The 54,991-nt window shown below is 70.8% G+C and carries 60 protein-coding genes (2 of these 60 running past the window's edge); 39 read left to right on the top strand and 21 right to left on the bottom strand.

Translation table 11 applies throughout. The features are described from left to right. Window positions 1-690: the 5' portion of an alpha/beta fold hydrolase gene (locus tag FG385_RS19185; RefSeq protein WP_139098132.1), read on the bottom strand. The gene continues 156 nt to the left of window position 1, outside the view; 690 of the gene's 846 nt are visible here — the first part of the coding sequence; the start codon lies at window positions 688-690; the stop codon falls past the left edge of the window. Window positions 691-813: 123 nt separating this feature from the next. Here FG385_RS19185 and FG385_RS19180 point away from each other — a divergent pair, with 123 nt between their 5' ends. The 13 genes from FG385_RS19180 (at window position 814) to FG385_RS19120 (ending at window position 12,713) form a co-directional block, all read left to right on the top strand. Then, window positions 814-2,022, top strand: a complete 1,209-nt coding sequence (locus FG385_RS19180) for a sugar ABC transporter substrate-binding protein (RefSeq protein WP_139098131.1) — start codon at window positions 814-816, stop codon at window positions 2,020-2,022. A gap of 56 nt (window positions 2,023-2,078) precedes the next feature. Beyond that, window positions 2,079-2,897, top strand: a complete 819-nt coding sequence (locus FG385_RS19175; RefSeq protein ID WP_139098130.1) for an ATP-binding cassette domain-containing protein — start codon at window positions 2,079-2,081, stop codon at window positions 2,895-2,897. Continuing rightward, window positions 2,884-4,170, top strand: coding sequence for a sugar ABC transporter permease (locus FG385_RS19170; protein ID WP_139098129.1), 1,287 nt, complete (start codon window positions 2,884-2,886; stop codon window positions 4,168-4,170). The genes FG385_RS19175 and FG385_RS19170 overlap by 14 nt, the downstream gene beginning before the upstream one ends. Window positions 4,171-4,285: 115 nt before the next feature. Beyond that, a complete protein-coding gene (locus FG385_RS19165; RefSeq protein ID WP_200834539.1) occupies window positions 4,286-5,149 on the top strand; it encodes a hypothetical protein in 864 nt (287 codons plus the stop codon). Continuing rightward, a complete protein-coding gene (locus tag FG385_RS19160; protein WP_139098128.1) occupies window positions 5,146-6,198 on the top strand; it encodes a 4Fe-4S dicluster domain-containing protein in 1,053 nt (350 codons plus the stop codon). Before FG385_RS19165 ends, FG385_RS19160 begins: the two co-directional genes overlap by 4 nt. Continuing rightward, entirely contained in the window at window positions 6,195-6,662 is a 468-nt protein-coding gene (locus FG385_RS19155; protein WP_200834538.1) for a Crp/Fnr family transcriptional regulator, read from the top strand. The genes FG385_RS19160 and FG385_RS19155 overlap by 4 nt, the downstream gene beginning before the upstream one ends. Next, window positions 6,659-7,459 (top strand): FAD/NAD(P)-binding protein, encoded by an 801-nt coding sequence (locus tag FG385_RS19150; protein WP_139098127.1) that lies wholly within the window; start codon window positions 6,659-6,661, stop codon window positions 7,457-7,459. Before FG385_RS19155 ends, FG385_RS19150 begins: the two co-directional genes overlap by 4 nt. After that, on the top strand, window positions 7,459-8,217 hold the full coding sequence (locus tag FG385_RS19145; RefSeq protein WP_139098126.1) for an NADH-quinone oxidoreductase subunit B family protein: 759 nt from the start codon (window positions 7,459-7,461) through the stop codon (window positions 8,215-8,217). Before FG385_RS19150 ends, FG385_RS19145 begins: the two co-directional genes overlap by 1 nt. Further along, the gene (locus FG385_RS19140) at window positions 8,214-9,506 is read left to right on the top strand and encodes a Ni/Fe hydrogenase subunit alpha (RefSeq protein WP_139098125.1); all 1,293 of its coding nucleotides are present in this window, start codon (window positions 8,214-8,216) and stop codon (window positions 9,504-9,506) included. Before FG385_RS19145 ends, FG385_RS19140 begins: the two co-directional genes overlap by 4 nt. Further along, window positions 9,503-9,943, top strand: a complete 441-nt coding sequence (locus tag FG385_RS19135; RefSeq protein WP_139098124.1) for a hydrogenase maturation protease — start codon at window positions 9,503-9,505, stop codon at window positions 9,941-9,943. The genes FG385_RS19140 and FG385_RS19135 overlap by 4 nt, the downstream gene beginning before the upstream one ends. 56 nt (window positions 9,944-9,999) lie before the next feature. Then, complete coding sequence (locus FG385_RS19130) at window positions 10,000-10,848, top strand: sigma-70 family RNA polymerase sigma factor (protein ID WP_139098123.1); 849 nt, start codon at window positions 10,000-10,002, stop codon at window positions 10,846-10,848. A gap of 60 nt (window positions 10,849-10,908) precedes the next feature. Further along, a complete protein-coding gene (locus FG385_RS19125) occupies window positions 10,909-11,919 on the top strand; it encodes a Dyp-type peroxidase (protein ID WP_200834537.1) in 1,011 nt (336 codons plus the stop codon). Then, window positions 11,916-12,713, top strand: a complete 798-nt coding sequence (locus FG385_RS19120; RefSeq protein ID WP_139098121.1) for a family 1 encapsulin nanocompartment shell protein — start codon at window positions 11,916-11,918, stop codon at window positions 12,711-12,713. Before FG385_RS19125 ends, FG385_RS19120 begins: the two co-directional genes overlap by 4 nt. Here the strand turns inward: FG385_RS19120 and FG385_RS19115 are convergent. Next, complete coding sequence (locus tag FG385_RS19115; protein WP_139098120.1) at window positions 12,706-13,131, bottom strand: MmcQ/YjbR family DNA-binding protein; 426 nt, start codon at window positions 13,129-13,131, stop codon at window positions 12,706-12,708. The genes FG385_RS19120 and FG385_RS19115 overlap by 8 nt on opposite strands. Before the next feature lie 107 nt (window positions 13,132-13,238). Here FG385_RS19115 and FG385_RS19110 point away from each other — a divergent pair, with 107 nt between their 5' ends. Continuing rightward, on the top strand, window positions 13,239-13,439 hold the full coding sequence (locus FG385_RS19110; RefSeq protein WP_327436854.1) for a hypothetical protein: 201 nt from the start codon (window positions 13,239-13,241) through the stop codon (window positions 13,437-13,439). On the opposite strand, the gene FG385_RS19105 is transcribed toward FG385_RS19110, so the two are convergent. Beyond that, complete coding sequence (locus FG385_RS19105) at window positions 13,436-13,999, bottom strand: isochorismatase family protein (protein ID WP_139098119.1); 564 nt, start codon at window positions 13,997-13,999, stop codon at window positions 13,436-13,438. The genes FG385_RS19110 and FG385_RS19105 overlap by 4 nt on opposite strands. Window positions 14,000-14,235: 236 nt before the next feature. On the opposite strand from FG385_RS19105, the gene FG385_RS19100 reads away from it, so the two are divergent. Then, on the top strand, window positions 14,236-15,180 hold the full coding sequence (locus tag FG385_RS19100; protein ID WP_139098118.1) for a LysR family transcriptional regulator: 945 nt from the start codon (window positions 14,236-14,238) through the stop codon (window positions 15,178-15,180). Here the strand turns inward: FG385_RS19100 and FG385_RS19095 are convergent. Continuing rightward, a complete protein-coding gene (locus FG385_RS19095; RefSeq protein ID WP_139098117.1) occupies window positions 15,167-15,592 on the bottom strand; it encodes a PIN domain nuclease in 426 nt (141 codons plus the stop codon). The genes FG385_RS19100 and FG385_RS19095 overlap by 14 nt on opposite strands. Window positions 15,593-15,603: 11 nt before the next feature. On the opposite strand from FG385_RS19095, the gene FG385_RS19090 reads away from it, so the two are divergent. The 4 genes from FG385_RS19090 to FG385_RS19075 all read left to right on the top strand — a co-directional run bounded on the left by FG385_RS19090 (window position 15,604) and on the right by FG385_RS19075 (window position 22,827). After that, a complete protein-coding gene (locus tag FG385_RS19090) occupies window positions 15,604-18,360 on the top strand; it encodes an SDR family NAD(P)-dependent oxidoreductase (RefSeq protein WP_139098116.1) in 2,757 nt (918 codons plus the stop codon). 70 nt (window positions 18,361-18,430) lie between these two features. Beyond that, window positions 18,431-20,404, top strand: coding sequence for a beta-hydroxydecanoyl-ACP dehydratase (locus FG385_RS19085; RefSeq protein WP_139098115.1), 1,974 nt, complete (start codon window positions 18,431-18,433; stop codon window positions 20,402-20,404). Beyond that, on the top strand, window positions 20,404-21,594 hold the full coding sequence (locus FG385_RS19080) for a cytochrome P450 (protein WP_139098114.1): 1,191 nt from the start codon (window positions 20,404-20,406) through the stop codon (window positions 21,592-21,594). Before FG385_RS19085 ends, FG385_RS19080 begins: the two co-directional genes overlap by 1 nt. Window positions 21,595-21,618: 24 nt before the next feature. Beyond that, entirely contained in the window at window positions 21,619-22,827 is a 1,209-nt protein-coding gene (locus FG385_RS19075; RefSeq protein ID WP_139098113.1) for an MFS transporter, read from the top strand. Here the strand turns inward: FG385_RS19075 and FG385_RS19070 are convergent. From FG385_RS19070 to FG385_RS19050, 5 genes are read right to left on the bottom strand one after another with little or no spacing between them, the layout of a single operon-like run. Then, window positions 22,796-23,632: a carbohydrate ABC transporter permease gene (locus FG385_RS19070; RefSeq protein ID WP_139098112.1), complete on the bottom strand. Its 837-nt coding sequence runs from the start codon at window positions 23,630-23,632 to the stop codon at window positions 22,796-22,798. The two genes, FG385_RS19075 and FG385_RS19070, sit on opposite strands and share 32 nt — an antisense overlap. A 12-nt stretch (window positions 23,633-23,644) precedes the next feature. Continuing rightward, window positions 23,645-24,583 carry a carbohydrate ABC transporter permease gene (locus FG385_RS19065; RefSeq protein WP_139098111.1) on the bottom strand — a complete coding sequence of 313 codons (939 nt, stop codon included), beginning with the start codon at window positions 24,581-24,583 and terminating at the stop codon, window positions 23,645-23,647. 4 nt (window positions 24,584-24,587) lie between these two features. Continuing rightward, window positions 24,588-25,445 (bottom strand): metallophosphoesterase, encoded by an 858-nt coding sequence (locus FG385_RS19060; protein WP_139098110.1) that lies wholly within the window; start codon window positions 25,443-25,445, stop codon window positions 24,588-24,590. Continuing rightward, complete coding sequence (locus tag FG385_RS19055; RefSeq protein ID WP_139098109.1) at window positions 25,442-26,818, bottom strand: ABC transporter substrate-binding protein; 1,377 nt, start codon at window positions 26,816-26,818, stop codon at window positions 25,442-25,444. Before FG385_RS19055 ends, FG385_RS19060 begins: the two co-directional genes overlap by 4 nt. Beyond that, a complete protein-coding gene (locus tag FG385_RS19050) occupies window positions 26,815-27,945 on the bottom strand; it encodes an ABC transporter ATP-binding protein (RefSeq protein ID WP_235022659.1) in 1,131 nt (376 codons plus the stop codon). Before FG385_RS19050 ends, FG385_RS19055 begins: the two co-directional genes overlap by 4 nt. Window positions 27,946-28,090: 145 nt before the next feature. Between FG385_RS19050 and FG385_RS19045 the strand changes: the two genes are divergently transcribed. Beyond that, window positions 28,091-28,999: a PDR/VanB family oxidoreductase gene (locus tag FG385_RS19045; RefSeq protein ID WP_139098108.1), complete on the top strand. Its 909-nt coding sequence runs from the start codon at window positions 28,091-28,093 to the stop codon at window positions 28,997-28,999. A 151-nt stretch (window positions 29,000-29,150) separates the two neighbouring features. Beyond that, on the top strand, window positions 29,151-29,963 hold the full coding sequence (locus FG385_RS19040; RefSeq protein WP_139098107.1) for an MBL fold metallo-hydrolase: 813 nt from the start codon (window positions 29,151-29,153) through the stop codon (window positions 29,961-29,963). A gap of 58 nt (window positions 29,964-30,021) precedes the next feature. Here FG385_RS19040 and FG385_RS19035 read toward each other — a convergent pair whose 3' ends face one another. After that, window positions 30,022-31,440 (bottom strand): AAA-type ATPase lid domain-containing protein, encoded by a 1,419-nt coding sequence (locus FG385_RS19035; RefSeq protein WP_139098106.1) that lies wholly within the window; start codon window positions 31,438-31,440, stop codon window positions 30,022-30,024. Window positions 31,441-31,619: 179 nt separating this feature from the next. Between FG385_RS19035 and FG385_RS19030 the strand changes: the two genes are divergently transcribed. From FG385_RS19030 to FG385_RS19020, 3 genes are read left to right on the top strand one after another with little or no spacing between them, the layout of a single operon-like run. Next, on the top strand, window positions 31,620-32,618 hold the full coding sequence (locus tag FG385_RS19030) for an amidohydrolase family protein (protein WP_139098105.1): 999 nt from the start codon (window positions 31,620-31,622) through the stop codon (window positions 32,616-32,618). Between the two features lies 1 nt (window position 32,619). Further along, window positions 32,620-33,348 carry an iron-sulfur cluster assembly protein gene (locus FG385_RS19025; RefSeq protein ID WP_139098104.1) on the top strand — a complete coding sequence of 243 codons (729 nt, stop codon included), beginning with the start codon at window positions 32,620-32,622 and terminating at the stop codon, window positions 33,346-33,348. Beyond that, entirely contained in the window at window positions 33,345-34,370 is a 1,026-nt protein-coding gene (locus FG385_RS19020; RefSeq protein WP_139098103.1) for an NAD(P)-dependent alcohol dehydrogenase, read from the top strand. Before FG385_RS19025 ends, FG385_RS19020 begins: the two co-directional genes overlap by 4 nt. A 4-nt stretch (window positions 34,371-34,374) precedes the next feature. On the opposite strand, the gene FG385_RS19015 is transcribed toward FG385_RS19020, so the two are convergent. Continuing rightward, window positions 34,375-35,160, bottom strand: coding sequence for a methyltransferase (locus FG385_RS19015; protein ID WP_139098102.1), 786 nt, complete (start codon window positions 35,158-35,160; stop codon window positions 34,375-34,377). Window positions 35,161-35,207: 47 nt separating this feature from the next. On the opposite strand from FG385_RS19015, the gene FG385_RS19010 reads away from it, so the two are divergent. From FG385_RS19010 to FG385_RS19000, 3 genes are all read left to right on the top strand, one after another. Then, window positions 35,208-35,780: a TetR/AcrR family transcriptional regulator gene (locus FG385_RS19010; RefSeq protein WP_235022657.1), complete on the top strand. Its 573-nt coding sequence runs from the start codon at window positions 35,208-35,210 to the stop codon at window positions 35,778-35,780. Between the two features lie 78 nt (window positions 35,781-35,858). After that, the gene (locus tag FG385_RS19005) at window positions 35,859-37,379 is read left to right on the top strand and encodes an aldehyde dehydrogenase family protein (RefSeq protein WP_139098101.1); all 1,521 of its coding nucleotides are present in this window, start codon (window positions 35,859-35,861) and stop codon (window positions 37,377-37,379) included. Between the two features lie 11 nt (window positions 37,380-37,390). Then, window positions 37,391-37,723, top strand: coding sequence for a DUF779 domain-containing protein (locus FG385_RS19000; RefSeq protein WP_200834535.1), 333 nt, complete (start codon window positions 37,391-37,393; stop codon window positions 37,721-37,723). On the opposite strand, the gene pspAB is transcribed toward FG385_RS19000, so the two are convergent. From pspAB to FG385_RS18980, 4 genes are read right to left on the bottom strand one after another with little or no spacing between them, the layout of a single operon-like run. Next, window positions 37,724-38,302: a PspA-associated protein PspAB gene (pspAB, locus tag FG385_RS18995; protein ID WP_139098099.1), complete on the bottom strand. Its 579-nt coding sequence runs from the start codon at window positions 38,300-38,302 to the stop codon at window positions 37,724-37,726. It abuts the gene before it with no gap. Between the two features lie 4 nt (window positions 38,303-38,306). Continuing rightward, entirely contained in the window at window positions 38,307-39,209 is a 903-nt protein-coding gene (gene htpX, locus FG385_RS18990; protein WP_139098098.1) for a zinc metalloprotease HtpX, read from the bottom strand. 5 nt (window positions 39,210-39,214) lie between these two features. Next, window positions 39,215-39,493 (bottom strand): PspA-associated protein PspAA, encoded by a 279-nt coding sequence (gene pspAA, locus FG385_RS18985; protein WP_139098097.1) that lies wholly within the window; start codon window positions 39,491-39,493, stop codon window positions 39,215-39,217. Then, window positions 39,490-40,227 (bottom strand): PspA/IM30 family protein, encoded by a 738-nt coding sequence (locus tag FG385_RS18980; protein ID WP_139098096.1) that lies wholly within the window; start codon window positions 40,225-40,227, stop codon window positions 39,490-39,492. The genes pspAA and FG385_RS18980 overlap by 4 nt, the downstream gene beginning before the upstream one ends. Before the next feature lie 193 nt (window positions 40,228-40,420). Between FG385_RS18980 and FG385_RS18975 the strand changes: the two genes are divergently transcribed. Both FG385_RS18975 and FG385_RS18970 read left to right on the top strand, forming a co-directional pair. Then, window positions 40,421-40,894 (top strand): carboxymuconolactone decarboxylase family protein, encoded by a 474-nt coding sequence (locus FG385_RS18975; RefSeq protein WP_139098095.1) that lies wholly within the window; start codon window positions 40,421-40,423, stop codon window positions 40,892-40,894. Between the two features lie 59 nt (window positions 40,895-40,953). After that, window positions 40,954-41,574, top strand: coding sequence for a class I SAM-dependent methyltransferase (locus FG385_RS18970; protein WP_235022656.1), 621 nt, complete (start codon window positions 40,954-40,956; stop codon window positions 41,572-41,574). 66 nt (window positions 41,575-41,640) lie between these two features. Here the strand turns inward: FG385_RS18970 and FG385_RS18965 are convergent, their stop codons facing one another. Continuing rightward, a complete protein-coding gene (locus FG385_RS18965) occupies window positions 41,641-41,919 on the bottom strand; it encodes an alkylmercury lyase (RefSeq protein ID WP_200834534.1) in 279 nt (92 codons plus the stop codon). A 122-nt stretch (window positions 41,920-42,041) separates the two neighbouring features. Between FG385_RS18965 and FG385_RS18960 the strand changes: the two genes are divergently transcribed. The 3 genes from FG385_RS18960 (at window position 42,042) to FG385_RS18950 (ending at window position 44,643) form a co-directional block, all read left to right on the top strand. Beyond that, window positions 42,042-42,344, top strand: coding sequence for a hypothetical protein (locus FG385_RS18960; protein ID WP_139098094.1), 303 nt, complete (start codon window positions 42,042-42,044; stop codon window positions 42,342-42,344). Window positions 42,345-42,456: 112 nt separating this feature from the next. Continuing rightward, on the top strand, window positions 42,457-43,911 hold the full coding sequence (locus tag FG385_RS18955) for a HAMP domain-containing sensor histidine kinase (RefSeq protein ID WP_139098093.1): 1,455 nt from the start codon (window positions 42,457-42,459) through the stop codon (window positions 43,909-43,911). Window positions 43,912-43,917: 6 nt separating this feature from the next. Further along, window positions 43,918-44,643, top strand: a complete 726-nt coding sequence (locus tag FG385_RS18950) for a response regulator transcription factor (protein WP_200834533.1) — start codon at window positions 43,918-43,920, stop codon at window positions 44,641-44,643. On the opposite strand, the gene FG385_RS18945 is transcribed toward FG385_RS18950, so the two are convergent. The 3 genes from FG385_RS18945 to FG385_RS18935 form a co-directional block, all read right to left on the bottom strand. Next, window positions 44,589-45,098 carry a GyrI-like domain-containing protein gene (locus FG385_RS18945; protein WP_139098092.1) on the bottom strand — a complete coding sequence of 170 codons (510 nt, stop codon included), beginning with the start codon at window positions 45,096-45,098 and terminating at the stop codon, window positions 44,589-44,591. The genes FG385_RS18950 and FG385_RS18945 overlap by 55 nt on opposite strands. Before the next feature lie 68 nt (window positions 45,099-45,166). Next, window positions 45,167-45,751, bottom strand: coding sequence for a DUF5134 domain-containing protein (locus FG385_RS18940; protein ID WP_139098174.1), 585 nt, complete (start codon window positions 45,749-45,751; stop codon window positions 45,167-45,169). 50 nt (window positions 45,752-45,801) lie between these two features. Next, a complete protein-coding gene (locus FG385_RS18935) occupies window positions 45,802-47,013 on the bottom strand; it encodes an amidohydrolase family protein (protein WP_139098091.1) in 1,212 nt (403 codons plus the stop codon). A gap of 372 nt (window positions 47,014-47,385) precedes the next feature. Here FG385_RS18935 and FG385_RS35330 point away from each other — a divergent pair, with 372 nt between their 5' ends. After that, window positions 47,386-50,160: an ATP-binding protein gene (locus FG385_RS35330; RefSeq protein WP_268815934.1), complete on the top strand. Its 2,775-nt coding sequence runs from the start codon at window positions 47,386-47,388 to the stop codon at window positions 50,158-50,160. Window positions 50,161-50,167: 7 nt separating this feature from the next. Here the strand turns inward: FG385_RS35330 and FG385_RS18925 are convergent, their stop codons facing one another. Together FG385_RS18925 and FG385_RS18920 are read right to left on the bottom strand one after the other, a co-directional pair. Then, the gene (locus tag FG385_RS18925) at window positions 50,168-50,563 is read right to left on the bottom strand and encodes a VOC family protein (protein WP_139098089.1); all 396 of its coding nucleotides are present in this window, start codon (window positions 50,561-50,563) and stop codon (window positions 50,168-50,170) included. Between the two features lie 238 nt (window positions 50,564-50,801). Continuing rightward, the gene (locus tag FG385_RS18920) at window positions 50,802-51,410 is read right to left on the bottom strand and encodes an acetylserotonin O-methyltransferase (protein ID WP_235022655.1); all 609 of its coding nucleotides are present in this window, start codon (window positions 51,408-51,410) and stop codon (window positions 50,802-50,804) included. Between the two features lie 68 nt (window positions 51,411-51,478). Here FG385_RS18920 and FG385_RS18915 point away from each other — a divergent pair, with 68 nt between their 5' ends. The 6 genes from FG385_RS18915 to FG385_RS18890 form a co-directional block, all read left to right on the top strand. Further along, window positions 51,479-51,736, top strand: coding sequence for a hypothetical protein (locus FG385_RS18915; RefSeq protein ID WP_139098088.1), 258 nt, complete (start codon window positions 51,479-51,481; stop codon window positions 51,734-51,736). A gap of 68 nt (window positions 51,737-51,804) precedes the next feature. Further along, entirely contained in the window at window positions 51,805-53,229 is a 1,425-nt protein-coding gene (gene glnA, locus FG385_RS18910; RefSeq protein WP_139098087.1) for a type I glutamate--ammonia ligase, read from the top strand. 45 nt (window positions 53,230-53,274) lie between these two features. Continuing rightward, entirely contained in the window at window positions 53,275-53,745 is a 471-nt protein-coding gene (locus FG385_RS18905) for a UPF0158 family protein (RefSeq protein ID WP_139098086.1), read from the top strand. Between the two features lie 10 nt (window positions 53,746-53,755). Continuing rightward, the gene (locus tag FG385_RS35635; RefSeq protein WP_407645512.1) at window positions 53,756-54,058 is read left to right on the top strand and encodes a DUF4143 domain-containing protein; all 303 of its coding nucleotides are present in this window, start codon (window positions 53,756-53,758) and stop codon (window positions 54,056-54,058) included. Between the two features lie 308 nt (window positions 54,059-54,366). Next, on the top strand, window positions 54,367-54,852 hold the full coding sequence (gene crcB, locus FG385_RS18895; protein ID WP_139098085.1) for a fluoride efflux transporter CrcB: 486 nt from the start codon (window positions 54,367-54,369) through the stop codon (window positions 54,850-54,852). Between the two features lies 1 nt (window position 54,853). Beyond that, window positions 54,854-54,991: the beginning of a DUF190 domain-containing protein gene (locus tag FG385_RS18890; RefSeq protein ID WP_139098084.1), read on the top strand. The gene runs 201 nt beyond the window's last position; 138 of the gene's 339 nt are visible here — the first part of the coding sequence; its start codon is at window positions 54,854-54,856; its stop codon lies beyond the right edge, outside the window.

Raw genomic sequence — 54,991 nt, 5'->3', positions numbered from 1 at the left:
CCCGATCACGCTGTCGTCCTTGCTCCACACGATGACCACGGGCAGCCGCCGGGCCTTCAGTTCGGCCAGTTCCGGGGTGAGATCCGCGGTGCGGGCGAGGTGCGCGACACGCCAGACGGCGGCGGGCGAAAGCAGCACGTTGGGGATCGCGTCGCGCAGGATCACCGGTAGCACGCGGGCGATTTCGCGGGTGGGCCGCAGATCCGCCTGCAGGTGCAGGCCCCAGTCCCACAGCGGACGCTCGGCGATCGCCCGGAGCACGCCGCGGCCGTTCGACCACGAGGACCCGCCGATCGAGTTGACCAGGACCAGCCGGGCCACCAGATCGGGATGATCGTGTGCCACCCGGATCGCGACCCCGCCGCCGAAGGAATGCCCCACCAGCGTCACGGGTCCGGCGATCCCGGCAGCCTCGGCGAAGGCCGCGACCCAGTCGCCGTAACCCCGCAGGTTCCGGCGGTCGGCCGGAAGGTCGGCGGTACCACCGAATCCGGGCAGTGCCGGGGCGTAGACCCGCAGCCCGGCCGAGACGAGGTGGTGCAGCGACGCGGCATACGTGCGATCCGTGAGCCCCCAGCCGTGCAGGAAAAGCAGCGGCCGCCCGTCACCTCCGGTGCCGTAGTGCGCGGTACGCCCGTCGACGGCGATCCAGTGCCAGCTCAGCCTGTCCATGATCTGCAGGGTCCGCATCCGCGATCGCCCGGGACAGGGCGGGTAGTCCCGGCGGTCCGGGGACTTTCGGCCCTTCGCGGCGGCGCCGGGAGCAACGCACGCTGCGGACCCAGGCTTTTTCCGGCAAACAGGAGTGGACCGATGAAGTTTCCCACGAGAAGTCTCACCGCGTTGTGCGCCGCGGCGCTGGCCGTGCCGGTCGTCGCCGCATGTGGCGGTTCCGGCGGTTCGGGTTCGGCGCCGACCGGTTCGGCCCCGCCCGCGCCGCAGCTGTCGGTGACGTCGTTCACGAACGACTTCTCCGCGATGGCTCAGCTGAAATCCCTTGCCGGGCAAGGCAAAGGCCTGATCGGGGTGTTGCTCCCGGACACCACGACCTCGGCCAGGTACGTGACCTTCGACGCCCCCTACCTCAAGCGCGCGTTCGAGGCGGCCGGGCTGAGCGCCGACCAGTTCAAGATCGACAACGCGCAGGGCAGCGCCGCGACGATGCAGACCCAGGCCGAGGCGGATATCACCGCCGGCGCCTCGGTGCTGCTCGTGGACGCGCTCGACTCCGGGTCGGGCGCGGCGATCGAGGCGAACGCCGCGGCGCACGGGGTCAAGGTCATCGACTACGACCGCCTGGTGCAGGGCGGTTCCGCCGATCGCATCTACGTCAGCTTCGACAACGTCAAGGTGGGCCAGCTGATCGGGCAGGGCGCGGTCCAGTGCGTCACCGACTGGAACATCACCAAGCCGAACGTGCTGGTGATGGACGGTGATCCGACGGACAACAACGCGAAGCTGTTCGCCCAGGGCTACAACGGCGTGCTGAAGCAGTACTTCGACAACGGCACCTACACGAAGGCCGGTGAGCCGGCCGGCACGTGGACGCCGTCGGTGGCCCAGACCACGTTCGCGCAGCAGTACACCGCGCATCCGGACATCAACACCGTGGTGACGCCCAACGACGACAACGCCAACGCGGTGATCTCCTACCTGCAGAGCCGCCAGGTCCCGCCGAAGACGATCCCGACCACCGGTCAGGACGCCTCGCTTTCGGGCCTGCAGAACGTGCTCAAGGGCTACCAGTGCGGCACCGTCTACAAGCCGATCTACCTCGAGGCGCAGGCCGCCGCGGCGGTGGCGCTGTACCTGCGGGCCGGGCAGCAGGTGCCGGCCGGGCTGGTGAACGGCAAGACCCATGACGACACGGCCGGCTCCGACGTGCCCTCGAGCCTGCTGACCCCGACCTGGGTCACCCCGAAGAACATGGCCGACACGGTGGTGAAGGACGCCGCGGTGAAGGTGTCCGACCTGTGCATCACCGCGCTCGCGGACGCGTGCACGCAGGCCGGGATCAAGTAGTCACCGGTGCCGGGCGGGCGATCCCCGCCCGGCACCCCAGACCCGGGGAGTGCCTCATGACGACATCTTCGGTTTCCCCGGCGCACTCGCCCGCGCCGGAGCAGGAGGATGTCCCGCTGCTGCGGCTGCGGGGCGTCAGCAAGAACTTCGGGCCCGTCCAGGCCCTGTCCAATGTGGACCTCGATGTACCGGCCGGTCAGGTGACCGCGCTGGCCGGGGACAACGGTGCCGGCAAGTCGGTGCTCATCAAGTGCATCGCGGGTATCCACGCCCCGGACGGCGGGCAGCTGTACTGGGAAGGCGAACCCGTGCACCTGCACGGCCCGCGGGACGCGGCGCGGCTGGGCATCGAAACCGTGTACCAGGACCTGGCGCTGTGCGACAACCTCGACATCGTCCAGAACATGTTCCTGGGCCGGGAAAAGACGCGCCGCGGGCTGCTCGACGAGGAGAGCATGGAGATCGACGCCGGCGCGACCCTGCGCAGCCTCGCCGTGACGAGCGTGCGCTCGATCCGCCAGCCGGTGGCCTCGCTGTCCGGCGGGCAGCGCCAGTCCGTCGCGATCGCCAAGTCCGTGCTGTGGAACTCCAAGCTGGTGATCATGGACGAGCCGACCGCGGCGCTGGGCGTGGCCCAGACCGAGGTGGTGCTCCAGCTTGTGCGGCGCCTGGCCGAGCGGGGCCTCGCCGTGCTCATCATCTCGCACAACATGAACGACGTGTTCCGGGTCGCCGACCGGATCGCGGTGCTGCACCTGGGCCGGCTCGCCGGTGTCTACCCGATCGGCCGGCTGAACCGGGAGATCGTCGTCGACCTCATGACCACCGGCCGCAGCAGCCGGCTGTCCGAAGGAGGCCGCGATGGCGACCACTGAGCCGCGACGCCGCAAGGACACCGCGAGCGAGAGCGCCGCGCGGCACGCGGAGCTCGCGGTCAGCCCGGAGATCACCGCGAACTCGTTCGGCGGCTACGTGCGCGCGACGCTCGCCCGGATGCGCAGCGGCGAGAGCGGGGTGCTGCCCGTCGTCGGCGGCCTGCTGCTGATCTCGATCCTGTTCCAGTCGCTCAACCAGAACTTCCTCACCCCGGGCAACCTGGTGAACCTGCTCATCCAGGGCGCGTTCTTCATGCTGCTGGCGATGGGCGAGGTGTTCGTGCTGCTGCTCGGCGAGATCGACCTGTCCATCGGCTACGTCGCCGGGGTCGGCGGGGTAGTCATGGCGGAACTGGTGAAGCAGTCGACCGGCTGGTCGTGGTGGGCGGCGATCCTGATCGCGCTCGCGGCGTGCTCGGTCATCGGGTTGCTGCAGGGCACCATCATCACCCGGCTCGGGCTGCCTTCGTTCGTCGTGACGCTGGGCGGGCAGCTGGGCTGGCTCGCGTTGATGCTGTTCCTGCTCGGTACCGGCGGCGCGCTGCCGATCAACGAGCCGGTCATCAACAGCATCGCGAGCGGCAACCTCAGCCCGGTCCTCGGCTGGGTCGTGCTGCTGGTGCTGGCGGGCCTGTACGGGGTGTGGACGTGGTTCCGCGACGCCCGGCGCCGCCGCAGCGGTCTCGTCGCGCCGCCCGCGAGCGTGAGCCTGCTCAAGATCGGCGCGGTGGTCGCGGCGGCGGTCGCCGTCGTCTGGGTGTGCAACACCGACCGCGGTACGCTCGTGGCGATCCGCGGGGTGCCGTGGGTGTTGCTGGTCGTGCTCGCGGTGCTGGCGGCGTGGACCCTGCTGTTGCAGCGGGCCAAGTTCGGCCGGTACGTCTACGCGATCGGCGGCGGCGCGGAGGCCGCGCGCCGCGCCGGGGTGAACCTCGCGCGGATCCGCACCCTGGCGTTCACCCTCGCTTCGTTCACCGCGGGGATCGCGGGCATCGTCTACGCCTCGCGGCTGCGTTCGGTGTCCACGGCCTTCGACGGCGGCACGATGGTGCTCTACGCGGTGGCCGCCGCCGTCATCGGCGGGACGAGCCTGTTCGGCGGGCGGGGCAAGACGCTGCACGCCGTGCTCGGTGGACTCGTCATCGCCGCCATCGACAACGGGATGGGGCTGCAGGGTTACAGCGCGCCCGCGAAGTTCGCGGCCACCGCCCTGGTCCTGCTGGCCGCGGTCACGATCGACGCGCTCGCGCGGCGAGGACGGAAACAGGCGTGAGCGACGCTTGCGAGCGAACCAGCCAATGCTGAGCCTTTGGTCCGCGGGCGCGGGGACTTCGGCATCTGCTGGAGACCCGCGCCCGCGAGCAGGCTGACACCGAGGTGATGAAGCCATGAGCGCCACTATCGAAAAGCCGTCTCCCACGGGACCGAAATCCCATCGCTGGCGGTGGATCGCCGTCATCGCGGCGGTCGTGATCCTGGCGGGCGGCCTCGTGGCCGGGGTGCTGCTCACGTCCGGATCCGGGCCGCAGAACGGTCAGGGCAGCCCCGGCGCGACGTCCGCCCCGGCCCCCGCGCCAACCCCCGCGCCGACCTCGGTGCCGGGCGGAAGCGCGGCCCCGCCACCGCCCGCCACCACCCAGCAGCCGGTGCCCGGGTTCGCCTACGTGCCTCTGTGGCCGTTCGCCAGCGTCGCGGACGCGGCGGCGTGGCAGCAGAGCTACCGCGGCGGCGGGCACCAGCCGTGGCATCTCGACCCGGGGCTGACCGCGCAGTCCTTCACGCAGGGGTATCTGCGCTACACCGACCTCGACGTGATCACCCAGACTTCCGTGCAGGGTGATCAGGCGTGGGTCGGCGTCGGCTACACCAACCCGAACAACCAGCCCACCACGGCCGCGGTGATCCACCTGGCGAAGATCGGTTCGGGCACCGACGCACCGTGGGAGGTGGTCGGCACCCGCGACACCACGCTCACGCTCACCCAGCCCGGCTACGGTTCGAAGGTCTCCTCGCCGGTGACCGTCGGCGGCCGGATCACCGGCGTCGACGAGAACCTTCAGGTGCAGATCCGTACGCTCGGGACCGGCGTGGTCGGGCGGAGTGCCGGAATCCCGGCTGGCGGGCAGGACACGCCGTGGTCGGTGACGGTGCCGTTCGCCGCGCCGTCGGGCAGCGTGCTCACGATCGCCGTCGCCACGGGCGGGCACGTGACGAGCGTCGAGCGGTTCGCCATCACCGGGGTCCGCTCGTGATCGCACTCGACGAGCACGGGCTCGGCCGGCTGCTGGAAGTGCTGTCCGGGCGTGGCTACCGCGTGCTCGGCCCGGTCGTCCGGGACGGCGCGATCGTGCTCGGCGAGGTGTCCTCCACCGCCGGCCTGCCGGCCGGGTGGGCGGTGGACACCGCGCCGGGCAGGTACGCGTTGCGCCGTAGGGACGACCGGGCGATGTTCGCCAACTCGGCGGGCCCGCAGTCGTGGAAGCGGTTCGTCCACCCGCCACGGCAGTTGCTGTGGTCGGGCGATTTCGAGGCGCCGCCCGAGGATCCGGTCAGGTACGCGTTTCTCGGCGTGCGCGGGTGCGACCTCGCGGCGATCGGGATCCTGAACCAGGTCCTCGGCGGCCACGCCCGGCGGGCCGCGTTCGTCATCGCGGTCAACTGCACCGAGCCGGGTGGGGTGTGCTTCTGCGCCTCGATGGGCACGGGGCCCGGGGTGGCCGACGGGTACGACCTGGTCCTCACCGAACTGGCCGACGACCGGGGGCACCGGTTCGTCGTGTCCCCGGGCAGCGCCGAGGGCGAGGACGTGCTCGCGGCGGTCGGCGCCGCCGAAGCGGATCCGGCGGACGTGACGGCGGCCGCGGAAGCGGTCGAGTCCGCGGCCGGGCGCATGGGCCGGACGATGCCGGACACCGACCTCCCGGCGCTCATCGGGCGTTCCCGCGAGTCCCCGCACTGGGCGGAGGTCGCGTCGCGCTGCCTGACGTGCGCGAACTGCACGATGGTCTGCCCGACGTGCTTCTGCACCACCACCGAGGACGTCACCGACCTGACCGGCGAGCACGCGGAGCGCTGGCAGCACTGGGCTTCCTGTTTCGAACTCGACTTCTCCTACGTGCATGGCGGGAGCGTGCGGACCTCGGGCGCGAGCCGGTACCGGCAATGGCTCAGCCACAAGCTCGGTACCTGGCAGGCGCAGTTCGGCACCTCCGGCTGTGTCGGCTGTGGACGGTGCATCGCCTGGTGCCCCGCCGAAATCGACCTCACCGAAGAAGTAGCGGCGCTAGTGGAGGAGACATGACGACCGGCATCGGAGAGTGGATGGCCACCAACCCGGCGTTCGCCCGGCTCACGCCGGCGGAGCAGGAGGTGATCGCCGCGAGCGCGCACGAGGTGCGCTATCACACCGGGGAGCGGATGCTGACCGCCGGTGAGCCCGCGGAGTCCTGCTGGCTGATCCACAGTGGACAGATCGCGCTGACCTGCGCCGTCCCGGGCCGCGGTGACGTGGTGATCCAGACCCTCGGGCCCGGCGAGATCGTCGGCTGGTCCTGGCTGGTGCCACCGTATCGCTGGCATTTCGACGCGACCGCGACCGAGGACACCGTCGCGACCGAACTGACCGCCGAGCGCCTCCGTGCCGTCGCGGCGCACGATCCGGCGTTCGGCTACTCGCTCACCCGCGCGCTGTTCGAGTTGCTCGCGCACCGCCTGCAGGCCACCCGCGCGCGCCTGCTGGACCTGTACGACGGCGCCCACTCGTGATCCCGGTTCCGTACCGGGTGTGCGATCGGGCCGAAGAAACCCGCGACGCGGCGACGCTGCGGCTGGAGCCGGTCACGACGCCGGTCCCGGCGTTCGCGCCCGGCCAGTTCATGATGCTCTACGCCCACGGCGTCGGCGAGGTCGCGATCTCGGTCAGCGGTGATCCGGGCGAGCGGGGCATCCTCACCCACACCGTCCGTGCGGTCGGCGCGGTCAGCCGCGCCCTGCGCGACGCGCGGCCCGGCGCCTGGCTGGGGGTGCGCGGGCCGTTCGGCACCGGCTGGGATCTGCGCGATCTGGCCGGGCGGGACCTCGTCATCGTCGCGGGCGGGCTCGGGCTCGCGCCGCTGCGTCCCGCCGTGCTCGGGCTGCTCGCCGCGCGCGACCATCCACATCGGATCACCGTGATCGTCGGCGCGCGCACCCCGGCGGACTTCCTCTTCCGCCGCGAGCTGGACTCGTGGGCCGCGGACGTGGAGCTGACGGTGGACACGCACGCGCCCGGGTGGACGGGCACCGTCGGGTTCGTGACCGAACCGCTCGCGAGGCTGGCGCTCGATCCCGCGAGGACGACCGCGCTGCTGTGCGGGCCCGAACCGATGATGCGGTTCTGCGCGCAATTGTTGCTGACAAAAGGAGTTCCGGCGCACGCGATCCAGGTCTCGCTGGAGCGCGACATGAAATGCGGGATCGGCAGCTGCGGGCACTGCCAGCTGGGCCCGCTGCTGGTCTGCCGTGACGGGCCGGTGACGACCTACGACGTGGCCGAACCCCTGCTCAAGGTCCGGGAGCTGTGATGAGCACGCCCACGCTCGCCGTCTGGAAGCTCGCGTCCTGCGACGGCTGCCAGTTGTCTCTTTTGGACTGTGAGGACGAGCTGCTCGCGCTTGCCGGGCAGGTGCGGATCGCGCACTTCCTCGAGGCCTCCAGCGACGTGCGGCCGGGACCGTACGACGTGTCGCTCGTCGAAGGCTCGATCACCACGGCCGAGGACGAGGATCGCATCCGGCGGATCCGGGAGGAGTCACGCGTGCTCGTCGCGATCGGCGCGTGCGCCACCGCCGGCGGGATCCAGGCGCTGCGGAACTTCGCGGACGTCACGGAATTCACGTCCGTGGTCTACGCGAGTCCCGAGTACATCGGCACGCTCGCGACCTCGACCCCCGCTTCCGCGCACGTGCCGGTCGATTTCGAGCTTCGCGGCTGCCCGATCGACCGCGGGCAGTTGCTGGAGACGCTGTGCGCGCTGCTCGCCGGGCGCAAACCGGCCATCCCCGACACCAGCGTGTGCACCGATTGCAAGCGCCGCGGCCTGACCTGCGTCATGGTCGCCGACGGCACCCCGTGCCTAGGCCCGGTCACGCAGGCCGGGTGCGGCGCGCTGTGCCCGGCCTACCGCCGCGGCTGTTTCGGCTGCTTCGGCCCGATGGCCACGCCGAACATCCCCGCGCTGATTCCGTTGCTGCGCGCGCGGGGAATGGCCGATGATGAGGTCGACCGGGTGTTCGCGACGTTCTCGGTCGCCACTTTCGCCGAGTGGAGGGGGAAGCGGTGAGTCACCGCGCGCGACAGCTCAAGGTCAGCTCGCTCGCCCGCGTCGAGGGGGAGGGCGCCCTGCGCCTGAGCGTGCACGGCGACCGGGTCGAGCGTGCCGAGCTGAACATCTACGAGCCACCACGGTTCTTCGAGGCGTTCCTTCGCGGTCGCGGTTACGCCGAACCGCCGGACATCACCGCCCGCATCTGCGGGATCTGCCCGGTGGCGTATCAGACGAGCGCGTGCAACGCGATCGAGCGGGCGTGCGGTGCCGAGCTCGACCCGCCGCTGCGCGACCTGCGGCGGCTGATGTACTGCGGGGAGTGGATCTCCAGCCACGCGCTGCACATCTATCTGTTGCACGCGCCCGATTTCCTCGGCCATCCGGACGCCGTCAGCCTCGCGAAGGAGCACCGGGACGTGGTGGAACGCGGGCTGGCGCTGAAAAAGGCCGGCAACGCGATCCTGGAGACGCTGGGCGGGCGGGCGATCCACCCGGTCAACGTGCGCGTCGGCGGGTTCTATTCGGTGCCGGATCCGGGTGACCTGCGGCCGCTGGCCCGGCAGTTGCGGAGTGTCCTCGAGCCGGCACTGGACACGGTGGACTGGGTGGCGGGCTTCGAGTTCCCGGACTTCGAAATCCGGCACGAACTGCTCGCCGCGTGGGAGCCGGACCGGTACGCGATCGAGGACGGCGCCATCCGCCGGACCACCGGTGACCTGCTGTCCCCGGCGGAGTTCCCCGAGCACGTCACCGAAGAGCAGGTGCCGCGCTCGACGGCGTTGCACGCCCGGCTGGACGGCAAGCGCTACCTGACCGGCCCGCTCGCCCGGTACACGCTCAGCTCCGGCCTGCTTTCCCCGCTCGCCCGCGAAGCCGCCGCCCGCGCGGGGCTCGGACCGGAGTGCCGGAACCCGTTCCGCAGCATCATCGTGCGCGCGGTCGAGGTCGTCTACGCGATCGAGGAGGGCCTGCGGCTGATCGACGCCTACGAGCGTCCGGCGCGGGCGCACGTCGAGACGACGCCGCGGGCGGCGACCGGTCACGGCGTCAGCGAAGCGCCGCGAGGCCTGCTCTACCACCGGTACGAGATCGGTGGGGACGGGCTCATCGCGTCGGCCGACATCGTGCCGCCGACCGCGCAGAACCAGGATGCCATCGAAGAGGACCTCCGCGTGGTTGCCTCGGCGAACCTCGGGCTCTCCGACGACGAGCTGACGCACCTGTGCGAGCAGGCGATCCGCAACCACGATCCGTGCATCTCGTGCTCGGCGCATTTCCTCGAGTTGACGGTGGACCGCCGGTGACCGCGGTCGTCATCGGTGTCGGCAACGAGTACCGCCACGACGACGGTGTCGGCCCGGCCGTCGTCGCCGAACTCGGCCGCCTGATGCCCGCGGTGCGCGCGACGGTGTCGGACGGGGAGCCCGCCTCCCTGCTGGAGGCCTGGAGCCGGGCCGAGCTGGCGGTGGTCGTCGACGCCGTGCTGTGCGAACCGTCCGAGCCCGGCCGGATCTGGCGGTCCACCGTGGACGACCTGGGCGCGGTGCTGGGCACCGCGAGCTCCCACGCGCTCGGCATCCCCGACGCGGTGCGGCTGGCGAAGGAGCTGGACCGCCTCCCCGGCCGGCTGCTGGTGTTCGCCGTCGAAGCCGCCGACCTCTCGCTCGGCGTCGGCCTGACCCCGCCCGTGGCGGCCGCCGTGCCGCGGGTCGTCGAGGCGATCACGGGGGAGCTGCCTTAGGTCGTGTCACATCCGGTCCGTCCGCCGGGTCAGCATGATGGAGGACGGAGGGACCGATGGACGAACGTGAATTCCTGGCGGCGCGGTTCGAGGAGCATCGCCCGCGCCTGCGTGCGGTGGCCTACCGCATCCTGGGCTCGGTCAGCGAGGCGGAGGACGCGGTGCAGGAGGCGTGGCTGCGCGTGGACCGCGACGGCGGGGCCGGGGTGGACAATCTCGGCGGCTGGCTCACCACGATCGTCGGCCGGGTCTGCCTGAACATGCTGCGGACGCGCCGGGCCCATCCCGAGGAGCCGATCGAGGCGCTGCCCGAACCGGCCGACTCGCACGAGGCGCCCGAGGACGAGGCCATGCTCGCCGATTCGGTCGGCCTGGCGCTCCTCGTCGTGCTCGACACCCTCGAACCGGGTGAGCGGCTCGCGTTCGTCCTGCACGACCTGTTCGCGGTCCCGTTCGACGAGATCGCCGGGATCATGGGGCGCACCCCCGCCGCGACCCGCCAGCTGGCCAGCCGCGCGCGCCGTCGGGTGCGGGGCGCGCCGGTTCCGGAGCACGAGCCCCAGCGGCAACGGGCGGTCGTCGAAGCCTTCCTGGCCGCCGCGCGGGGCGGTGACCTCGAAGCGCTGATGGCGGTGCTGGATCCCGAGGTCGTCCTCCATTCCGGCACGGAGGTCCTCCGCGGCGCGCGCGCCGTCGCGAGTGGCGCCCGCGCCTTCACGCGCGTGGCGACTCACGGCCGCCTGATGCTCGCCGGCGACACCCCCGCCGCGGCCGGCTACGGGCCCGACGGGGCGCTCCTGTCGGTGGCCCTGTTCACGGTCGCCGGGGACCGCATTCTGGCCATGGACATCGTCCGCGATCCGGACCGCATCGCGGCGCTGGACCTCGTGCCGCTGCCGGAATGAACCGGTAGTCTTCGCGGGGGGCAGCCGAGATGACCGGCCCGCGAACGGGGAGGGGTGGGTGTGCGCGATCCAGCGCCGCAGCCGGTACTGACCAGGTTGACGGCGGCGGCGATCTTCCTGGTGGTGACGGTCGACGAGGGCGGCGAGGACGTGGTCCGCGAGCTGCTGCCCGACCTCGGCGGGCTGAACCGGTCGGTGGGGTTCCGGGTGCCCGAAGGCGGGCTCGCGTGCGTCACCGGAATCGGCGCGGAGCTGTTCGGCCGGCTCTTCGCCGGGCCGCCCCCGGCCGGGCTGCATCCCTTCCGCGTACTCGAAGGCCCGGTGCGCACGGCGGTCTCGACCCCGGGCGACCTGCTGTTCCACCTCCGTGCCGCCACCATGGACCTGTGTTTCGAGCTGGCCGACCAGCTCATGGCGCGGCTGTCGGGGGTCGCGAAGGTCGTCGACGAGGTGCACGGCTTCAAGTACTTCGACGAGCGGGACCTGCTGGGCTTCGTCGACGGCACGGAGAACCCGGACGGCCGCGCGGCCGGCGAGGCGGTGTTCGTCCGCGGTGACGACCCGGAGTACGCGGCCGGCAGCTACGTGATCGTCCAGAAGTACCTGCACGACATGGCGGCGTGGCACGCGGTGAGCGTCGAGGAGCAGGAACGGGTCGTCGGGCGCACGAAACTGTCCGACATCGAACTGCCCGACGACGTCAAACCGGCGAACTCGCATGTCGCGCTGACCACCATCGTCGGCGAGGACGGCGAGGAGCGGCAGATCGTGCGCGACAACATGCCGTTCGCGCGGCTCGCGGACGGGGAGCGCGGCACGTACTTCATCGGGTACGCGGCCGATCCCGGGGTGATCGAGCAGATGCTGGAGAACATGTTCATCGGCAGCCCGCCGGGCAACACCGACCGCATCCTCGAGTTCTCCACGCCGGTCACCGGATGCCTGTTCTTCGTGCCCAGCCAGGACTTCCTCGACGAACCGCCGCCCGCCCCGGCGGCCGGGCCCGCGCACGACATCGGCGACCACTCGCTGCGCATCGGCAGTCTCAAGCAGAAACGGATCACGTCATGAACAACCTGCACCGCGAACTCGCCCCGGTCTCGGCCGCCGCGTGGGCCGACCTCGAAGAGGAAGCCCGGCGCACCTTCACCGGGCATCTCGCGGGCCGCCGGGTGGTCGACGTGACCGAGCCGGCCGGTGCGCGGCTGGCCGCGGTCGGCACCGGTCACCTGAGCGAACTCGAAGCCCCCGGGCAGGGCGTGCGGGTGCGCCGCCGCGAGGTCGCGACCGTGGTCGAGCTCCGCGTCCCGTTCGCCGTCAGCCGCGCGGCGGTCGACGACGTGGAACGCGGCGCGCGCGACGCGGACTGGCAGCCGGTCAAGGATGCCGCGAAGCAACTCGCGTTCACCGAGGACCGGATCGTCGCCGAGGGCCTGCCGAGCGCGGGGATCACCGGCATCCGCGCCGCGGCGCCCACCACCCTGGCCCTGCCCGCGCAGGCGACCGCGTACCCGACCGCGATCGCGCACGCGATCAGCGCCCTCCGCCTGGACGGTGTCAGCGGCGACTACGCGCTGCTGCTGCCCGCCGAGACGTACACGGCGCTGGACGAGACCACCGAGCACGGGTACCCGATCCGCCAGCACGTCGCGCGCGTCCTCGGTGAGGCAGGCGAGATCGTCTGGGCGCCGGCGCTTTCGGCGGCATTGCTGGTCTCCACCCGTGGGGGCGACTACGAGCTGCACCTGGGCCAGGACGCGTCCATCGGCTACCTGTCGCACGACGCCGAGACCGTGCAGCTCTACCTCGAGGAGTCGCTGACCTTCCTGGTCAACACCGCCGAAGCCGCCGTCGCGTTCAGCTGAGCCCGTCCGGCGAGTGCTCGGCGAGCCAGGCCGCCGCGCGCCGTTTCGACGCCCGGCACAGCCACGCCTCCTGGATGACCTCGGCGAGTTCGTCCCGGCTCAGCTCGTCGAGGCGGCTCGCCCGCACGAGCACCGACGAGTGCCCGTTGAAATGCGGGGTGGTGAAGAACGGCAGGCCTTCGTCCTGGACCAGCGCCTGCTTGTCGGCCTCGGAGGGCACCCAGAAGACGATCACATCCGGGTAGCGTTCCCCGGTCTCCGGATCGACCGCATCCGGGCGCGGGTTACGGAAGAACACGAACGACTTGCCGCCCACCTGGTAGACCGGCTTGTCCTCGGTGCCGGGGTAGACGGTGACATGCGGCATCGCGAGCGCGATCTCGTGCACGTCCTCGACGCGCGCCGGATGGTCTGGCATCACCTCAGCGTAGGGGCCGTCAGGCGAGCTGCGGGTACAGCTGGCCGGACAGTTACGCGCGCACCCGGCCGTTGCGTACCTGGTCTTCAAATTTCGCCACCCAGGCGATGAGCTCGAACTACGTCGAGGTCGTCGGCGGGCGCGGCGAGTACACCTCCATCCCGTTCCGGTACGTCTGGCCTGCCGAGCTCGATCTGATGGCCCAGCTCGCCGGGCTCCGGCTGCGCGACCGCTGGGAGGGCTGGGCGAAAGAGCCGTTGACCAGCGAGAGCACGCGGCACGTTTCGGTGTGGGAAAAGCACCCCTAACCGGATTCGCCGGTGAAATCGGCTTCGGCGGTGCTCACCACGCCTGCGGCGCGGCCGGGCGCGGTGTGGTAGCGCCAGTACAGGTTGGTATGCGCGATGACCTTGTCCGGCGACGGGGCGCCGAACTGCGTCAGATCCTCGGTCGTATGCGCGTCGCCGACCAGGGTGGCGTCGTAGCCGCGGGTGATCGCGCCGTGGAGGGTCGAGCGGATGCACTCGTCGGTCTGCGCGCCCGCCACGACCAGCCGCCCCACGGCGAGCGCGGCGAGGACCGATTCGAGCTCCGTGTCCTCGAACGAGTCCGGATACCTCTTGTGCACCAACGGTTCCCCGTCGTCCCGTGACAGCTGCGGCACGAACTGCCAGCCGTCGCTGCCCCACGGCAGCTGATCGCTCGAATGCTGGATCCAGACGACCCGCGCCCCGGCGGCACGCGCCTTGCCGACCAGGGTGGCGACGTTCGCGATGACGGCGCCCCGGTCATACGCCTCGGCCACCACCCCGGTCTGCACGTCGACGACGAGCAGCGCGGTGTTCGGCCGGTTGTCGAGTGTGCTCATGACGGTATGTTACTAATCCGACCAAAAGCAGGCAGACCCCGAGCAGCACGTAACCGCTGCTACGCAAGCCGGATGGCCGTGACTGTGGTCGGATTAGTCACGAACGGCACAGTATTGAGCTGGAATGCCCGCCGGCTTGCCGCACCATTGCCTAATATTCCTCGTCCCGCTGCCCGGCGGTTCACCGGCTGTTCGCCGGAGTAGGTGAGGCTGGGGCCCGAGCCGGGAGGACGGACATGGAGTTCAGGCATCTGGTGTCATTCCTCGCGATCGCCGAGGAGCTGCATTTCGGCCGGGCGGCCGCGCGACTGCACCTGACCCAGCCCTCACTCAGCCAGCAGCTGCAGCGCCTCGAACGCACGCTGGGCGTGGAACTCGTCGCGCGCACGTCGCACGAGGTGCGGCTGACCTCGGCCGGCCGGGCCTTCGAAGTCGAGGCGCGCGCGATCGTTACGCAGATGGACAAGGCCGCGCTGTCCGCGCGCGAGGCCGCGGCCGGCCGCACCGGCACGGTAAGAGTGGGCTACAACTTCCCCGCCGGCCAGCACATCCTGCCCGCCACGCTCGCGCGGATGCACGCCGAACTGCCGGACGTGACGGTCCGGCTGGAGGAGAAGCGCACCGGACCGCAACTGCAGGCGCTCGCGGACGGTGACCTGGACATCGCCCTGGTCTACGGCCGCCCGGTGACCAGCGACTTCCAGTACCGGCGGCTGCTGCGGCTGCCGATGGTCGCGGTCGTCGGGCCGGGCCACAAGTGGGCGGGGCGGCCGGGCGTGCCGTTCGCGGAACTGGCGCAGCACCCGTGCATCCTGTTCGGCCGCGAGCAGTGCCCGGCGATGTACGACGCGATCCTGTCGGCGGCCGAGCGCACCGGGATCCGGCTCAACGTCGCGCATGTCGTCGACGACCCGGGCGCGACCGGCATCCTCGTCTCGGTCAAACCACTGGTCGGGTTCGCCTCGGCGTCCCGGGGCGTGCTCGCGGGCGCGGCGGCCGGCGGAGTGCGGCCGGTACCGGTCCCGCTCTACAACCCGGTCCCGATGATCGACCTGTACGTCGTCTGGCGGGACGGCGAACCGAACCGCCTGCAGGCGGCCTTCCTCGACTGCATCGACGCCGTCGGCCCGTTCGAAGGGCCCGGCGCCGAGCCGAGGGCCGCGGAGGTCAAGTCGGCTTAGCAAGCCTTTCGACCGGCTGGTTCGTGAGCTGCGCGATGAGGTCGAAGTGCTTGTCGAGGTGGAGCACGGTGAGCCCGGCCAGTTCCGCGGTGGCCGCGATGAGTAGATCGGGGATCGACGGCGCGCGGTGCTGGCCGCGCTCGGCCAGCAGCATGAGCACGTCGACGGCGCGGTCCTCGATGGCGGGCGTCAGGTACTCCACCGGCAGGTGAGACAGGGGAGGGCGACGCAGACCGCCACGGATGTCTTCCGCTGAGCGGGCGGAGTAGCCGACCTCGAGAAGGGTGATGCTGGTGACGTGCACGAGGCCGCGTTCGATGCGGGCGGCCCATTCACCCGCATCGGGGCTCGCGCCCAGCAGGGCCAGCGCGGACTTGTCGATGAGCCAATGGGTGGACCTCCTCGTGGTCACGTCCAGGCCTGATGCATCACATCGGGGTCGGCGAGGTCGGCGAACGTGCGGGTGAAACGCTGAAGGTCGTCGGCGGTCACACCGGATGCGGACCGTTGCGGACGTTGAACGACATCGTCGGGTTCATCGGTGGTGGGTCGGGTCCGGTTGGGCCGGATGTGCGGTCGGTGTTGGTGGAGGTGGTGTCGGAGAAGACGGGGTATCCGCCGGAGATGGTGGATCTGTCGATGGATTTGGAGGCGGATCTGGGGGTCGATTCGATCAAGCGGGTGCAGATTCTGGGTGCGTTGCGGGACCGCGTGGACGGTGTTCCGGCGGTAGGACCCGAGCAAGCCGCGGAGTTGCGGACGTTGAATGACATCGTCGGGTTCATCGGCGGAACCACCGAAACACCGGCGCCCGCCCCCGAGCAGCCTGTGCTCCAGCAGATCGAGTTGGTCCGGCTTCCCGCGATCGACCGCCTCGAACAGCCTTACCGCGACGGGAAAACAGCACTCGTCATCGACCACGGGGAGCCGTCCGCGACGGTGCTCGCCGCGACGCTCGAGCAGCGCGGCTGGGTCGTGCACCGGGTCAGCGCCGGCCAGAAGGACGCGCCGCTGTCCACATGGGACGGAGACGAGATCAGCGCGAGCCTCGCGGAAGCCCCGGCCGGGCTCGACCTCTGCCTGACCGTTCTGCCCGCCGGAGACCACTGGCAAACGGGCGCGCGCAGGCTGGCCGACACCATCCTCACCGCCAAGCTCGTCCACGATCGCCTCACCGCTGATGGCCGCGCCGCGTTCGTGACCGTCACCCGTATCGACGGCGCGCTCGGCCACCGTGGCGACCGTCCGGCGGCCGCGTCCCTGGTCGGTGGCATCGGCGGGCTGGCGAAGACCCTGGCCCAGGAGGCACCCCGCCTGTTCTGCCGGGCACTCGACCTCGCCCCCGAACTCACCGACGAGGACCTGGCCGAGGCCGTCCTCGCCGAACTCGACGACGCCGCCACCGACGCTCGCGAGGTCGCGATCGACGCCGACCGCACTCGCTGGACCGTCCGGCCCCGCGCCATCGAAAACGCCGAAACCACCGACTCGACGATCACCGGGGACGACGTGCTCGTCGTGACCGGCGGCGCCCGCGGCGTGACCGCCCGCTGCGTCCGCGAACTGGCCGGGCGCGGCGCCTGCGAGTTCATCCTGCTCGGCCGAACGGAACTCACCGAGGAACCGGACTGGGCAACCGGCGTCGCCGACGACGAAATCAAGGCCGCGGCGATCACCGGCCTGCCCGGGCAGAAGCCGAAGGACATCGACCGGATCGTCCGTGATCTGCGGGCACAGCGGGAGATCCGGGCGACCATTTCGGCGACCGGCGCACAGTACCTGACCGTCGACGTGACCGACGCCGAAGCGACCAGGAAGGCGCTGGAACCAATCCGCGAGCGCGTCACCGGACTCGTGCACGGCGCCGGTGCGCTCGCCGACGCCCTGCTTCCGGCCAAGACACCGGCCGATATCCGCACCGTACTCGCGACCAAAGTGGACGGTCTGCTCAACGTCGCCACCGCGCTCGACGGGACCAGGCTGCGTCACGTCATCCTGTTCGGCTCGGTCGCGGGCGTGCTCGGCAATCCGGGCCAGGCCGACTACGCCGTCGCGAACGAGGCGGTCAACCGGATCGGGATCAGCTGGAAGCGCGAGCGCCCGGCGAGTCAGGTGACCACGATCAACTGGGGCGCCTGGGACGGCGGTATGGTCACCCCCGAACTCCGGGACGTGTTCCTCGCCCGCGGCGTGGCACTGCTCGGGATGGACACCGGGGCGCGCCTGTTCGCCGACCAGCTCACCCGAGCCCGCGCCGACGACGTCTCGGTCCTGGCCGGCCCGCCGGTGCCGCTCGCCCCGCCCGCGGTGCCCAGCGGGACGGCCGCGTTCACCGCGCACCGGGACCTCGGCGCGACCGCGACCGACCCGGTCGTCCTCGATCACCGGGTCGGCCGGTTCCCGGTGTTCCCGGCGGCGGCCGGGCTGGGCTGGGCGATCAACGTGCTGGAGCGGGCGAACGCCGGGCTCCGCGTGATCGAATGCTCGGGATTCGAGGTCCTGAAGGGAATCGTCTACGACGGCACCCATGAGTGTGACTACTGGCTCGACGTGGACAGCGGCACACTCGCCGGCGGGCGGCTCACCGTCAAGGCCTGGATCCGCAGCGCCGAAGCCGGCCGGACGCCGTCACACTTCGCCGGCACCTTCGTGCTCGCGCCCGAACCGCCGCCCGCACCGCGAGGCAACGGGTACGTGCTCGGCGACGGGGAAGAGGACGGGCTCGAGGTCTACCGCAGCGCGACGCTGTTCCACGGCCCGCTACTGCAGGGCATCCGCCGCGTCCTCCGGCGTGAAGAACGGCTCTTCGTGGCGGAATGCCGGCTGCCGGACACGCCGATCGCCCAGGGCCAGTTCGCGAGCGCGTTGCACAGCCCGGTGCTGTCGGACGTGGTGATCCAGGTGGGCTCGCTGCTCGGCGTGTGGTTCATGGAGTCTGGCTGCCTGCCGCTGAGCATTGGCCGCATCGAGTACTTCGCGCCGCTGCCCGGTGACCGCCCGTTCGTCGCCGAGGCAGGTGAGCTGCGCACGAACTCCGACCGGACCCAGGTCACCGTGACCGTCACCGCGAGCGATCCGGACGGCCGGGTGCTGCAGCGGTACCAGGATCTGTCCGTGATCGCGACCCCCGAGATGACCGCCAAGTTCGCCGAAGCCGTGCGGCTGCGGGAGGACCGATGACCGAAAATCGCGAAGCCGCTTATCGGGGCCGACCGGGTGCGGGCGCCCCGCAGGACACAGAGGAGAACCGATGACAGCGCAACTCGACGCGCTCGACTTCACCGGGGAGCCGTTCGACGCCCTCGCCTGGACCGTGGCGGAACTCGACGAACCCGCACCCCGTCGGGACGACGTGATTTCCGGGCTCCTGCACGAGTTCCGCACCAGCCTGATCGCGGCGCACACCTCCGCGATGACCGTGCAGACCGGGCTGCAGCGGCACCGGCTCACGAGCGTCACACCGCCGACTGAGCCGCGCCGCCGCGTCCGGACCCCCGAGCCCGCCTCCACCATGAGCGCCTTCAAAGCGCTCGCCCGGACGCCCGTCACCTCACTGGACGAAAACGCACTCGCGGAACTCGGCCACGGCGCGATCGCGAACGTGTTCGGCGCCGCCTACGACCAGGAGGGCGCCAACCCGGCGATCCACCTCACCGCGTCCGACCACGGCGCGCTCACCGCGGTCCGGGACATCGACCGGCACGCCGGCCCCTGGCACCGGGGCAGGCTGCACGCGGCGTACCGCGCCTACGACGAGGGGACCACCGCCGCGGAAGAGGTCGTGGTGCAGGCGGCCCAGGTGTTCGCGATGCACGCCGGCCTGCACCTGTGCCTCTCCGGAGCGCGCTTCGAAACCACCGGCGAGCGCGAAACCGGGCTCATCCAGTCCATTGTGGGCGATGGCGAGCTGACGCTCGACGTCATGGAGATCGACCTGATCCCGCGCCCGTGGCTGCGGGTCACCGCCGAACTTCGCCGCGACGGCGCTCTTGTGGCCCGCGTGAACGACCTCACCGTGGGCATCCGCGAGGAGCCCGGGCTCCCGATCGGTCCGGAGACCGGCGGCGTGATCCCCCGGTTCTTCGGTCGCCGCAACGGATTCGGCCAGCGCGCACTGCTCGGTGAGTTCCACATGACCCACAGTGCCCGCGGGGACCTGGACATCGCGCTGGGGCCCGAGTTCGCCCGGTACGCGGGCCGCCGCGCCACCCGGATGCCCAACCACGGGCTGCAGCTGTGCGACCGGGTCATGGCGGTGGAGGGCGAGCGCGGCAAGCTCACCGGCGGCACCGGCCACACCGAGTACGACTCACCCGCGGATTCCTGGTACTACGCCGAAACCGCGAACGCCTCCATGCCCAACGTCGTCCACATGGAGACCTCGCTGCAGTCCGCGCTGCTGCTCGGCTACTTCCTCGGCGCGACGCTGACCGCGCCGGAGGAGGACTACAGCCTGCGCAATCTCGACGGGACCGCGACCGTACTGCGCGAGGTCGATCTGCGGGACAAGACGATCCAGCAGACCAGCCGCCTGCTGGGCACCACCGTGCTCGTCGGTGCGGTGCTGCAGTCGTTCTCCTACGAGCTTTCCGTGGACGGGGAACCGTTCTACGCGGGGGAGTCGCTGTTCGGCTTCTTCAACGAAACCGCGCTGGCCAACCAGAACGGACTCGACAACGGCGCGTATGTGCCGCCCTGGCTGGAGACCAACCGCGCCACGACACGCACCATCGACGTCGCCACGCGGCGCGAAACCGGCGTGCTCTGCTCGCGCGGGCACCTGGCCTTGCTGGACTCCGTCACCGTCGTCGACGGTGGCGGCAAGCACGGCGAGGGGTATCTGCACGCCGTGCGCCCGATCCGGGCGGACGACTGGTTCTTCGCCTACCACTTCCATCTCGATCCGGTGATGCCCGGCTCGCTCGGGGTGGAGGCGGTGATCCAGGCGATGCAGGAGTGGGCGATCGACGCCGGACTGGCCGGCGACCTCGACGAACCGGAGTTCGTGCTCCCGGCGAACCTGCCGATGTCGTGGCGCTACCGCGGGCAGATCCTGGCCGAGGACCGCGAGATGACCCTCGAAGTGCACATCAAGAGCGTCGAGCGCCGGCCCGGCCGCGTCCGGGTCGCCGGCGAGGCGAGCGTGTGGAAACCGGGCATGCGGATCTACGAACTGGACGACATCGCCGTCGAGCTACGGGAACGGCACGGAAAGGACCGATGATGACTACCGGAACACAGCAGCCGCCCCTGTTCGCCCGGCGTGACGGCTTCGATCCGCTCCCGGAGCTGGAACGCCTTCGCGCGGAACGCCCGGTGACCAAAGTGGACTATCACTGGGGCGTGCAGACGTGGCTGGTCACGCGGTACGAGGACGTGCGGATGATCCTCGGCGACCACAAGCGGTTCACCAGCGCCCCGCCGCCCTACTTCGCGGGCGCCGGGGACGGATCGTCCGGTGTGGACGGTACCGGCTGGTTCATCGTCTACAACCCGCCGGCGCACACCCGGCTGCGCCGGATGCTTGCCGCGGAGTTCACCAAGCGGCGGCTCGCCCGGCTCGAGCCGCGGATCGAGGCCACGGTGACCGGGCACCTCGACGAGATGGAGCGGACCGGCGCGCCCGCGGAGCTGGTGAGCCAGTTCGCGCTGCGGCTGCCGATGCTCGTGATCTGCGAGCTGTTCGGGGTGCCGTTCGAGGGCCGCACCAAGCTGCTGCCGCTCAGCTCGAAGTTCACCGACTTCTCCCTTCCCGTCGACGAGCGGAAGGCGGCCACCGAGCGCGCCGGCGAGATCATGGTGGAGTTCGTCCGCCAGCAGCGCGCCGACCCCGGTGAGGGCATGCTGGGCATGCTGATCCGCGAGCACGGCGACGAACTCACCGACCGCGAGCTCGCCGGTGTCGCCGACCTCATGGTGCAGGCCGGGTACGAGACCACGATGTCGATGCTGTCGCTGGGCACGCTCGTGCTGTTGCGCCACCCCGAGCACGTCCCCCTGCTGTTCGGCGGTGACCAGCAGCTCGAGCAGGTGATCGAGGAGCTGCTGCGCTACCTGTCGATCACGCACAACCTGTTCCCCCGGATCGCGCAGGAGGACGTCACGATCTCCGGGCAGCCCGTCAAGGCCGGGGAACTGCTGATGTGCTCGCCGCCGATCGCCAACCGCGACGAGCAGCTGGGCGAGGGAATGGACAGCTTCGACCCGGCCCGCAAACCCGGCGCCCATCTTGCCTTCGGGCACGGGATTCACCACTGCATCGGCGCTCCGCTGGCCCGCCTCGAGCTGCGGATGGCGCTGCCCGCCCTGTTCCGCCGGTTCCCCGGCCTGCGGCTCGCCGTGCCGTTCGAGGAGATCGCGTGGCGCCCCAACACCAACTTCTACGGACTCGACTCGCTCCCGGTCGCCTGGTGACCGACTGACCTTCTTGGGGGTTCGATGACATCCAACACGACCGCCGCGCCCGCACGGCCGGCCGTCAGCTGGCTGCCGGTGGTCATGCTGGCGCTGGGCGCGTTCTGCGCGGGCACGGACAACTACCTGATCGCCGGGATCCTGTCGGACATGTCGCGGGATCTGCATATGCCGGTCGCGGCTGGTGGCCTGTTCGTCACCGCCTACTCGCTCGCGTACGCGGTCGGTTCGCCGGTCGTGCTGACCCTGGTGCGGGTCCGTTCGCCACGGCGGCTGTTGCTGGCCGCGATCGCCGCGTTCGTCGTGGTCAACCTGCTCGCCGCCGTCGCGTGGGCGCCCTGGGTGATGACGGTGGCGCGGATCGTGGCCGGCTGCCTCGCCGGGCTCTACAGCCCGCTGGCGGCGGCGGCCGCCGCCGGCATGGTGCCCGCCCACCGGCGCGGGCGTGCGCTGGCCATCGTGATGGGCGGGATCTCGGTCGCCACACTGGCCGGAGTGCCGATCGGGGTGTGGATCGCGCACCTGTGGTCCTGGCGGACGGCGTTCGTGTTCGTGGCCGCGCTCGCGGTGGTCGCCACGGCCGGCATCGCGCTGAGCGTCACGGCAAGCGGTGCCGCGCCGAGCGCTTCCTTCCGGCAGCGGGTGGCGCCGCTTCGCCGGCCGGCGGTCCTGCTCGCGCTGGTCGTGACGATCGCGGGAATGTGCGCCGGGCTCATGGTCTATACCTATGTGGAGCCGATCTTCGCCGCGGCTCCCGCCGTGGGGGCCGGTGCCGTCGGCGCGCTGATCATGGCGCACGGTTTCGGCGCGCTCATCGGGCTCGGCTTCGGCAGTTCGCTGGTGGACCGGTTCGGCTCACGGCCGGTGCTGCTGGGCACCCTGACCGTGTTCACCGCGGATATGGCGCTGCTCCCGCTCGCCTCGCACACGCTGGTGACGACGTTCGCGTTCGTGTTCGTCTGGGGTGTGGTCGGCTGGGCCTTCCTGCCGGCCCAGCAGCACAGCATGATCGCCGACGCGCCGCCCGAACAGCCCCCGATGCTGCTGTCGCTCAACGGTTCCGCGATGTACTTCGGCATCGCGCTCGGCTCCGCGATCGGTGGCGCGGTCATCGCGGGCCTTGGCGCCGGCCGGATCTGGACGTTCGCCACCGCGTTCGCGGCGGTTGCGGTGCTGCTGTCGCTCGTGCGGCACACCCGCGTCACTTCAGGCCGGAGCGGACGAAGGCGCTGACGACGTGCCGGCGCAGCACCAGGTACAGCACGAGGATGGGCAGGCAGGCCAGGCCGGCGACGGCCATCAGCGGCCCCCAGAGGGTGCCCTCGCTGATCAGGAAGCTGCGCAGGCCGAGCTGCAGGACGTTGTTGCTGCGCTGCAGGACCAGCGCCGGCCAGAAGTACTCGTTCCAGGCCGTCACGAACAGCAGGATGGTCAGCGCGGCGAGCGGGGCGCGCAGGTTCGGCACCACGACGGTCCACAAGGTACGCCAGGACGAGCGCCCGTCCATCGTCGCCGCCTCCAGCAGCTCCTTGGGGAAGCCGTCGAGGTGCTGGCGCAGCAGGATCACGCCGAGCGCCGAGCAGACGTTGGGGACGATGACGCCTGCCAGCGTGTTCAGCAGGCCCAGCTGCAGGAGCAGCACGTAGTTGGGCAGCATTGTCACCTGGAACGGAACCAGCCAGGTGCCCACGAAAGCCAGGTAGCACAACCGTTTGAACCGGAACTGCCAGGCGGCGAACGCGTAGGCCGCGAGCAGCCCGGTGAAGAGCTGGCCCAGCGCGGTCAGCAAGGCGACGAGAGCCGTGTTGAGCAGCAGGTGGGGCAGGTCGACCAGTCCGATCGCGTCGGTGTAGTTCTGCACCGACAGCGGCCACGGGATCGGTGACAGCGACAGCACCTGATCGGGCCGCCGCAGGGAGGTGGCGTAGAGCCAGTAGATCGGGAACACGCAGAGCACGCCGAGCAGGCCGAGCACGAGGTGGCCGGGCAGAGCCCGCCATCGCGAGCCCGCCCCGGCGGGAACGGTTACAGCATCCATTGTGGACAATTCCTAATCGTCATGGATCGTCAGTTTCTCGCCGAGTAGGACGAGGCCCGCCGCGATGGCGCCGAACACCACGAACAGCAGGATTCCGGCGGCCGTGCTCAGGCCGGCGTCGAAGCTCTGGAAGCTGTACTGCCACAGCAGGTAGTAGACGTTGGTCGTGGCGCCGGACGGGCCGCCCTGGGTGATCGTGTCGATCAGCGGGAACGTCCACTGTGCCGAGAGCAGGATGGTCATCAGCACCAGGAACACGAGCGTGGGGGACAGCAGCGGCAAGGTGATCCACCGGCTGATCTGGCCACGGGAGGCGCCGTCGATCATGGCCGCCTCGGTGTAGTCGTGGTTGATGTTCGACAGGCCCGCGGCCACCACGAGCACCGCGAAGCCCAGCAGGTACCACCCGGTCATCACGATGATCGCGCCCAGCGCCCATTTGCTGTCGTGCAGCCAGTTCACGTGTGTGCCCAGCACCCGGTTGACGATCCCGCCGCTGGGATCGAGCAGCCATTGCCAGACCGTCGCGCTCGCCACGGGCGGGACCAGGAACGGCAGGAACACCAGCGCCTGGTACACCGAGCGGGCGCGGCCCCGGATGCGTTGCGTCAGCAGGCCGACGGCCACCGGCACCACGACGGTGAACAGCAGCAGGCCGGCGATGATCAGCAGGGTGCGCAGCACCGACTGGCCCACGGCCGGCAGCGCGAACAGGCGCCGGTAGTTGTCCAGCCCCGCCGGCGTCATCGGCTGGGTGGGCAGGAGGTTCCATGAGTAGAACGACAGCTGCGCGGTCTGCACGAGCGGGCGGTAGGTCCAGATCACCAGCAGCGCCAGCGACGGGGCCAGGTACAGATAGGGCGACACGGCGCGCAGCAGGCGCCGCGGCACCGGCGGCCGCGCCACGCGGGGTGGCGCGATGACAGCCGGTGCCGGTACCTCGACGAACATCTTCTCACTCGTCCTGGAAGAACTTCTCGATGGCGTGGCGCACTGTCGCGTCCCTTTCGTTGTCGTACACCAGCGGAGCGTCGCCGATCTCGACCGCGGTGGCGACGAAGACGCCGTCGATCAGGTCGATCCGGCTGATCCCCGCGCCCACCCGGCCCCGCAGCCGGTTCGGCGGCGGCAACGGGTCGCAGCGGTAGGCGAGCGCGGGCGAGACCCACACCGGGATCCGGGCCAGCGCCCCGCATCCGGTGTGATGCGCGTGCCCGGTGACGATCATCCGGACGTCGCTGCCCGCCAGCGCGGCGGCCAGGTCCCCGGCGTCGTGCAGCCGCAACAGATGCGCCGACGGCACGGGCGAGGGCAGCGGTGGATGGTGGATCACCAGGATGCTGCCCCGAGGCGACGGGCTCGCCAGCCGCGCGCGCAACCACTCCAGCTGACCGGGTTCGAGCCTGCCGTCGGGCCGGCCCGGCGTGCTGCTGTCCAGCACGAGGATCCGCACGCCCTCGATCCAGTGCACCGAGTCCACCGGGCCCACCGCGTCCGAAGTGGACAGTAGCTCCGCGCGGAAGGCCGCCCGCTCGTCGTGGTTGCCCATCGCGTAGACGATGTCCGCGCCGAGCTTTTCCGCGGCCGGGGCCAGCGCCGACGCCAGCCGGCGGTAAGCCTCCGGTTTCCCGTTGTCCGCCAGGTCGCCGGTGAGCAGCAGGCCGTGCACCCGCGTGCCGGACGACAGCACTGTGGCGAGCGCGGCCTCCAGCGTGGCGTAGGTGTCCACGGTGTCGTGCATCCGCTCGCCGGCCGCACCCAGATGCGTGTCGCTGAACTGGATCAGGGTCAGTTCCGGGACCGGGGCGGTCACTTGGCCGGCACCAGCGAGGCCACCTGCTGCTTCGCCGCGGTGAGCGACGCCTGCGGGTCGGCGCCCTGGTACACGGACTTCTCGACCGCGTCCATCATCGCGTCGCGGATCTGCTGGAAGTTGGTGCCGGGGAAGGCGACCCACGGCTCGACCCGCGACAGCTGGTCCACATTGGGCTTGATCAGCGGGTTCTTGGCCGCCCACGGCTGCAGATGCGCCGGGTCGTTCAGCAGGCCGAGCCGCAGCGGCAGGTAGCCGATCTTGCTGGTGATGGTGTCGTAGGCCTGCGGGCTGGTCAGGAACTTGATCAGGTCCCACGCGGCGCGTTGTTTGGCCGGGTCCTTGGAGAAGACGTACAGCGCGGCACCGGAGTTGGTCGGCACCGTCGGCTGCCCGCCGAAGCTGGGCATCGGGGCGGCGCGCAGCTCCCAGTTCGCGCCCTTGGCGCCCTTGAGGTACCCACCCTGCGCGGCGCTGCTCTCCAGCATCATGCCGAGGTCACCGCGGGGCATCTCGTTGGTGGCCTGCAGCTGGCTGAGCTTGGGCGTCGCGCCCGCGTTCACCATGTCCTGCATCTTCTTGACGACCTGCGTGACCTGCGGCTGGTCGAAGGTCAGCTGGGTGCGATCGGGCGAGAGGACGCGGCCGCCGTTGGAGCGCACCAGGCTCTGGAAGCACCAGTCGCTCGCGGACCGGGTCAGGCAGTCGGCGTAGGCGCCGTCCTTGCCGGTGGCCTGCTTGATCTTCTGACCGTCGGCCAGCACCTCGTCCCAGGTTTTCGGCGGGTCGTCCGGGTTCAGCCCGGCCTGCCGGAAGAGGGTCGCGTTGTAGTAGAGCACGGGCGTGGACAGCACGAACGGCACGCCGTAGGTCTTGCCGTGGTAGTCGCCGATGGTGCGGATCGCCTGCGCGTAGGGGAACTGCCCGCCGAACTCGCCGTCGAGCTCGCTCTTGCCGACCAGATCGGGCAGCGGCTGCGCGCCGAGCTGGTTGACGGCGAAGTCGAGGGTGTCGAACCCGAGCTGGGCCACGTCCGGCGGGTTGCCCGCGGCGATCTCCGTCTGCACGCTGGCCGTGGAGTTGTGCGCGGGGTTCGGGTCGCTTCCGGTCGGCTTCTGCGGGGTCACCTTGATGTTCGGGTACTTCTTCTCGAACTGGCCGATGAGCTCGTTGAAGGTGTCCGTCCAGGTGCCGGCCAGGCCGAAGTTGTAGCTTTCGAACACGATCGACACCTGCTGGCCGGGCGCCAGCTCCGGGGCCTTGGCGACGGTGCCCGGCGAGTTCGCCGACGGGGTGCCGACCCCGCAGGCGGAGGCGCCGAACAGCACGGCCAGGGCGACGATGCCCCCGGCACGTGAACGTGTGGTGATCATGCAGGTACTCCTTGCTGTTCCGGTTCTTCGTTGGGACGGGACGGAGCGGGGTCGTCCTGCCAGACCAGGCGACGGCCGCCGGCAGGGCTGAACAGGTGCAGGTGTTCCGGTTCGGCCGCGAGGCCGACCGTGTCGCCGGGCGCGAGGCCGAGCGGGCGCGGGCCGCGGACCGCGAGCCGGGCGGGCCCGACCTCGCAGTAGGCGATCTCCTCGGCGCCGAGGTTCTCCACCAGCCGGACCACCCCGTGCAGGCCGGGCCGGGGATCGTGCGGGCGCAGGTGCTCGGGCCGGATGCCCAGCACGACCTCGGTTTCGCCGACGTCGCCGATCGTCTCGAGCGGGAGGTCGATTCCGGGCGCGGTGGCGAAGAGCATCCGCCCGCGGCTGGAGACGCGGGCGTGCAGCAGGTTCATCGGTGGTGAGCCGAGGAACCCGGCGACGAAGGTCGAAGCCGGTTCGTCGTAGACCTCGGTGGGCGTGCCGACCTGCTCGAGCCGGCCGTCGTTGAGGATCGCGATGCGGGTGGCCATGGTCATCGCCTCCACCTGGTCGTGGGTGACGTAGACGAAGGTCGTGCGCAAGCGGCGGTGCAGCTCGACGAGCTCGTACCGGGTGGACGCCCGGAGCTTGGCGTCCAGATTGGACAGCGGTTCGTCCAGCAGGAACGCGGCCGGGTCGCGCACGAGCGCCCGGCCGAGCGCGACACGCTGGCGCTGCCCGCCGGACAGCTCACGCGGGCGCCGCCGCAGCAGTCCGGCCAGTTCGAGCGTGCGTGCGACCTCGGCGACCTTCCGGTCGATGTCCGCGCGACCGGCGCGGCGCGCACGCAGCGGGAAGCCGATGTTCCGCTCCACCGACAGGTGCGGGTAGAGCGCGTAGCTCTGGAACACCATCGCCAGGTCGCGGTCGCGCGGCGGGACGTGCGTGATGTCCCGGCCGTCGAGTTCGAGCCCGCCGGAGTCCAGCGGGGTGAGCCCGGCGACGGCGCGCAGCAGCGTCGACTTGCCGCATCCGCTCGGGCCGAGCAGCACCAGGAACTCGCCGTCGGCGATGTCGAGGCTCACCCCGTCCACCGCGGTGACGGCGCCGAACCGCTTGGTCGCCGCGCGAATCCGGATCTCACCCACCGGGCATCCTTTCGATCGGTCTTGTCCGCGCTGGAATCCCAGCACGGCGGCGTGCGCGGGCGAGGAACCATAGAAAACGCATGCCGTTCGATCGGCAGAACTAATCGGGACACCGCGCGGCGCCGCCCGTGGCCACATTGGGGACGTGCGAGAGGTATTGGTGACCGCGAAGACCACTGAGGCCGAGGGCGTGGTGTCGTTCGAGCTGTCCGGCGAAGGGCTGCCGGGCTGGACGCCGGGTGCCCATATCGACCTGGCGATCCGGGCCGGGCTCACCCGGCAGTACTCGCTGTGCGGCGATCCGGCGGATCGCGGGCGCTGGCGGATCGCGGTGCTGCGTGAGGAGCCCGGCCGCGGCGGCTCCCGCCATCTGCACGACGTGGTCGAACCCGGTGACACGCTCAGCGCCGGCGAGCCGCGCAACAACTTCCCGCTCGTGCCCGCGCCCGGTTATGTGTTCGTGGCCGGCGGCATCGGCATCACCCCGCTGCTGCCGATGATCCGCGAGGCCGAGCGCGACGGTGCGGATTGGACGCTGTACTACGGCGGCAGGCGGCGCGCACGGATGGCGTTCACCGCCGAACTGGCCCGCTACGGCGACCGGGTCCGGCTCCTGCCGGAGGACGAGCACGGTCTGCTGCCGCTCGCCGGAATCCTCGCCGGTTCGGCGTACCCGGTGTACTGCTGCGGCCCCGAACCACTGCTCGCCGCCACGGAACGCGCCTGCCCGCCCGAACGCCTGCGGCTCGAACGGTTCCACCCGCGCGAGACCGATCCGGCGCCCGAGCGGGAGTTCGAAGTCGAGGCTTCCGCATCCGGGCGCACGGTCCGGGTGGCGCCGGGAGAGTCCATTTTGGATGCGCTGGACGCGGCCGCGGTGCCGGTGCCGTCTTCGTGCCGCGAGGGCACCTGCGGGACGTGCGAAACCCTGGTCATCGACGGGGAAGTCGAGCACCGCGACTCCGTGCTGAGCGAACCGGAGCGCGCCGAGGGCAAAACCATGATGGTGTGCGTTTCGCGGGCTCGTTCGGCTCGGCTGGTGCTCGATCTCTGACTCGATAGGCACGGCGAATCGCTCGTTTGGTCTTGACCGCGCGAAGCTCCGCCGGATCGATTTTCCAGGCATAGTGCCAGAAAGCCAGCGCGGGCTACCGGTCGCCGGGGTGCGCGCGGACAGGGTAACGACGGCAGATCGGAAGGCACGTATGCGGCTCACTGTTCTCGGCTGTCGGTCCGGTATGCCGGCCGACGGGCAAGCGAGCTCCGGGTATCTAGTGGAAACCGCCTCGGCGCAGATCCTCCTGGACTGCGGACCCGGGATCGCGACCGCGCTGTCCGCGGTCACGGACGCGACGCTGCTGGACGCGATCGTCGTCAGCCACCTGCACGCGGACCACTGCTACGATCTGCTGCCGATCGGGAAGTCCCTGCTGAGCGCGACGATGACCTATCCAGGCGGTCCCGCGGCGCGCGTGGACGAGATGCGGGCGGTGCCGCTGCTCGTGCCGGCGGGTGCGCGCGAGCTGTTCACCCGCTGGGCCGCGCTGTTCCCGGTGACCACGATCCCGTTGCTGGACAAGGCTTTCGAGCGCGCCTTCGACGTGCGCGAGTACGAACCGGGTGAGGTGTTCGAGATCGGTGACGCCACGATCGGCGTGCACGAGTTGCGTCACGTCCTGCCGAACTGCGGGATCCGGGTCGAGGCCGGGGGAGCGGCGCTCGCCTACACCGGGGACACCGGGACGACCGACGCGGCGGTGAAACTCGCCGCGGACGCGGACCTGTTGCTGGCGGAAGCCACCCTCAGCCACCCCGACCGCACCGAGCACGGCCACCTGTGCGGCGGCGACGCGGGCCGCATCGCGGCGCGAGCCGGGGTGCGCGAACTGGCGCTGACGCATTTCTCGTGCACCGAACGGCATTGGCTGCGGCATCTGCGCGATGAGGCCGCGTCGGAGTTCGACGGACCGGTCCGGATGGTCCGCGCCGGGGAGCGCCTCACCGTCGGGAATGGTTAGTCAGGGCGTGCCGGCGAGCAGTTCCGCGGTGAGTCGTCGGCCCGCCCGCCGCGCCGTTTCACCGGCCGGGCATCGTGATGTCGTAGTGCGCGATCTTCCGGTAGATCGTCGCGCGGCTCATGCCGAGCAGCGAACTCGCCTCGGCGATGCTCGCGCCCTGCGCCAGGCACCGCACGATCTCGTCGCGTTCGATCGTCTCGATGCGCGTCAGGCGCCGGGTCGCGCCCGTGAAGACCTCCGGGGCGAGGTGCCGCGTGTCGATCACGTCGGCGCGCGCCGCCGCCTGGCGCACCACTTCGCGCAGTTGCCGCACGTTCCCCGGCCACTGGTACGCGGTCAGCGCCCGCGCCGCCGCGGGGGAGAATTCCCGTTGCCTGGCGAAATACCGGGCCAGCGGCAGCACGTCGTCCGGCCGGTACCGCAGCGCTGGTACTTCCACGACCGTGTCCACGAGTTCGGCGAGCGGCTCCGGGATCTCGCCGGGGTCCTCGGCGGTCACCGCGAACGGTGCCGGCGCCGCCGGGAGCGCCGCCGGGAGCGCCGCCGACAGCACCGGCAGCAGCTCTCCGGCGGCCGACGCCGGCAGCGCGTCCACCCCCGAGATGATCACGCACGTGTCCGTCTTGCCCACCTCGGGCGCCCACAACGCGAGCCACGCGCCCGCGTCCCGCGGCGCCGGCGGCCGCGCGTTGAGCACCCGTTCGCGGGACCGCACCGACCGCCGCGCCAGTGACGCGAGCGCCGTCTTGCCCGCGCCGGCCTCGCCGACGACGGCCACCACGCGTCCGGACCGCATCGCCTGCGTGGCCTCGTCCAGCGCGTTCTCCCAGCCGGCGGACAGCCGCGGCCCGTCGTCGCGCAGCCGGTCGGCGTACACCCGGAACACCTCGCCACGCGGCGCGGGCCGTGGCCGGCGCCCGCTGCCGCGGGCCATCATCAGCGCCGACGTGTTGCCCGCCGCGGCCTGCGCGAGCGCGAGCAGCAGCTCTTTCGACGAGTCCGACCAGGTGGTCAGGTTGACGCTGCCCAGCAGGGCCCCGCTGGCCGGGTCGAGCACCGGCGCCGCCGCGCAGGTGTAGCCCCAGAGCCCCGAGCAGTAGTGCTGCTGGGCGCTGACCAGCGATGGCGCGCGGTCGGCGAGCGCGAGCCCGAGGCCGTTGGTGCCGGCGTTGCGTTCGGAGTAGGAGAAGCCCGGCGCGAGATGGACGCCGTCCAGCGAACGCAGGATGCCGCTGTCCCCGCACAGCCGGCTGAGCACGAGGCCTTCGCTGTCGGTGAGCATCAGGCTGACCGGCTCGTTCGCGAGCGTCTCGTGCAGGCCGCGCAGCACCTCGTCCCCGCATTCGAAGAACAGCGACGCGTCGTCGACGCTGCCGGTGAACACGGGCTGCACCTCGTCCACCGGGGCGCCGTACCGCTCGCTGCGCCGCCAGGACGCGCGCAGCCGCGCGGGTACCGCGATCTCACCGCTTTCCATCGTCACCTCCCAGGACGCGCCGTTGCGGCCTGTCGATCACGGTACCGGCCACCGGCGGGCGGCCTCGTTACTCACTTGTCTCAAATTGAGACGGCCGCGGCCCCCGCGCCCGCCGCCCGGTGCCTAGCGTCGGGCCCGGCACGTGCCACCGCAGTCACGCAACGCTGGAGAGGATTCCCGTGTACACCAAGGACGGCGAGCAGTACTTCATCGTCGACGCGCATATCGCCCTGTGGGATGCCAGGCCGGAGAACCAGCTCAACATCCACGGCAAGCAGTTCATCGACTGTTTCTACGACTACCACCGCAACCTCAGCCCGGAGTCCGAGGTCTGGCCCTACGAGGAGTACCTCCACCAGGGCGGCGAGCGCCTGATGAAGGATCTGTTCGAGGACGGGTACGTCGATCACGCGGTGTTCCAGCCCGCGCGGCTGGGGGAGTTCTACCGCACCGGTTTCGGGCAGACCGAAGAGGCGTTCGCGCTGGCGCGGCGGTATCCGGACAAACTGACCTACAACCACAATTTCGACCCGCGCTTCGGTGAGGCGGGGCTGAAGCAGTTGCGCCACGACGCCGAACGCTTCGGTCTCAAGGGGGTCAAGCTCTACACCGCCGAATGGCACGGCGACTCGCGGGGCTACCAGCTCGACGACCCGTGGACCTACCGGTACCTGGAAGCCTGCCAGGAACTGGGGATCAGGAACATCCACGTCCACAAAGGACCGACGATCCGCCCGCTGGACCGCGACGCGTTCGACGTCGCGGACGTGGACAAGGCCGCGACCGACTTCACCGAGCTCAACTTCGTGGTCGAGCACTGCGGACTGCCGCGGCTGGAGGACTTCTGCTGGATCGCCACGCAGGAGCCGAACGTGCACGCGGGCCTCGCCGTCGCGATCCCGTTCATCCACACCCGCCCGCGCTACTTCGCGCAGATCATCGGTGAGCTGCTGTACTGGCTGGACGAGGACCGGATCCAGTTCTCCAGCGACTACGCCCTGTGGACGCCGCGCTGGCTCGTGGAGACGTTCGTCGACTTCCAGATCCCCGAGGACATGACCGAGTACGCGCCGCTGACCACCGCGCAGAAGAAGAAGATCCTCGGGCTGAACGCGGCGAAGATGTACGACATCCCGGTCCCCGAGGCGCTGCGGCTCCCGGACATACAGGCCGCGTGAGATGTCCGATCTCGTAGCGAAAGCGCGGAAAGCGCTTGACGCGGTATATGACCCGGAGCTCGACGAACCGATCACGGATCTGGGGTTCGTCCGTTCGGTCGAGCACGCCGGAGCTGAGCTGACCGTCCACTTGAGACTGCCGACCTCGTTCTGCTCGCCCAGCTTCGCCTACCTGATGGCCTCCGACGCGAAGGACGTGCTGTCGGGGCTCGGCGCGCGGGTGACGGTGGTGCTCGACGACCACCACGACTCGGAGGTGATCAACCGTGGTCTCGCCGCCGACGCGGGCTATCGCGGAACCTTCGGGCACGAGGCCGAAACCGGTCTCGACGAGCTGCGGCTGACCTTCCGCCGCAAGGCGCATACGGCGGCGATGGAGCGCGCGCTCACGCGGTACCTGCGCGCGCATCCGGAGCTGCCCGAGGAGGATCTGCACGATCTCACGCTGCGGGACCTGCCGGACGGCGGCGCGACCCGCGCCCTGCTGCGGCGGCGCGAGGCGCTGGGCCTGAGCACGGATCCCGCCTCGCCGGTGCTGGCCGACGACCACGGAAACCCGTACCCGCGCGAGGACGTCCCGCGGCGGCTGCGCTTCGCCCGTTCCGTCCGGATTTCGGTCGACGGCAACGCGCATTTCTGCCGCGGGCTGCTGCGCACCCGCTATCCCGACTCCGCGCCGGACCAGGGCCCGCGCGCGGCCGATTCCCTGCTGGAGGGCAAAGCGTCATGAAAGCGATCCAGGTCGTGGGCTACCACGAGAAGCCGCGGCAGGCCGAGGTTCCGGCGCCGGAGGTGACCGGCCCGTTCGACGTCGTCGTGAAGATCGGCGGAGCCGGGGTGTGCCGCACCGATCTGCACATCCTGGAAGGGCAGTGGGCGGAGAAGTCCGGGGTCACGCTGCCCTACACGATCGGCCACGAGAACGCGGGCTGGGTGCACGCGGCCGGCGGTGCGGTGACGAACGTGGCCGTGGGCGACAAGGTGATCGTGCACCCGCTGATGACCTGCGGGCTGTGCCGCGCCTGCCGTTCGGGCGATGACGTCCACTGCGAGCAGAGCCAGTTCCCGGGGATCGACACCGCGGGCGGCTACGCCGAATATCTGAAGACCTCGGCGCGAAGCGTGGTGAAGATCGACGACTCGCTCGAGCCCGCCGACGTCGCGGCGCTGGCCGACGCCGGCCTCACCGCGTATCACGCGGCGGCGAAGGCCGCGCGCACACTGCGTCCCGGGCACCGCTGTGTGGTGATCGGGGCCGGGGGACTCGGGCATATCGGCATCCAGGTGCTCAAGGCGATCACCGCCGCCGACCTGATCGTCGTCGACCGCAATCCGGACGCGGTCAAGCTCGCGACGGCGATCGGCGCGGATCACGGGGTGGTGGCCGGCGGCGACCACGTCGACGAGGTGCTGGAGCTGACCGGCGGGCACGGCGCGGAGACCGTGCTCGACTTCGTCGGCGAGGGCGGCGCGACCAGGGACGGGGTCGCGATGCTGCGCCGCGCCGGTGACTACCACGTCGTCGGCTATGGCGAGAACATCGACGTCCCGACGATCGACATCATCTCGACCGAGATCAACTTCATCGGCAACCTGGTGGGCAGCTACAACGACCTGTGCGAGCTGATGGTGCTGGCCGCGCGCGGGCTGGTGAAGCTGCACACCACGAAGTACCCGCTGGAGGAGTTCCAGGCAGCGCTCGACGATCTGGACGCCGGCCGGATCCGGGGCCGCGCGATCCTCGTGCCCTGACCGCTCAGGCGGGGTCCTTGCGCCCGACGAGATGGAAGACCCGGCTGAGCCCGCGGTACGGGTCTCGCCGGCTGGCTTCGAGTTCGACCGCGGCGACGTCCCGCGAATCCGCCGGGTCCAGTTCCGCTCCGCCGAATTCGAGCCAGTCGACGAACAGCCATACCCCGTACCAGCGCACGGGCCGCACGCCGCCACCGCGGATGAGCTCGCCGAGTTCTTCCACGGTGTCGGCCCGGCCCGAAACCCCGAGCACCCCGATCCCGGTTCTGGTGTCGAACGCGGCCAGCGCGTCCTTCCACCGCCGCTCCAGCGCCGGTTGCACCGCCGTCGCCCTCGCGTTGCCGGTCATGATCGAGACGAGGCCGCCGGGCGCGGCGCATCGGCACAGCTGGGCGACCAGCGGCTCCGGATCCGCCAGGTACCCGAGCACGCCATGGCACAGCACGGCGGCGAAGCGCCGGCCGTCCACCGCCTCGTCGGCGTTCTCCCCGTCGGCCCGCACGAACCGGACCCGCAGCCGGACGTCGGCGGGCAGCCGTTCGAGCCGTTGCCGCGCCTTGTCCAGCATCGCCGGTGACGAGTCGAGCACCGTCACGTCGTAACCGGCCTGTGCCAGCGGGAACGACTGGTTACCGGCACCGCCGCCGACGTCGAGCACCGGCGCCGGAGGCGGCGGCAGATGCTCCAGCAGGTGCTGGTGCAGCACGTAGGTGCGCACAAACCCCTTCACCGAGGCATAAGCCTCGTCGACGAAGCGATCGGCCAGACCGGCCCAGATGTCGTCGCTCACCGGACCACGATAACAGTTGGTGGTTAGTAACCAGTAACCTGAATGGCATGGCTGGGCGGATGAGCGGACCCGAGCGGCGGTCCCAGGTGCTGGGGATCGCCGCCGCCGAGTTCGCGGATCACGGACTGCACGGCGCGTCGATCGAGGCGGTCGCGCGCGAGGCCGGCATCACGCAGGCTTACGTGTTCCGCATGTTCGGGACGAAGAAGGCGCTGTTCCTGGAACTCGTCGGGGCCGCCTTCGACAGTTTCAGCGACGGGATGGCACAAGCCGCCGGGGAAGCCCGGGGCCTCGACGCGCTGACGCTGATGGGCGCGCGGTACTACGAGTCCCTCGCGGATCGCACCACCCTCCTCCTGCAACTGCAGGGCTTCGCCGCCTGCGGCGACAGCGAAGTCCGCGATCTGGTGCGGACGCGGGTCGCCCGCATGTGGGACGCCGTCGCGGAGACGACCGGTCTGGACCCCGTGACGGTGAAGTCGTTCCTCGCCTTCGGCATGCTTCTCAACAATGTGGCCGCGCTCGATGCCGGCGAAGTCAGCGAACCGTGGGCCGAGGGAGTGCGCACGCGGATCCATCCGGGACTGTTCGAGCACATCACCACCGCCACCAACCGGTGACCTTTTCCTCTGTGGCCGCCGATTCACGCCCGGGTTCGGTGGATGGCGACCCCCTACCTGAGGTGAAGGAGCCAGGTTGTGAAATACGTTCCTCCCGGACAGTCCGGCAGCATCGTTTCGGTTCGTCCGCGCTACGAGAACTTCATCGGCGGCAAATGGCTGCCGCCCACCGAAGGCCGGTACCGGGCCGATCTGAGCCCGGCCACCGCGCGGCCGATCTGCGAGGTCGCCGAGTCCACGCCCGCCGACATCGAACTGGCGCTGGATGCCGCGCACGCGGCGAAGGACGCGTGGGGCGCGGCCTCGCACGCGGAGCGGGCGAAGGTGCTGGGCGCCGTCGCCGACGCGATCGAGGAGCATACGGAAGAACTCGCCGTCGCCGAAAGCTGGGAGAACGGCAAACCGGTGCGGGAGACGCTGGCCGCCGACATTCCCCTCGCCGCCGACCATTTCCGCTACTTCGCCGCCGCGATCCGGGCCGAGGAGGGCTCGATCAGCGAGATCGACGGCGACCTGATCGCCTATCACTTCCGCGAGCCGCTCGGCGTCGTCGGGCAGATCGTCCCGTTCAACTTCCCGCTGCTGATGGCGGCGTGGAAGCTCGCCCCGGCACTCGCGGCCGGCAACTGCTCGGTCATCAAACCGGCGTCGCCGACGCCATGGTCGATCCTGAAGCTCGCCGAGGTGATCGGGGACATCCTGCCGCCAGGCGTGCTGAACATCGTCACCGGGCCCGGCGGCGAGATCGGCAAGGCACTGGCCGCGAACCCGCGCATCGCGAAGATCGCGTTCACCGGCGAGACCGTGACTGGGCGGCTGATCATGCAGTACGCGGCGCAGAACCTGATCCCGGTCACGCTGGAGCTGGGCGGGAAATCGCCGAACATCTTCTTCTCCGACGTGCTCGCCGCCGATGACGACTTCCTGGACAAGGCGGTCGAAGGGCTCGTGCTGTACGCGTTCAACAAGGGCGAGGTGTGCACCTGCCCGTCGCGCGCGCTGATCCAGGAGTCGATCTACGACGAGTTCATGGACCGCGCGCTCAAGCGGATCGAGGCGATCAGGCAGGGCGACCCGCTCGACACCGAGACGATGATCGGCCCGCAGGTTTCGGCGCAGCAGCGCGACAAGATCGAGTCCTATGTGGAGATCGGGCGCGCGGAAGGCGCCGAGGTGGTCACCGGCGGGCAGCGCGTGGACCCCGGCGGCGAGTTCGCCGGCGGCTACTTCTACGCCCCGACGGTCCTCAAAGGACACAACCGGATGCGGGTGTTCCAGGAGGAGATCTTCGGCCCGGTGCTCGCGGTGACCACGTTCACCGACGCCGACGACGCGCTGGCGATCGCGAACGACACCCTCTACGGCCTCGGCGCCGGGGTGTGGACCCGCGACGGCGATCTCGCGTACCGGATGGGCCGCGGGATCAAGGCCGGTCGCGTGTGGACGAACTGCTACCACCAGTACCCGGCAGGCGCGGCGTTCGGCGGTTACAAGATCTCCGGGATCGGCCGCGAGACGCACAAGATGATGCTCGACCACTACAGCCAGACCAAGAACCTGCTGGTCAGCCACAGCCGGAAACCGCAGGGCCTGTTCTGATGGCGCAGGCGGTGACGGCCACTCCGGCGGCACGCGAGGCGGTCCGGCGCCTGCGTGCCGCCCGGGGCGGCCCGGTGATGTTCGTCCAGTCCGCGGGATGCTGCGCGGGCAGCACGCCGATGTGCTTCGACGACGGCGAGTTCCTGATCGGGCCGAACGACGAGCGGCTCGGGGAGATCGAGGGCTGCTCGTTCTACATCGACGCCGCGCTGCACCGGGCGTGGGGTTCCGGCGCGCTCGTGCTGGACGTCGCGCCTGGCCAACCGGAGGGGTTCTCGCTCGGCGCCGGTGACGGGCTGCGCTTCGTGACGCTGTCCGACGCGTGCCCGGTGAACGGGAACTGATCAGGGCACCGGCGCGCCCCAGATGGGAAACCAGCGTCCGAGGTCGGTCTCGATCGGCAGATCGCCACTGAGCGCGGCGCGGGCGCGCAGCTCCAACTGGCTGTCGCGGTGCTGCCCGCCGGTGGGCGCGAAGGGGTAGAAGGTGCCGCGTTTGAACAGGTACACCAGGCCGAGCCGGCGCGGAGTCCCGTCGCTCTCGCCGCGGAACCCGAGCACCGTGCACAGCAGCGCGGAGCCGAAGCCCGCGTCGGCGAGCGTGGCGTTCACCGCGTGCAGGCCGGTCATCAGCGCCGGAATGTCCACAACGGACTGCCGGCAGGTGATCCAGGTGTACCCGAACTCGTCGCGGGTGACCGAGGTCTCCAGCGCGGGGTCGAGTGAGAGCAGGTCACCGATCTCGCGCTGGGACTGCGTCGAAGCGGCTCCTTCGGCGGCCTTGAAACAGACCGCGCCCGCTCCGGTCGGCGCGAACCCGAGCGCGGCCTGGAGCGTGTCCGCGGCGCTGGGGACGGTGAACAGCACGTCGAGGTTCGGCTGCACCGGCCTGGTGCGGCCCAGCAGCACGTCGAGAAACCTCATCGCGTCAGACCTGTTCGCCCAGTTCGGTGGACAGGGTGGCCAGCTGGTCCAGCCGGCGCTCGAGTGCCGGGTGCGTGGACAGCAGGTTCGCGAGGCTCGCCTGGGCACCGAGCGCGGGCGCGAAGAAGAACGCGTTGAACGCCTGCGCGGTGCGCAGATCGCGAGTCGGGATCCGCCCGATGTCGCCGGTGACCTTGGTCAGCGCCGAGGCGAGCGCCGAGGGGCGGCCGGTCAGGATCGCGCCGGCGCGGTCCGCGGCGAGCTCGCGGTAGCGGGACAGCGCCCGGATCAGCAGGAAGCTGAGCACGTAGACCACCGCCGAAACCGCCATCACCAGGAGGACGACCACGGCGGTGTTGTCGCGTGAGCGTCCACCGCCGAAAGCGCCGGAGTAGAAGGAGAACCGGGTCACCAGCCCGGCCAGCACGCCGAGGAACGACGCGACGGTCATCACGACCACGTCCCGGTGCGCGACGTGGGAAAGCTCGTGCGCCAGCACGCCTTCCAGCTCCCCGGTGTCCAGCCGCCGCATCAGCCCGGTGGTCACGCAGAGCACGGCGCGGTCGGTGCTGCGCCCGGTGGCGAACGCGTTCGGCAGTTCGGTGTCGGCGACCGCCAGCCGCGGTTTGGGCATGTCCGCGGCGGCGCACAGCCGGTCGACGATCCCGTGCAGCCTGGGCGCCTCCTCCGGGGTGACGATCCGGGCGTCCATCGCCCGCAGCGCGATCCGGTCGGCGAACCAGTACTGCGCGAACAGCAGGCCGCCGGCGATGAGCACGACCAGCACCACGGACTTGATCAGCAGGACGAGCGCGGCGACGAAGCCCGCGTAGACGAGCGTGAGGAGCCCGACCGTGATCAGCATGCGGGCGGTGAGCTGGTGATCGGGACGGAACCGGGTGCGCATGGTCGTCAGCCGGGAATGAGGCCCTCGTCGGACAGCAGCGCCCGCACGTGCTCCAGGCTGCTGTCCTCGCCGGGCAGGACGAGTTCGGAGGCGACGAGCGAGTCTTCGGGCAGCTGGGCGCCCAGCTTGCGGACCGCGCCGGTCAGGGCCCGAAGCGCCGTGGCGAACGCCGCGGTGTCCCCGGCGTCCACCGCCACCTGGAGTTCGGTGTCGAGGGTGTTGAGCTCCTCGATCCGGTCCTCGGCCACGTCGTACTGGCCCTGTCCGAGAATGCGGATGATCATGACTGGCCCTCCTTGCCCGGTTCGAGCTGTGCGGGGGCCGCACCGGCCTTGAGCTGGGCGAGTTCACGGTCGATGTCGGGGGGATTCGCGGCGTCGAGCGCGGCTTGGATGTCGTCGTGCGGGCCGATGGGGGAGGACGCGTCTTCGAGCGCGCCCGAGGCCATCAGCTCGTCGAGCGCCTGGGCGCGCGACTGCATCTCGGCGGTCTTGTCCTGCGCGCGTTGCATGGCCAGGCCGACGTCGCCCATCTCTTCGGAGATCCCCGAGACCGCTTCACTGATCTTGGTCTGTGCCTCGGCGGCGGTGTAGGTGGCCTTGATGGTTTCCTTGCGGGTGCGGAAGGCCTCGACCTTGGCCTGCAGCCGCTGCTGGGCGACGGTGAGCTTGTCCTCTTCCGCTTTGAGCGCGTCGTGCTGGGGTTGCAGTTCCTGGATCTGGGCCAGTGCCGCGGCGCGGCGGGTCAGCGCTTCGCGGGCGAGGTCGTCCTGCCCCTGCTGCACGGCCCGTGCGGCTTGGGCCTGGAGCCGGTCGGCCGACTGACCCAGTTGGCGGGCCTGCAGTTCGAGGCGTTTGCGACTGGTGGCCACATCGGCCAGCCCGCGGCGCACCTGGGCCAGCATCTCGGTCTGGCGCTGGTAGGAGTAGTCGAGCACTTCGCGCGGGTCCTCCGCGCGGTCGAGCACTTTGTTCGCCTTGACCCGGAACAGCAGAGCCAGGCGCTTGGTGATACTCACTTTCCTGCCCTCCCTTCGACGGCACCACCGAGCGTGGTTCGCCGGGGAAGGCGATATCAGGGGCGAAGGAAGTCCGGCGGGAGGCCGGAGGTCACCGGCGGGCTCGCCACGGGTAAGCGCTTGCGGCCGGTCACATTCGGGCGAGCCGCCGTGTCAAAGGTGCGTAATCACCGACAACGACAGGGAGCCCGTCATGGACACTCGGTTGAACCTCTTCGCCAGCCCGCTCGCCGGCAAGGTCCTCAAGTACATCAACTCGGCGGGGCACGCCGTCACCTGCTCGTCGCTGCCGGCCGTGACGCAGGAGCTGGTGAAGATCCGGGCGAGTCAGATCAACGGCTGCGGTGCCTGCACCGACATGCACACGAAGGACGCCGCGCACGCCGGAGAGACGCAGCTGCGGCTGAACCTCGTCGCGGCCTGGCGGGAGGCGACGGTGTTCACCGAAGCCGAGCGCGCCGCGCTGGAACTGGTGGAGCAGGGCACCCGGATCGCGGACGCGGCCGGTGGCGTCACGGACGAAGCCTGGGCGAACGCGGCGAAGCACTACGACGACGACCAGCTCACCGCCCTGGTGTCGCTGATCGCCATCATCAACACCTACAACCGGCTGAACGTCATCACCCGCCAGCCCGCCGGTGACTACCAGCCCGGCCAGTTCGGCTGACCGGAAGCTGCTACCGAAACGTAGTGTGGTCGTGTGTCCAGCGGGAAAGGGAGCACGACGTGACGGACTTCGGCCGCGTGAGCCGGTTCTGGGACAAGCAGTCCGGCCGCTACGACAAGCAGATGGGGTTCTGGGACCGGCGGTTCTTCGGGGACACGCGCGAGTGGGTGTGCGGGCAGGCGGGCGGCGAGGTGCTCGAGGTCGCGGTCGGGACCGGGCTGAACCTGCCGTGGTACCCGGACGGCGTCCGGCTGACCGGGATCGACCTGAGCCCGGCGATGCTCCAGCACGCCCGACGTCGCGCCGAGGACACCGGTCGCGCGCTCGACGCCCGGGTGGGCAACGCGCAGCAGCTGGATTTCCCGGACGCCGCGTTCGACACCGTCGTGGCCACGTTTTCGCTGTGCGCCATCCCGGACGACCGGGCGGCGGTCGCGGAGATGTGGCGGGTGGTGCGGCCGGGCGGCCTGCTGCTCCTGGCCGACCACGTGGTCAGCACGTCGGCCCCGCTGCGGGCGGTGCAACGACTGCTGGAGCTGATCACGATCCCGGTCGGGGAGGAACACTTCCGGCGCCGGCCGATCGAGCATGTGCGGGCCCAGGGCTTCACCCTCGAGCGCCACGAGCGGTTCCACCGCGGGATCGTCGAGCGGCTCGCCGCACGCAAGCCCGGGGACTGACTACCGCCTCCGACGAACGAGGCCAGGGCCGCGTCGCCGTAGTCGACAGTTGAGTTCGCCGCGCTACTACGCCAACGTCATACCGCGCCGGTCCTCGCCGTTGAGCGCGGCGTGGATCTGTTCGTGCGTCGGCAGATCGAGCCGGCAGTACACGCCGGGTACCGGCGGAGCACCGGTCGCGACGTCGACGCCGTCGATGACGAGCGTCGGCGAGGGGTAGCCGCCCTCGCGTTCGCGGACCGCGATGTCGAGGCCGCTGTGCCGCAGGCATTCGCCCAGGGCTTCGCGGACCTGGTCCAGCAGCGGGCAGTCGGGGACATGCCACAGTTCGACGGCCGGCGTCATGCCCCGACGGTAGACCCGGCACCGCATGATCGGGTCAACCTGCACGCGATCTGCACATCGTCCGCATCCGGTGTGCGTACCGGCGAGGTGCACTGGTGGTGCGAGACGAGGAGGTGAGAACGATGACGAAGCTGAAGAAGGCGTTGCTGGCGGCACTGCCGGCGGCCGCGCTGGTGATCGGTGGCGGTGTCGGGATCGCGGCCGCGGCCGGTGAGCCGGCCCCGCCGGTGACCGAGCAGGTGACCTCGACCGTTCAGCACCAGCAGCAGGGCCCCGGATACGGCGACCAGTTGCGGCTGCGTGACGGCACCTGCGACCAGGTGCCGGACCGCGACCAGCTCCAGGACCGCGACCAGCTCCGGGACCGGGACCAGATCCACGACCCGGTGCAGGAGCGGCTGCACGACTGGCTGGCCGACCGGTGACGAAGAGCCAGGGGCGTCAGGTCTCGAAGAGGGACCTTTCGCCCCTGGCGTCGTTCTGAAGCGGCGGCTGTCCTGGTGACCGCGGCGGAATGACGAGAGTGACGGTGGCGCGATGCGGGTACGGAAGCGGTTCGGCGCGTTGCGGTGGCGCCTGTTCGCGGCCTTCCTGGCCGTGGCGGTCAGCGCGGTCGCCCTGCTGGCCCTGCTGGCGGCGGTGTCGGTGGATCAGCGCAGCGCGTTGCTTGCCGAGCAGCAACAGGGGCAGCTGCGGAATGAGATCGCATCCGCGTTGGCCGCCGCGTACGTCGCCGGGAGCGGCTCGTGGCGCCCGCAGGATCTGGCGGTGGTGAACGCGCTGGCCACCAGCGGGGACGCGAGCGTCGTGGTGGCGGACGACCGCGGTCGCGAGGTGGCGAGAATGGGTCCCGGTACCCACGGTCCCGCGCACGACCCGGACGGCACCGGCCATTCTGGAGGCGGTGGCACCCCGGAGGGAACGCCCGAGCCCGTCGCGGCATCGACGGCGATCCCGATCGTGGTCGACGGGCGGCAGGTCGGCACCGCGCAGCTGACCCTGCCGGCGACGGAACCGGTGCCGGTGGCGGCGGCGCGGACCGCGCTGCTGCAGCGGGTCGGCCTGGGCGCGCTGGCCGGTGTGCTGCTCGCCGCGGTCGCGGCGGCGGTGGTGTCGCGGCGGATGTCCCGTCCGCTCCTGGCGCTCGCCGGCGCCACCCGCGCGTTCGCCGCCGGCGACCTGGACGCGGGCACGCGGCTGCGCCCCGCGCCCGGCGAGCTCGGCGAGGTGGGTGCCGCGTTCACCGAAATGGCCGCGACGGTGCGGCGGCAGGACGAGCTGCGGCGCGCGGTGGTGGCCGACGTCGCGCACGAGTTGCGCACCCCGGTCACGATCCTGCGCGGCCAGACCGAGCAGTTGCTCGACGGCATCGCCGAACCCACCGAACAGCACCTCGTGTCGTTGCACGACGAGGTGCTGCGGCTGGGGCGCCTGACCGACGACCTGGCCACCCTCTCCGCCGCCGACGCCGCCGGCCTCGCGCTGCACACCGGCCCGGTCGATCTCGGCACGCTCACCCGGGAGGCGACCGAAGCGATGCGCGCCCAGTTCACCGACGCCGGTCTCGCGGTCCACGTCGAGGCCGCCACGGGTATCGAGGTGCTCGGCGATGGCGCACGGATCACGCAGATCGTCACCAACCTGCTCACCAACGCGGTCAAGTTCACCCCGTCCGGCGGCCGGGTGACCGTCACCGCCGGCCGCGAAGGGGCCGACGCGGTGCTCACCGTCACCGATACCGGGCCCGGCATCGATGAGGAGGAGCTGCCGCACGTGTTCGAGCGGTTCTGGCGCGGCCGGGCGGCGGGCGGCCGCAGCGGCAGCGGAATCGGGCTCGCCGTCGTGCGTGCGCTGGTCGAGGCACACCGCGGCACCGTCACCGCCGCCAGGCCCGCCGAGGGCGGAGCGTGCTTCACCGTCAGGCTGCCCGCCGGTGAACGAAGGTCGTTGGACCCTGGCCACCACGCCGATCGTGGCGAAGCTGGTGAGTAGGGGGTGATGACCGTGCCGACCGTGCTCGTCGTCGAGGACGAGCGGAAGATCCGCGACCTGCTTCGCTCCTACCTCGAACACGACGGCTTCGCCGTGCTGTCCACGTGGTCCGGCAGTGAGGCGATCAGTCTCGCCGCGGACGCGGCACCCGATCTGGTGGTGCTGGATCTCCGGCTGCCGGACATCCCGGGCGAGGAGGTCGCCCGCGAGCTTCGCCGCACCTCTTCCGTCCCCATCCTGGTGCTCACCGCGAAGACCGCCACCGACGACCGCATCCACTGCCTGGAACTCGGCGTCGACGACTACGTCACCAAACCGTTCAGCCCGCGCGAGGTCGTCCTTCGCGTGCGAGCCATCCTTCGCCGCCTGCACCACGGGCCGGGCGGGGAACCGGCGCAGTCCTACGGCGGCGGGGAACTGGTGCTGGACCAGGCACGCCGCCTGGCCACGGTCCGCGGTGAACCGGTCGAGCTGACCACGACCGAATGGCTGCTGCTCACCAGCCTCGCCACCGTGCCGGGCCGCGTCTACTCCCGTTACGAGCTCATCAACCGGGCCCGCGGTTACGACTTCGAAGGCTACGAACGCGCCGTGGACTCCCACATCCGCAACCTCCGGGGCAAGATCGAGGCCGATCATCACCACCCGCGGATCGTCCAGACCGTCATCGGCGCCGGCTACCGCCTGGGCCTCCGTCCCGACCCGGCCGCCGTGCCGGAACCGTCGGCGTAGGGCTGCGCGATCTCGGTGCGCCACGTCGCGGGATCGGGCTGGCGGCCGGGATCGCTGAGGTAGGTCTCCCAGGGGTCGCCGGCGGGTTCGGCGCCCCGTGCCCGTAGCCAGGTTTCGATCGCCGAATAGGCGGGCGCCATCGCGTCGTACGGCCCGGTGTGCATGGTGACCGCGGTCGTGCCACCGGGCAGTGCCGAGGGCCGCACTTCGCCGGCGGGCGCGACGGGGGAACGGACCGGGAATCCGGCCTCCACGTGGAAGCGCTCCGGACCGAGTTGGTGGTAGCGCGCGAAAGGCGGCCCGGCCGGTTCGATGCCCTGCCCAGCCAGTACCGCGGCGACGGCCGCGTAGGTCTTGCCGAGCCAGGGCCCGATCTCGGGCACCGTCAACGTGGCTTCGGCGACCGCCGCGTGCTGCACGGTCAGGGTTCGCTCGTGAATCGCATAGTTCCGCATGGGCTCAGCCTCGGCACACGAACCGGCCCGCGAATAGGGCCATGCGTCCCCTCAGCCGCGGGGACGGCTCACATCGCGAGCAGCATGTACGCCATCCCGGCCGCCATCACCGCGAGCGAAGCCAGCACCACCGGGGACGTGTGGGCGGTCAGCCCGACCACCGCGCTCGACGCGGGCGACCCGGCGGCGCCCTCCCCGCCGGCGGGGACCGGGGCCAGCACCGGCACCCGGCTCCACAGCCCGAGCGACCACGCCACCGCCTGCCCCGCGAGGTACACCACGAACACCGCGGTCAGGACCGGCGTCCTGGCGGGAAGGAGCATGTACGCCATGGCCACCATGTCGATCGTGGTGGCCACCCACAACGGGTTCAGCACACCCTCTTCGCGCCAGTTGGTCACCGTCGTCGCGGCCAGCGCGGCCACCGCCGCCACGTAGAACGCCAGCCCCGCCTGGTAGAGCACGGGATGATCCATCGCCGGCAGCAGGTACATCAGCGCCATCCCGGCCGCCATGACCGTGTGCCCGGTGTGCCACCAGCGACGTTGCCCTCGCATGGTGATCACATGCTTCAGGTGCGCCAGCGCGACCAGGACGAGGGCCGCGGCCCAGACCATTCGCAGCCAGCCGGGCAGCAGCGCGCTCTGCATCATCACCGTCGCAGTATGCAATGCCCGCACCTGCCGCCGGAAGCGGCTGTGAGCTACGCGGGAACCACGGTGCCACCGGCATACACCGCGCGGACCCGCCGCAGGACGGTGAGATCGGCGAGCGGGTCGCCGTCGACGGCGAGGATGTCGGCGTCGAAGCCGGGCGCCAGCCTGCCCTTGCGGTGGCCGAGGCCGACGACCGCGGCCGCCTGCGAGGTGGCCGTGCGCAGCGCCTCGACCGGACTGACGGCGAACTCGGCGAACTGCGCTATCGCGCGCGGCAGGACGTCGTGCGGTTTGATCGGTGCGATACCGCCGTCGGTGCCCAGCACGACGGGTGCTCCCGCGTCGACGAGCCGCCGCAGGTTGGCCATCAGCGTCGGCAGGATGCGCCGGAGTTCGGGCGGTGGCTCCAGGCCCGGCACGGGAACTATGCCCAGCGTGGCGCCGACGACGACGCGGTGGTCGCCGATCGCGCGGATCAGGTGCTCCGGTGCGTCGACGCCGTCGGCCGTCTGGAAGGAGACGTGCTCCATCCCGTCCACACCGGCCGCGACGGCGTCCGCGATCGCGTCGGCGGAGTGCGCGTGCGCGGTCACCGGCAGGCTGAACCGGTGTGCCTCGGCCACGACGGCCCGCAGTTCGTCGCGGGTGAACTGCGGCAGATCGGGCCGGGTGCCGGGGGTGAGGTGACCGCCGCTGGCCATGATCTTGATGACCTCGACACCGCGTTCGGCGTGCTCGCGCACCGCGGCGCGCAGCCCGTCCACACCGGACGCCTCGCCGCCGAGGAAGTGGCAGTGGCCGCCGGGGCTGGTGATCGGGGGACCGGCGGCGACGACGGTCGGCAGCGGGCCGGCCCGGCCGGAATCGCGGAGCGAGAGCGACAGGTAGTCCCGGTCGCCGAGGTCGCGCACCGTGGTCACCCCGGCGGCGAGCGCGACGCGGGCGGCCTCGGCCATCGCGGTCAGCGCGGCCGCGTCGTCGCGCTCGGCGAGGCTGGCCACCACGTCGAGCCCGGCGTCGAAGCACAGGTGGACGTGGGTATCGATGAGGCCGGGCAGCAGGGTCGCGCCGGACAGATCGACCACGTCCGCGTGCTCGGCACCGGTGAACCGGGCCGCGTGGTCGACGGCGACGATCTCGGCGCCGTCGAGCACCACCACCGGGTCCTCGATCAGCGCGGACGAGGTGCCGTCGAAGAGGCGGCTCGCCCGCAGCACGGTCAGCCTGCGGCGTTCGGTTGCGCTGGTTCTGGTCGTCATGGCGGAAGCGTGCGGCCCGCGCCGGTGTCCGGGCGTCCGTGGGAGTACTCAGTGCGGCTACTCATTTCGCCCGGTGAGTACCGGCGCTGAGTAGTTCCTCGGATGCCGTCCCCGGCCGCCGGGCCACAGGCTCGTCCCGGTACGCCGAGTGGAGGAGAAAACCATGACCCGCTTCAGCCGCTTGTACGACGCCCTCGTCGCCGCTTGCGCGTCCTGCTCGTGGATGGGCGCGCTCCCGCCCGCCGCGTGGCTCCCCCTCCAGGAACACATAGTTCGCGGAGCGGACAATCCGGAATACAGTGAGCCGGAACGGCCGGACACGGCGCACGGCCACCGTCTCGCAGGGGGCACCCCACGCGGCACACAGCGACACTGGTCGGGCGTGAGCGGGAGATCGACCGGATCCACGCCCAGCTGACGGCCGCCCTCGACGGCCACGGTCAGGCGGTCCTCGTGGCCGGGGAACCCGGTATCGGCAAGACAAGGCTGGCCGAGGAAGCCACCCGGATGGCCGCGGCGCTCGGCATGGCCCGCACCTGGGGGCGGGCGGTCGACGACGAAGGCAGCCCGCCGTTCTGGCCGTTCCGGACGGCCCTGCGGTCCCTGTCCGGCGATCCGTGGCCGTCTCCCGCCGAGCGGCCGGAGCCCGGTGCCGCGACGCCCGAAGTGCGGGCCCAGGAGCGGTTCCGCGTGTTCGAGGTCGTCACGTCCTACCTGCGTTCGGCCGCCGGGGACTCCGGCCTCCTCGTCGTCCTCGACGATCTGCAGTGGGCGGACGCGTCGTCGCTGCGGCTGCTGGTGCACCTGGTCCGGACCATCGGCGACGCCCGGCTCGCCGTCATCGGCACCTACCGGGATACCGAGGTCGGGCTGCGCCATGCCCTGCAGCAGGCGCTGGGCGATCTCGCCCGCGAGCCCACGGTCAGCCGCCTGCGCCTGGTCGGACTGACCGAGGCGCAGGTCGCCGAGCAGCTGACCGCGGTCACCGGCGCGCCGGTCACGGCCGAGCTCACCACCGCGATCAGCAGGCGCAGCCAGGGTAACCCGTTCTACGTCCGGGAGCTGGCCGGCGCACTCGGCGAAGCGGACCGGCGGGCCGACCCCGCGCACGCGCTGCCCGCCGGGGTGCGCGACGCCGTCCGGACCCGGCTGGCCAAGCTCGGTGACGCCACGCAGGTCGTGGTGTCCGCCGCCGCGGTCCTCGGCACGGCGGTCGACGTCGCGGCGCTCGCCCACGTCGTCGGCACCGAGCCCGCGGAGGTGCTCGCCGCGCTCGACGAAGCGACCGTCGCCGGGGTGATGCACCCCGACCGGTGCGAGTTCCTGCACGATCTGGTGCGCGACGCCGCGCGTTCCGAGGTGCCGCGCGCCACCCGCCTGTCCGTGCACCTGCGGATGGCCGAGTACCTGCAGCGGCGCCCCGGCGCCGAGGCCCGCCCGGCGGAACTGGCCCACCACTGGCTCGAAAGCGTCCCGCTCGGCGACCCCGGGCAGGCCTCGCGGTGGGCCGAGCGCGCCGCGCGGGTCGCGTCCGAGCAGTTCGCCTGGGACGAGGCCGCCGATCTGTACCGGCGGGCGGCCGCCGTCGTCGACGAACCCGGCAGGCTGTGCGACCTGCTCATCGCGCAGGCCACCGAGCACCTGCACGCCCATCAGATGGGTTCGGCCAAGGAGACGGTGCTGGCGGCGAGCCGCCTGGCCCGTTCCCTCGGCGACGGGACCCGGCTGGCGCGGGCGACGCTGGTGCTGGAGGGCGTGAACGACCTGACCTGGTCGGCCGACGAGCGTTCGCTGTGCGAGGAGGCCCTCACCCTGCTTCCGGACGAGGACTCCACGGTGCGGGTGCGCCTGCTCGCCCAGCTGTCCGTGGACCACCTCGTCGGGCAGGATCCCGCGACCTCCGGCGAGCTGTCGGGGACCGCGCTGGCCATGGCCGAACGGCTCGCCGACCCGGTCGCCCTGCACAGTGCCCTGCACGCCCGCCAGATCATCCGGAGCGGTCCCGACGGGGTGCACGAGCGGCTCGAACTCGGTGACCGGTTCATCGCGCACGGGATCAGCCGGCGCGACGACGCGGCCGAGATGTGGGGCCGGCTGTGGCGCTTCGACGCCCTCGTCCAGCTCGGCGACCTGGGCGGCGCCGAGGCCGGGCTCGGTGGCATCTCGGCGGTCGTGCACCGGATGCGCCTCCCGCTGGCCTTCTGGCATCTCGCCCGCTGCCGGGGTGCGATCGCCATCGTGCGGGGCCGGTTCACCGACGCCCGGTCATACGGCGAGCAGACGCTGGCGCTCGCGCGGCGCGGCGACCATCTGGGCGGGCTGCTGCCGGCCCAGGGTTACCTGGCGATGCTCGGCATGCTGACCGGTTTTCACGGCGAGGAGGACAGCCACCCCCTCGACGGCTGGGACCATCTTCAGTCGCTGCACGGCCTGATCGCGATGGTCCACTGGTACGCCGGGCGCGAGGAGCAGGCACGGCGTACCTACGCCACGGCGAAGGCCATCGACGAGCTTCCCGGGTTCCTGCTGATGCCCGCGGCCGCCGGGCTGATCGAGCTCGCCGATGCCTTCGGGGACCGGCCCATGCTGGACTCCGCCTACCGCAGCCTCGCCCCGTATGCGGACCTCTTCTGCTGCGGCGGCGCGGGCGTCATCGCCACCACCGGTTCCGCCCACGCCCCGCTCGGCGTCGCCGCGGCGGCGCTGGGCCGCCTGGACGAAGGCGTGCGGCACCTGCGCCGCGCCATCGAGGCCGACGACGACGCGGGCGCGCCGCCGTTCGCCGCGCTGGCCCGCTACGACCTCGCGCGGACGCTCGCCCGTCGCCGCCGGCCCGGCGACCGCGACGAGGCGGCCGCCCTCACCGCGCAGGCGGTGGCCACCGCCCGCGAACTCGGCATGGCCCCGCTGCTCGACCGCGCCGGGAAGCTCGCCCAGGCCCTGCGCGGCGAGGCGCCCGGGCCGTTGACCCGGCGCGAGCGTGAGATCGCCGCGCTCGTCGCGCAGGGGCTGACCAACCGGCAGATCGGCGCCGCCGTCCACATCTCCGAACGCACCGCCGAAAACCACGTGCAGCACATCCTCACCAAACTCGGCTTCACCACGCGGGCGCAGATCGCCACCTGGGTGGCGCGGTGCGAGGGGTGAGCGCCCCTCAGGTGAGGCTGGGGTGGCCGTCGTAGCGGGCCGTCAGCGCTTCCAGGTGATGGCCGGCCGGATCGTCGAAATAGACCCCGCGCCCGCCGTGGTTGGTGTTGATCTCGCCGGGCCCGCGCATTTGCGGGTCGGCCCAGAACTGGACGCTCCGCGCGCGGATGCGTGCCATGATCCCGTCGAACGTCTCGTCGTCGACCAGGAACGCGTAGTGCTGGCCGGGAAAGTCGACGCGCGGTTCGGCGAAGTCGAGCACCCGCCCGTCGCTCAGGTACACCGCGACGAAGAACCCCGCCTCCCGCGGCTCGGGCAGGCCGAAGACGTCGGCGAAGAACCGTGCGGACGCGTGCTTGTCGTGGGCGGCGATGATCGTGTGGTCGAAACGTACGTCTGTCATATGTGGTGAACTCCTTCCTCCGTGGATTCTGAAACCGGGAAACCACGGAGGCAGCGGGCCGCGCGCCCGCCACACGATCACGGAGTGGCCGGGAACCCTTCTCGTTCAAGGCACTTGGCCGACCCGGCAGTCACGCCTGCCACATTAGCAACCCCGGCGGCGAGGCGGAATTCGAGAAGGCAGCGTTGCCCGGTCAGGTCGGTGACCGTCTCCAGGATCAGGCCGTGCGGCGAGGCGATTATGTCGCCAACGGCCTGCGCGGCCGTGTCAGCCCGGGGTGGGCGGCGAGGATCGCGGCGAGCAGGCTGCCCCGGCCACCGCCCACGTCGACGATGGTGGAGAACCGGGACCACGCGAATCCGGCCACGAGCCGCGGAATCTGGTCGCGAAAGCGGTGCGTCATCTGCTCGTCGAACGACTCACGCAGCCGCGGGTGTTCGGCCAGATCGGCCCAGAAGTCCTGCCCGTAGCGGCGTGGATAGGCGGCCTCGCCGGTGGCGATACTGTGGGCGAGTTCGACGAAAGCCAGTTCGGCGCGGCCACCGGCGGCGTGCAGATGCAGCAGGTTGACCAGACCGTTGTCCGCGTCGCCGCAGAGGTTGGCCCCGTACCCGGTCGTCCGGTAACCGCCATCGGCCGGTTCGAGGATGCCGAGGGCCGCCAGATGCTCCAGCAGCAGATCGAGCGCGACCGGAGCGACGGCGAGTTCGGCCGCGAGTTCACCGGCCGAAGCGCCCCGGCCGCGCAACCGGTCCGGCAGGCCCAGCGTCACCGCGACGCGCAGCGCCATCGGCGTCGCCAGCGCGGCCAGTCGGCGGAGCGAATCCGTATCGTCGTTGTCTCCCACGAAGATCACTGTCCTCCGCGCGTCAACCCGCCCGGTGTTATTCTGCGCAAAAGCGCCCAAATATACTCATGACTCGTCCGCGTCCGTCCCCGGTGGGGCGGTGCCGCACCGAGTTCGGGGAACCGGCCACAGCACTGGACCTGCCGCCGCGGGCGCTGTCGGACACCGTGGCGGCCTTCAACAAGTCCGTTGTGGACGGTCCATTCGACTGGCGGGTGCCGGATGGCAAGCACACCAACGGGAGCACGCCGCCCGAGAGTAAGCCGGGCGATGCGGCTCGACGATCCGCCGTATCTGGCCTGTACGGGCAGTCCGCGGCTTCGTAGCTTGGCCGGGGTGTGGCGGCGCTGTTACCGTTGACTGGCTGGTCGCCTCCGCGGAAGGAGCGAGTCACATGTTCACCACAGCCGACGAGGTTCTGCGGTTCATCGCCGACGAAGAAGTGCGGTTCGTGGATGTCCGGTTCTGCGATCTGCCGGGGATCATGCAGCATTTCACCGTTCCCGCGGCCGCGTTCGACGCCGAAGCGTTCGCCGAGGGCGTCGCGTTCGACGGGTCGTCGGTGCGGGGCTTCCAGTCGATCCACGAATCGGACATGCTGCTGCTGCCCGATCCGTACACGGCGCGGCTCGACCCGTTCCGGGCGGAGAAGACGCTGCTGATGAACTTCTTCGTGCACGACCCGTTCACCCGCGAACCGTATTCCCGCGATCCGCGCAACATCGCGCGCAAGGCCGAGGCCTACATCGGCGAGTCGACGATCGCCGACCGCGCCTTGTTCGGCCCGGAGGCGGAGTTCTACATCTTCGACACGGTCCGGTTCGCCAACACCGAGAACACCGCGTTCCATGAGGTGGACTCGGTCGAGGGCTGGTGGAACACCGGCGCGGACGAGGACGGCGGCAACCGCGGCTACAAGACCCCGTACAAGGCCGGCTATTTCCCGGTGTCGCCACGGGACCATTTCGCGGATCTGCGGGACGCGATGGTGCTGAACCTGGCCGGCGTGGGGATCGAGGTCGAGAAGGCGCACCACGAAGTCGGCAGCGGTGGCCAGGCCGAGGTCAACTACAAGTTCAACACCCTGCTGCACGCGGCCGACGACCTGCAGCTGTTCAAGTACGTCGTCAAGAACACCGCGTGGGAGGCGGGCAAGACGGTCACGTTCATGCCGAAGCCGCTGTTCAACGACAACGGCTCCGGGATGCACTGCCACCAGTCGCTGTGGGACGAGAACGGCCCGCTGTTCTACGGGGAGACGGGCTACGGCGGGCTGTCCGACCTGGGGCGGCACTACGTCGGCGGGATCCTGCACCACGCGCCGAGCCTGCTGGCGTTCACCAACCCGACGGTCAACTCCTATCACCGGCTGGTGCCCGGTTTCGAGGCGCCGATCAACCTGGTGTACTCGCAGCGCAACCGGTCGGCGTGCGTGCGCATCCCGGTCACCGGGGCGTCGCCGAAGGCCAAGCGCATCGAGTTCCGCTGCCCCGACTCCTCGGGCAACCCGTACCTCGCGTTCTCGGCGATGCTGATGGCCGGGCTGGACGGGATCAAGAACAAGCTGGAACCCCCGTCGCCGATCGACAAGGACCTCTACGAACTGCCGCCGGAAGAGGCGCGCGACGTCGCGCAGGTCCCGGCGTCGCTGGACGCGGTGATCGACCGGCTGGAGACCGACCACGAGTTCCTGCTCGCGGGCGGCGTGTTCACCCCCGACGTGATCGAGACGTGGATCGACTTCAAACGCGAGAACGAGATCGACCCGCTGCGGCTGCGGCCGCACCCGTACGAGTTCGCGCTGTACTACGACGTGTGATCCTGGGAGTTCTCGACTGGTTCCGTGAGCTCTTATGCTGGCCGAATGCTTGACCTGAGCAGGCTCGATCTGCAGGAGATCGCTACCGCACTCGCGGACCAGACCGACTACGAACACCGTCGGCTGATCGACCCGCGCACGGGCGAGATCATGTTGTGGACGGCAGATGGTGGCATCGACGGCGACACGCCCGTTGACCTGGACGACCTCGACCAGATCCCCATTGATCCACTGCCGTCCTACGTCTGGTATCAGGACATGGCTGATTTCGCCGAGAGAATCAGCGACGAGACAGCGGGTCGTAGGCTCGCACGAGCCATCCAGGGCAAGGGCGCCTTCCGCCGCTTCAAGAACGAGCTACACCAGGACTATCCGGATCTGTTGCCAGCGTGGTACGCGCTCCGCGAGGCGCGTGCGACGCGCCGGGCGGTTGAATGGCTGGTCGGCAACGCGCTGCTCGACGACGAAACGGCCGAGCGTTTCGTCGTCGAGCACCCAGATCCGGAACTTCCTTGAACCGGTGGCGATGCCGCGGCCCGCTTGGTGGACAAACCGCATCAAGCGACTTGTCCGCGGCCCGAAGCGATACGTCATCGACCCCTCGCTCGCCCTCGCGGCTCTGCGTATTGGCGTCCCTGGGCTGATGAAGGACGGGGATCTCCCCGGCCGGATCATCGACACGTTCGTGGTCGCCCAGTTGCGAGCCCAACTCGCCAGCTGCGAAACCCAGCCGCGCCTTCATCCACCCCGCCTGGCTACGCATCGAACTAGGAGACCGCTTCATCGGCGGAGCGGTGCTGCACACCGGTCCCGGTGTCTTCCGGCTTGACGACGACATCGTCGCCGCCCCCATCGCCACCCTGCGGAGCTGAGTTTCTTGATCGCAAAAGCGCAGGTCAGCGCAGTGGCTACACGAGACTACGACGTGTGAGGCCGAACCGTCACGTGGCGCCGTGCCTGGGATCACCTGTGATACCGGCCGGTCGCGTGCCCGGCCGCGATCACCGGCCCGTTATAGTGGGATCGCACGGCGGTGGAGCCCGCCGTTCCGGTTCCCGGAGAACCGCGGTGTTCGCCGTCAATGGCTCCTACCCGTGAGTGCCGGACGCAGTCCTGGCCAGGAGTAGGAGGCGCCTTGTGAGTAGTGACGCGGAGCTGGTCGATCCCGATGTGGACCTGCGCGTACCCGCGCAGCGTCGTGAACTGTTCGCCTCCCACGGGGCGGTCCTGATCGTCATCTCGCTCGGTGGCGGCCTCGGCGCGCTCGCCCGCTACGGGCTGGCGCGGGCGCTGCCCACCCCGTCCGGCGGGTTCCCGTGGAACACCTTCCTCACCAACGTCATCGGCTGCTTCCTGATCGGGGTGCTGATGGTGCTGATTACGGAGGTGTGGTCGGCGCACCGGCTGGTGCGCCCCTTTCTCGGGGTCGGGTTCCTGGGCGGGTTCACCACGTTTTCCACCTACGCCAGCGATTTTCGTACGCTCCTCCGGCCCGGGACGGTCGGGGTCGCGTTCGCCTATCTGGCCGGCACGGTGCTCGCGGCGCTGGCCGCCGTCCTCGTCGGCGTCTGGCTCACCCGCACGGTGACGGGCGCGGCACGCAACCCGGAAAGGGCGAGCTGAGATGCGGCTGGCAGGCCTGGCGACGCGGTTGTCGGTGTTCGTCGGGGAGGACGACATGTGGCACCACAAGCCGGTGCACCACGAGATCGTCAAACGCGCCCGCGACGCCGGGCTCGCCGGGGCGACCGTGCTGCGCGGC

This window comes from Amycolatopsis alkalitolerans (assembly GCF_006152065.1).
GTDB lineage: Bacteria > Actinomycetota > Actinomycetes > Mycobacteriales > Pseudonocardiaceae > Amycolatopsis_E > Amycolatopsis_E alkalitolerans.
The sequence above is the reverse complement of the archived record's forward strand: the minus strand, read 5'-3'. Positions and strand labels throughout refer to the sequence as shown.

Coding starts and splice junctions, on each gene's coding strand:
- FG385_RS19180 (WP_139098131.1), top strand. CDS start 814: ATGAAGTTTCCCACGAGAAGTCTCACCGCGTTGTGCGCCGCGGCGCTG.
- FG385_RS19175 (WP_139098130.1), top strand. CDS start 2,079: ATGACGACATCTTCGGTTTCCCCGGCGCACTCGCCCGCGCCGGAGCAG.
- FG385_RS19170 (WP_139098129.1), top strand. CDS start 2,884: ATGGCGACCACTGAGCCGCGACGCCGCAAGGACACCGCGAGCGAGAGC.
- FG385_RS19165 (WP_200834539.1), top strand. CDS start 4,286: ATGAGCGCCACTATCGAAAAGCCGTCTCCCACGGGACCGAAATCCCAT.
- FG385_RS19155 (WP_200834538.1), top strand. CDS start 6,195: ATGACGACCGGCATCGGAGAGTGGATGGCCACCAACCCGGCGTTCGCC.
- FG385_RS19145 (WP_139098126.1), top strand. CDS start 7,459: ATGAGCACGCCCACGCTCGCCGTCTGGAAGCTCGCGTCCTGCGACGGC.
- FG385_RS19130 (WP_139098123.1), top strand. CDS start 10,000: ATGGACGAACGTGAATTCCTGGCGGCGCGGTTCGAGGAGCATCGCCCG.
- FG385_RS19120 (WP_139098121.1), top strand. CDS start 11,916: ATGAACAACCTGCACCGCGAACTCGCCCCGGTCTCGGCCGCCGCGTGG.
- FG385_RS19115 (WP_139098120.1), bottom strand. CDS start 13,131: ATGCCAGACCATCCGGCGCGCGTCGAGGACGTGCACGAGATCGCGCTC.
- FG385_RS19110 (WP_327436854.1), top strand. CDS start 13,239: ATGAGCTCGAACTACGTCGAGGTCGTCGGCGGGCGCGGCGAGTACACC.
- FG385_RS19105 (WP_139098119.1), bottom strand. CDS start 13,999: ATGAGCACACTCGACAACCGGCCGAACACCGCGCTGCTCGTCGTCGAC.
- FG385_RS19100 (WP_139098118.1), top strand. CDS start 14,236: ATGGAGTTCAGGCATCTGGTGTCATTCCTCGCGATCGCCGAGGAGCTG.
- FG385_RS19090 (WP_139098116.1), top strand. CDS start 15,604: ATGCATCACATCGGGGTCGGCGAGGTCGGCGAACGTGCGGGTGAAACG.
- FG385_RS19085 (WP_139098115.1), top strand. CDS start 18,431: ATGACAGCGCAACTCGACGCGCTCGACTTCACCGGGGAGCCGTTCGAC.
- FG385_RS19080 (WP_139098114.1), top strand. CDS start 20,404: ATGACTACCGGAACACAGCAGCCGCCCCTGTTCGCCCGGCGTGACGGC.
- FG385_RS19075 (WP_139098113.1), top strand. CDS start 21,619: ATGACATCCAACACGACCGCCGCGCCCGCACGGCCGGCCGTCAGCTGG.
- FG385_RS19070 (WP_139098112.1), bottom strand. CDS start 23,632: ATGGATGCTGTAACCGTTCCCGCCGGGGCGGGCTCGCGATGGCGGGCT.
- FG385_RS19065 (WP_139098111.1), bottom strand. CDS start 24,583: ATGTTCGTCGAGGTACCGGCACCGGCTGTCATCGCGCCACCCCGCGTG.
- FG385_RS19055 (WP_139098109.1), bottom strand. CDS start 26,818: ATGATCACCACACGTTCACGTGCCGGGGGCATCGTCGCCCTGGCCGTG.
- FG385_RS19040 (WP_139098107.1), top strand. CDS start 29,151: ATGCGGCTCACTGTTCTCGGCTGTCGGTCCGGTATGCCGGCCGACGGG.
- FG385_RS19035 (WP_139098106.1), bottom strand. CDS start 31,440: ATGGAAAGCGGTGAGATCGCGGTACCCGCGCGGCTGCGCGCGTCCTGG.
- FG385_RS19025 (WP_139098104.1), top strand. CDS start 32,620: ATGTCCGATCTCGTAGCGAAAGCGCGGAAAGCGCTTGACGCGGTATAT.
- FG385_RS19020 (WP_139098103.1), top strand. CDS start 33,345: ATGAAAGCGATCCAGGTCGTGGGCTACCACGAGAAGCCGCGGCAGGCC.
- FG385_RS19010 (WP_235022657.1), top strand. CDS start 35,208: ATGGCTGGGCGGATGAGCGGACCCGAGCGGCGGTCCCAGGTGCTGGGG.
- pspAB (WP_139098099.1), bottom strand. CDS start 38,302: ATGAGGTTTCTCGACGTGCTGCTGGGCCGCACCAGGCCGGTGCAGCCG.
- htpX (WP_139098098.1), bottom strand. CDS start 39,209: ATGCGCACCCGGTTCCGTCCCGATCACCAGCTCACCGCCCGCATGCTG.
- pspAA (WP_139098097.1), bottom strand. CDS start 39,493: ATGATCATCCGCATTCTCGGACAGGGCCAGTACGACGTGGCCGAGGAC.
- FG385_RS18975 (WP_139098095.1), top strand. CDS start 40,421: ATGGACACTCGGTTGAACCTCTTCGCCAGCCCGCTCGCCGGCAAGGTC.
- FG385_RS18965 (WP_200834534.1), bottom strand. CDS start 41,919: ATGACGCCGGCCGTCGAACTGTGGCATGTCCCCGACTGCCCGCTGCTG.
- FG385_RS18960 (WP_139098094.1), top strand. CDS start 42,042: ATGACGAAGCTGAAGAAGGCGTTGCTGGCGGCACTGCCGGCGGCCGCG.
- FG385_RS18955 (WP_139098093.1), top strand. CDS start 42,457: ATGCGGGTACGGAAGCGGTTCGGCGCGTTGCGGTGGCGCCTGTTCGCG.
- FG385_RS18950 (WP_200834533.1), top strand. CDS start 43,918: ATGACCGTGCCGACCGTGCTCGTCGTCGAGGACGAGCGGAAGATCCGC.
- FG385_RS18945 (WP_139098092.1), bottom strand. CDS start 45,098: ATGCGGAACTATGCGATTCACGAGCGAACCCTGACCGTGCAGCACGCG.
- FG385_RS18940 (WP_139098174.1), bottom strand. CDS start 45,751: ATGATGCAGAGCGCGCTGCTGCCCGGCTGGCTGCGAATGGTCTGGGCC.
- FG385_RS18935 (WP_139098091.1), bottom strand. CDS start 47,013: ATGACGACCAGAACCAGCGCAACCGAACGCCGCAGGCTGACCGTGCTG.
- FG385_RS18925 (WP_139098089.1), bottom strand. CDS start 50,563: ATGACAGACGTACGTTTCGACCACACGATCATCGCCGCCCACGACAAG.
- FG385_RS18915 (WP_139098088.1), top strand. CDS start 51,479: ATGACTCGTCCGCGTCCGTCCCCGGTGGGGCGGTGCCGCACCGAGTTC.
- glnA (WP_139098087.1), top strand. CDS start 51,805: ATGTTCACCACAGCCGACGAGGTTCTGCGGTTCATCGCCGACGAAGAA.
- FG385_RS18905 (WP_139098086.1), top strand. CDS start 53,275: ATGCTTGACCTGAGCAGGCTCGATCTGCAGGAGATCGCTACCGCACTC.
- FG385_RS35635 (WP_407645512.1), top strand. CDS start 53,756: ATGCCGCGGCCCGCTTGGTGGACAAACCGCATCAAGCGACTTGTCCGC.